Raw genomic sequence first — 57194 nt, 5'->3', positions numbered from 1 at the left:
GCTCCCGCGGCCAAGAAGGCCACCGCGAAGACCACGGCGCCCGCCACCAAGAAGGCGACCGCCCGCAAGACCACCGCGAAGAAGACCACCGCTCGCAAGAAGTAGGGCACGAGTCACACACGCCGGGCCGGTTTCCCTCACCTGGGGAAGCCGGCCCGCGGTGCTTTCCCCGCAGGTGAGAAGTGGTGGGGCGGCGGTTGGGGCGGCGGTTGGCGGTGGCGTCAGAAGGTTTGCAGGGTGATCAGCGTGATGTGCAGGGCCGTGCCCTCGCCGTCCGTCTCGATCCGCACCCGCTGTCCGGGGCGCAGCAGTCGCAGACCGCCCGCGTCGAAGGCCGGGGCCCCGAAGGGCACCGGGGTGCCGTCGTCCAGCAGCACGCTGCCGCTGCGGGTCTGGGAGTCGTACGTGTACGCGGTCGCCTGCATACGCGCACTGTATCGGGCCGTGTGGCGGCCCACACCGAGGGTGAGGGCCGTGCGCAGATCGGCGGCGGTGTCCACGTCCCGGCGCACGCTCTCGACGCCCAGCAGGGCGATTTCCACGGCGCCCGACGCCGAATGCCGGGCCCGGGACGGCCCCCCGAACGAGGGTGCCAATTCCACGTCCGGAGCAGCGGAAAGCAGAGTCGTCCCGATTCCCGCCGCATCGGCCAGGAATGCCCGGGGAAATACCGAAGCGTTATCGAGCACGCGTAGCAATTCCGGCGGCCGCAAAGCGGGCAGATCGGCGTTCAGCGCGGCCACCCGGGCCCCGGGACGTCCCCTGCGCACCGCCCCCGCACCGTGCGCGAGGGCCGCGTTGAGGCCGGCGCCCGGTACGTCGCGGAGGATCCGCGCACCCAACCTGGCCAGTTCCGCACCGGCCAGGGAGTCGTCCGTGACGACCACCACATCCGCCACCGCCGCGCAGGCCAGGGCCCCCGCGACGGTGTCCTGCGCGAACGCCAGCGCCAGTCCCGGACGGGACGTGCCGACGGCCGCCGCGAGCCGGCTCTTGGCCAGCGCCAAGGGCTTGAGCGGAACCACCAGACTCCACACGGCGTTCGTGGCGGACTCCTTCCCTCCGGTGCATTTCCGCACCCGCCAGGGCCATCGGCAGGTCATGGCCTGGTCATCAGTCGGCCCATTGTCGCCCCGGACCGGCCACTGGGGGGCCCGGTGGTGCGGGCGGGGCGTACGGTGTCCTCGACAGAGACCGGACCTGGGGCGAGACTTGTCCGGCCGATGAGGTGCCCAAGCCGCGCACCGGTCCTAGAGGAAGGTGTCCGAGTGTCCCGCCGCAGAATCGGCTTCTGGTACCGCCTGGCGGCGGTCATCGCGAAACCGCCGCTGGTAGTGCTCTTCAAGCGGGACTGGCGGGGAATGGAGCACATTCCGGCCGACGGTGGATTTATCACCGCCGTCAATCACAACTCGTATCTGGACCCGCTGTCCTACGCGCACTTCCAGTACAACACCGGCCGGGTGCCCCGATTGCTCGCCAAGGCCGGACTCTTCAAGGTGCCTTTCGTCGGCATGATCCTCCGCGGCTCCGGCCAGATCCCCGTCTACCGGGAGACCACGAACGCCCTGGACGCATTCCGGGCCGCCGTGGACGCCATCGAACGGGGCGAATGCGTCGCCTTTTACCCGGAGGGCACCCTCACCCGGGATCCCGAGATGTGGCCGATGGCCGGCAAGACCGGCGCCGCCAGGGTGGCGCTGATCACCAGGGCGCCCGTCATTCCGGTGGCCCAATGGGGCGCGAACCTCGCGATGCCGCCCTATGCCAAGGAGAACAAGCTCAGCCTGTTCCCCCGCAAGACCCTCCAGGTCCTCGCCGGACCGCCCGTGGACCTCTCGGCCTTCTACGACCTGGAACCCACGCCGGACGTCCTCAAGGGCGCCACGGAGGCCATCATGGCCGACATCACCAAGCTCCTGGAGGAGCTGCGCGGCGAGAACGCCCCCGCGCAGCCCTACGACCACCGCAAGGCCAGGGCGCAGCAGCGGCGCAACGCCGCGGGGGAGGGCAACAAGTGACACGTCCCGTGAAGGTGGCCGTCTTCGGAACCGGCTCGTGGGGAACGGCCTTCGGCATGGTGCTCGCGGACGCCGGCTGCGAGGTGACCCTCTGGGGCCGCCGGCAGGAGCTGGCCGACGCCATCAACAACGGCCGGACCAACCCCGACTACTTCCCCGGCGTGGAACTGCCCGCGAACATGCGGGCCACCACCGACGCGGCAGAGGCCGCGAGCGGCGCCGACTTCGCGGTCCTGGCGATCCCCTCGCAGACCCTGCGCGGCAACCTCGCCGCCTGGGCCCCGCTGCTGCCCGCCGACGCCGTCCTCGTCTCCCTGATGAAGGGCATCGAACTCGGCACGGCGAAGCGGATGAGCGAGGTCATCGAAGAGGTGGCCAAGGTCCCCTCCGAGCGGGTCGCCGTCGTCACCGGCCCCAACCTGGCCCGCGAGATCGTCGCCCGGCAGCCCGCGGCCTCGGTCGTCGCCTGTGTGGACGAGGCCGTGGCCCAGCGCCTCCAGGCCGCTTGCCACACCCCGTACTTCCGCCCGTACACGAGCACCGACGTCATCGGCTGCGAGCTCGGCGGCGCCGTCAAGAACGTCATCGGCCTCGCCGTCGGCATCGCGGACGGCATGGGCCTGGGCGACAACACCAAGGGCTCGCTCATCACCCGCGGACTCGCCGAAGCCACCCGCCTGGGCCTGGCCATGGGCGCCGACCCGCTCACCTTCTCCGGCCTCGCCGGCCTCGGCGACCTCGTCGCGACCTGCTCCTCGCCGCTCTCCCGGAACCACACCTTCGGCACCAACCTGGGCCGCGGGATGACCCTGGAGGAGACCATCGCGGTCACCAAGCAGACCGCCGAGGGGGTCAAGTCCTGCCAGTCCGTGGCGGATCTGGCCAACCGGTACGGAGTGGACATGCCGATCACCGACACCGTGGTCGACATCGTCCACCACGGCAAGCCCACGCTGGTCGCGCTGAAGGAACTCATGGGGCGCAGCGCCAAACCGGAACGGCGCTGACTCCTTTCCGGACGTTCGAGCGGGTACCCTCGTGGCGATATGAGCAGCGAGAACCTCCCCCAGACCCCTGAGCAGCAGGGCCGCAAGCCCCGCGTGGCCGTCGTGTTCGGCGGCCGCAGCTCGGAACACGCCATCTCGGTCGTCACGGCCGGCGCCGTCCTGCGTTCCATCGACCGTTCCAAGTACGAGGTGCTGCCCATCGGCATCACCACGGACGGCCGGTGGGCGCTGACCGCCGACGAGCCCGAGCGCATGGCCATCGCGGACCGCGAGCTGCCCAGCGTGGAGACGCTCGCCGACTCCGCCGACGGCAGCGTCGTGCTCTCCGTCGACCCCGCCAGCCGCGAGGTCGTCTACACCGAGCCGGGCGCCGTTCCCAAGGCCCTGGGCGAGGTCGACGTCGTCTTCCCCGTCCTGCACGGCCCGTACGGCGAGGACGGCACCCTGCAGGGCCTCCTGGAGCTGTCCGGGATCCCGTACGTCGGCTCGGGCGTCCTCGCCTCGGCCGTCGGCCAGGACAAGGACTACATGAAGCGGGTCTTCACGTCCTTCGGGCTGAAGGTCGGCCCGTACGTGACCATCCGCCCCCGTGAGTGGGAGGCCGACCAGGACGCCGCCCGGGCGAAGGTCCTGGACTTCGCCGCCGAGCACGGTTGGCCGCTGTTCGTGAAGCCCGCCCGCGCGGGCTCCTCCATCGGCATCACCAAGGTCGACGACGCCACCGGACTCGACGCCGCGGTCCGCGAGGCCCGCCGGCACGACCCGAAGATCATCGTGGAGGCGCTGCTGCGCGGCCGCGAGATCGAGTGCGGGGTCCTGGAGTTCGAGGACGGCCCGCGCGCCAGCGCGCCCGCCGAGATCCCGCCGGTCTCCAGCCACGACTTCTACGACTTCGAGGCGAAGTACATCGACTCCGCCTCCGGGATCGTGCCCGCCCCGCTCACCCCGGAGCAGACCGCCGAGGTACAGCGCCTGGCGATCGAGGCGTTCGACGCCGCCTCCTGCGAGGGCCTGGTGCGCGCCGACTTCTTCCTCACGGAGGACGGCGAGTTCGTCATCAACGAGATCAACACGATGCCCGGCTTCACGCCGATCTCCATGTACCCGCGCATGTGGCAGGAGTCCGGCATCGAGTACCAGGAGCTGGTGGACCTGCTCATCCAGGCGGCGCTGCGCCGCTCCACCGGGCTGCGCTAGCAGGCGGCCCGGGGCCCGGACAGCCGACCGCCCGCCGCCGCGCTCATCGAGCGCGGCGGCGGGCGGCGGTGTGCGGGAGGACGGATCCCGTGGGGACGGATCCGGTGGGGGCGACTCAGTAGGACGAGATGCCGACGGGCACGGACTCGGCAACGGCGCCGGACAGCCCGACCAGCATCCCGGCATCCGTGGCATGCTCCTTGTCGACCAGGACCTCGGTGTAGGCCAGCCGTGACCCGGTGGTGAACCGGAACCCGCCGTCGTCCGTCTTCTCCAGCAGCCAGCCGACGCCGTTCACCTCGACGCCCTCCTGCTTCGGATCGGCCATCTTGGGGGGCTTGGGGATACCGCACCGCAGTACGATCGCCGAGCCGCCCCACGCGGCCGTCAGATCCGAGCGCGGTTCGGTGGTGGTCCGCGCCAGCCCGGCCACCTCTTCGGGGAGCTTCTCGTGCAGCGTCGCACAGAGCCCCGCGACATCGGTGGGCGGAGCGGGCGGCGGATCCACCCCGACCCGGGAATCCCCCGGGGCACAGCCCGCGAGGGCCAGCAGGGCCGCGGCGGCGGCGGGCAGGGCCAGCAGACGGAGCGGCCGGCGGTGCAGTGACATCACCGGCCCAGAGTAGACGGGGGCTACAGATGGACCACCGGGCAGGTCAAGGTGCGGGTGATGCCCTCCACCTGCTGGACCTTGGCCACCACCATGCGGCCGAGATCGTCGACGGTGTCGGCCTGGGCGCGCACGATCACGTCGTAGGGGCCCGTCACGTCCTCGGCCTGGATCACCCCCGCGATCTGGCTGATGGACTCGGCGACGAACGACGCCTTGCCCACCTCGGTCTGGATGAGGATGTACGCCTGTACCACGGAACCTCCAGGACGGCCACGAGGATCATTTCCCCTAACCTTCGGTTGGGCCCGGGGACAGCGGGCGGGCCCGGGGACGAAGGGACGCCACGGTACCGCGTCGCCGCGTGCCGCGGGGAGACCCTTCCTGCACGTGCCGTGGGGAGATCCGATGGACCCGGTGCCACGCACGGCGGGGCGTACGGAGAGCTGAAGTTGACGTATCTGTTGACGGTACCCAGAGCTGTGACGGCTCGCGACCGCAAGCGGACTTGCCAAGAAGGGGCACAGCGATGAAGGGCACTGTGGGCGAGCTGGGGGAGTTCGGGCTCATTCGGGAGCTCACCTCACGGCTCACCACCACCCCGGCGGTCCGGCTCGGACCGGGCGACGACGCCGCGGTCGTGTCGGCACCCGACCGTCGGGTCGTGGCGAGCACGGACATCCTGTTGGAGGGCCGGCACTTCCGGCGCGACTGGTCCACGGCCTACGACGTCGGCCGCAAGGCCGCCGCGCAGAACCTGGCCGACATCGCCGCCATGGGCGCGGTACCGACCGCGCTCCTGCTCGGTCTGGTCGTCCCGGCGGAACTGCCCGTCACCTGGCCCACCGAGCTGATGGACGGCATCCGCGACGAGTGCCAGGTCGCGGGCGCCGCCGTGGTCGGCGGCGACGTCGTACGCGGCGACACCATCACCGTCGCCATCACGGCCCTCGGCGACCTGCGCAACCACGAGCCCGTGCTGCGCTCCGGCGCCCGGCCCGGCGACGTCGTGGCCGTGACGGGCTGGCTCGGCTGGTCCGCGGCCGGGTTCGCCGTGCTCTCGCGCGGCTTCCGCTCCCCGCGGGCCTTCGTCGAAGCACACCGCAGGCCCGAACCGCCGTACCACGCGGGCCCCGCGGCCGCCGGACTCGGAGCCACCGCCATGACCGACGTCAGCGACGGACTGATCGCCGACCTCGGGCACATCGCCGAGGCCAGCAAGGTGCGCATCGACGTGCGGTCGGGGGCCGTGGACATCCCGACCCAGATGCACGACATCGGCCAGGCCGTCGGCGTGGACCCGCTCCAGTGGGTGCTCACCGGGGGAGAGGACCACGCCATCGTGGCGACGTTCCCGCCCGACGTGAAGCTGCCGGCCCGCTGGAAGGTCATCGGGGAGGTCCAGAACCGCTCCGCGCTGCCCCAGGTGACCGTGGACGGCGCCCCCTGGACCAGCACCGGCGGCTGGGACCACTTCGGCGCCGACCCGGCCGCCGAGGAGAACCTACGGTGAGCGGCGTCGTCCCGCCGCTGTGCCTGACCGTCGCCGGATCCGACTCCGGCGGCGGCGCCGGCATCCAGGCCGACCTCAAGGCGATGCTCGCGCTCGGTGTGCACGGCATGAGCGTCCTCACCGCCGTGACCGCCCAGAACTCCCTCGGCGTGCACGGGGCCTGGGAGCTGCCGCCCGAGGCGGTCACGGCCCAGTACCGGGCCGTCGTCGACGACATCGGGGTGGGGGCCGTCAAGACCGGGATGCTGGCCTCCGCCGTACTCGTCGAGACCGTGGCGGAACTGCTGGCCGGCACGGACGCCCCGGCCGTCGTGGACCCCGTGGGCGTCTCCAAGCACGGCGACGCCCTGCTCGCCGCCTCGGCGCTGGACGCCGTGCGCGGGGAGCTGCTGCCGCGGGCCACGGTGGCGACGCCGAACCTGGACGAGGTCACACAGCTCACCGGCATCGTCGTCGAGGACGAGGACGGCATGAGGCGGGCCGCCGACGCGATCCTCGGCCACGGGGCGCGATGGGCGCTCATCAAGGGCGGCCACCTCGCGGCGCACGGCGGCGAGGCCGTCGACCTGCTGACCGACGGGACCGAGGAACACTGGCTCAGGGCGCCGCGCCACGACAACCGGCACACGCACGGCACGGGCTGCACGCTCGCCAGCGCCGCCGCGGCCGGACTGGCCAAGGGACTGACCGTCCCCGAGGCGGTCACGGCGGCCAAGGCGTACGTCACCGGCGCCATAGCGGCCGGCTTCGCCCTCGGCGGCGGCATCGGCCCCGTCGACCACGCCTGGCAGTGGAAGGGCTCCGCCACGGGTTAGAACCCGGTTCCCGGTCCCCGGTTCAGGCCGGGGGCCGGCTCCGGAAGGTTCCGGGCAAGGCAAAAGGCCGGTTCACCTGGGTGAACCGGCCTTTCTGGCAACCGGAAAGGGCTGCGCGACGACGACGGAGGCCGTCAGCGCGAGACCTTGCCGGCCTTGATGCACGAGGTGCAGGCGTTGAGGCGCTTCGGCGTCCCATTGACCACGGCACGGACGCGCTGGATGTTCGGGTTCCAGCGACGCGAGGTGCGGCGGTGCGAGTGGGAGATGCTGTTGCCGAAGCTCGGCCCCTTGGCGCAAACGTCGCAGTTGGCAGCCACAGGTCACTCCAAAGACTTCAGATGCACTTACAGTGAAATCCGGCGCACCGGAATCAGAGATCTGAAGTGGCTTGCCGGACGAATGGCCCGACTCTCGACGGGCAACCTGAGCAGCATACAACGACTGCTTCGGTCCAAGAAAACTACCATGTGAGCCACCGGCCACGCCCCGGGGTCCAGGGCCGGCGGCCGCCCTTCGTTACCCTGCGGTGAACCATGGCCCGCACAAGGAGGAACGCCCGGTGGCGAACGAGCCCGGCCCGCACACCCTCGACGCCGAAGCGGTGCGCACCTGGAGCTCGCTGGCCCTGGCCGCACTGGGCCGGGCCCGCGAGGACATCGACGCGATCAACGTCTACCCCGTCGCCGACGCCGACACCGGAACCAACCTCTACCTGACCGCGGAGGCGGCCGACCGGGCGCTCACCGAGGCCTTCGAGAAGGCCGCCTCCGAGGTGACCGAAGGCACAACCGGGACCACCTCCCTGTCCGAGGCCGTAAGGGCCTACGCGCACGGCGCCCTCATAGGCGCCCGCGGCAACTCCGGCACGATCCTCGCCCAGCTGCTGCGCGGCGTGGCCGACGTCCTGGGAGCCGAGAACGCCGAGAACGCCGACAACGCCGACAACACCGAGAACGCCGAGCGCACCGGGGACGCCGCCGCCGACCGCGACCGCGCCTCCGGCCCGCTGCTGGCACGGGCCCTGACCCGGGCCGCGGAAGAGGCGTACCAGGCCGTCGCGCACCCCGTCGAGGGCACCATGCTCACCGTCGCGGGCGCGGCCGCCCGTGCCGGGGCGGCCGTGGGGGCGGCCGCGGCGACCGCCGCCGACGTCGCCGGGGCCGCCTACGACGGAGCCCGCGCGGCCCTCGCCGAAACCCCGGGGCAGCTCGCCGCGCTGAGCCGGGCCGGGGTCGTCGACGCCGGGGGGTGCGGGCTGGTCGCCGTACTCGGGGCCCTGTGGCAGGCGCTGTCCGGCGAGGCGCCCGCCGAGGAGCCGGTGCGCGGCCGGGCCGTGCCCGTACCGTCGACGCCGCAGCCCTGCGCCGAGGAACAGGGCGGTCCCGGCTACGAGGTGATCTACCTGCTGGAGGCGTCGGAGGAAGCCGTCGGCGAGCTGCGCGAGCGCCTCGACGGGCTCGGCGACTCCCTCGTGGTGGTCGGCGGCGACGGCCTGTGGAACGTCCACGTGCACGTCGACGACCCCGGAGCCGCCGTGGAGGCCGGCGTCGTCGCGGGTCGGCCCTACCGGATCCGCATCACGCACTTCGGCGACGAACGCCGCCGCGCCAAGGCCCCGCGCGCCCAGCGGGCCGTCGTCGCCGTGGTCCCGGGGGAGGGGCTGGCGGCCCTGTGCGGGGAGGCCGGCGCGACCACCGTCCTGGCCCGCCCCGGCGAGGCGCCCGCCGTCACCGAACTCGTCGACGCCGTCGCCCGGGCGCACGCCCGCGAGGTGATCCTGCTCGCCGGCTCCGTCGAACTGCGCGCCGCCGCGGGCGCCGCCGCCGAGCGGGCCCGCGCCGACGGGGTCCGGGTGGCCGTGATCCCCACCCGGTCAGCCGTCCAGGGCCTGGCCGCGCTCGCCGTGCACGATCCGGACGCCAGCTTCGACGAGGACGTCGTCGCCATGACGGCGGCCGCCGGCGCCACCCGGTACGCGGAACTCGCCGTCGCCGAGGCCCGGTCCTTCACCTCCGCCGGCATCTGCCAGGCCGGAGACGTGCTCGGACTCATCGACGGGGACGTCGCCGTCATCGGCTCGGGCCTGTCCGAAACGGCCGAGGCGGTGCTGGAGCGGATGCTCGGCTCCGGCGGCGAACTCGTCACGCTCGTCCTGGGACCCGAGGTCCCCGACACCCTGGCCGCGCACCTGGAGGCGTACGTCCAGCACGGACACCTGGCCGTCGACACCGTCACCTACCGGGGCGGACGCTGGTCGGCGCCCCTCCTCATCGGGGTGGAATAGCGGTCTTGTCGGCGCCATGGTGTGCAATGGAACACGTGCCCGCGCTCGACGAAGACCTCAAGAAGACCCTCGGCCCCGCCACCGCCAAGGTGCTGGCCGAGCAGCTCGGCCTGCACACGGCCCTGGACCTCCTGCACCACTACCCCCGGCGGTACGCCGAGCGCGGCGAGCTCACCTCGCTCGCCGAACTCGCCGACCAGATCGACGAGCACGTCACCGTCGTCGCCCAGGTCGCCGACGCCCGCCTGCTGACCTATCAGGGCAGCCGCGGCGGCGGGAAGCGCCTGGAGGTGACCATCACCGACGGCAGCGGCCGCCTCCAACTGGTCTTCTTCGGCGCGGGCGTCCACAAACCGCACAAGGAGCTGCTGCCCGGCAGCCGCGCCATGTTCGCGGGCAAGGTCTCGAAGTTCAACAACAAGCTCCAGCTGGCCCACCCCGCGTACGAACCCCTCGGCGCGGACGCCTCCGACCGGGACGCCGCCACCGCCTTCGCAGGCCGGCTCATCCCGATCTACCCGGCCTGCGCCAAGATGGAGTCCTGGAAGATCACCAAGTGTGTCGACGCCGTACTGCCCGGCATCGACGAGGTGGTGGACCCGCTCCCGCCCGCCCTGCGCGAGGGCCGCGGGCTGGTCCCGCTCACCGAGGCCCTCCTCAAGATCCACCGCCCCACCACCAAGGCCGACGTCGAGGACGCCCGCCAACGCCTCAAGTGGGACGAGGCCTTCGTCCTCCAGGTCGCCCTGGCCCGCCGCCGGCACGACGACTCCCAGCTCCCGGCCGTCCCGCGCCGCGCCGCCCCCGGCGGCCTCCTCGACTCCTTCGACGCCAAACTGCCCTTCACCCTCACCGAAGGCCAGCAGACCGTCTCGAAGGAGATCTTCGACGACCTCGCCACCAGCCACCCCATGCACCGGCTCCTCCAGGGCGAGGTCGGATCCGGCAAGACGATGGTCGCCCTGCGGGCCATGCTGGCCGTCGTCGACTCCGGCGGGCAGGCCGCGATGCTCGCGCCGACCGAGGTGCTCGCCCAACAGCACCACCGGTCCATCACCGAGATGATGGGCGAACTCGCCGAGGGCGGCCTGCTCGGCGGCTCCGACCGGGGCACCAAGGTGGTGCTGCTCACCGGGTCGATGGGCATGCCCGCCCGCCGGCAGGCCCTGCTCGACCTCGTCACCGGCGAGGCCGGCGTCGTCATCGGCACCCACGCCCTCATCGAGGACAAGGTCCGGTTCCACGACCTCGGCCTGGTCGTGGTCGACGAACAGCACCGCTTCGGCGTCGAGCAGCGCGACGCCCTGCGCTCGAAGGGCAAGCAGCCTCCGCACCTGCTCGTCATGACGGCCACCCCGATCCCGCGCACCGTGGCCATGACCGTCTTCGGCGACCTGGAGACGTCCGTACTGGACCAGCTGCCCGCCGGGCGTTCCCCGATCGCCACGCACGTGGTGCCCGCCAAGGACAAGCCGCACTTCCTCACCCGCGCCTGGGAGCGGGTCCGCGAGGAAGTGGAGAACGGCCACCAGGCGTACGTGGTCTGCCCCCGGATCGGCGACGGCGAGGACGAGCCCAAGAAGAAGAAGGCCGCCGAGGAGGACGGCGACAAGCGGCCCCCGCTCGCCGTCCTGGAGATCGCCGAACAACTGGTCAAGGGCCCCCTGTCCGGGCTGTCCGTCGAGGTGCTGCACGGTCGGATGGACCCCGCCGACAAGGACGACGTGATGCGCCGATTCGCCGCCGGCGAGGTCAAGGTGCTGGTCGCGACCACCGTCATCGAGGTCGGGGTGAACGTCCCCAACTCCACCGTCATGGTGATCATGGACGCGGACCGGTTCGGCGTCTCCCAACTCCACCAGCTGCGCGGCCGCGTCGGCCGGGGCTCCGCCCCCGGCCTGTGCCTGCTGGTCAGCGAGATGCACGAGGCCAGTCCCGCCCGCGCCCGGCTCGCCGCGGTCGCCGCCACCCTCGACGGGTTCGAACTGTCCCGCATCGACCTGGAACAGCGCCGCGAGGGCGACGTACTCGGTCAGGCCCAGTCGGGCGTGCGCTCCTCGCTGCGCATGCTCGCCGTCATCGAGGACGAGGAGGTCATCGCCCAGGCCCGGGAGGAGGCCACCCGCGTCGTCGCCGCCGACCCGGACCTGGAGGGCCTGCCGGGGCTGCGGACCGCGCTCGACGCCCTGCTGGACACCGAGCGCGAGCAGTACCTGGAGAAGGGCTGAGCGGTGGCTCCCGGGCGGCACGACCTATCGTGGGGTTCGAGACCGAAACCGCCCGTACCCGCCCACCCCAGCGAAGGAACCCCAGATGACCCGCGTGATCGCCGGCACCGCCGGCGGGCGGCGGCTGACCGTGCCGCCCGGCACCGGCACCCGCCCCACCTCCGACCGGATGCGCGAGGGGCTCTTCTCCACCTGGGAGTCGCTGCACGGCCTGGAGGGCGCCCGGGTGCTCGACCTCTACGGCGGCTCCGGCGCCGTGGGCCTGGAGGCCCTGTCGCGGGGCGCGGCCCACGCCCTGCTGGTGGAAACCGACGCCAAGGCCTCCCAGGCCATCCGGCAGAACATCACGACCCTGGGGCTGCCCGGCGCCGAGTTCCGGCCGGGCAAGGCGGAGCAGATCGTCGCCGCCACCGCGCAGGGCGACCCGTACGACATCGTCTTCCTGGACCCCCCGTACGCCGTCGAGCACGGCGATCTTGGCGAGATCCTCCTCACACTCCGGTCCAATGACTGGCTCACGGACGATGCGCTCGTCACCGTGGAGCGCAGCACGAGGAGCGGTGCGTTCCCGTGGCCCGAGGGGTTCGAGGCGCTGCGCTCGCGCAAGTACGGCGAGGGCACGCTTTGGTACGGTCGCGCCGCCTTCACCAGCGAAGATTCATGATGCCCGCACGGGAGAGCGAGGGACTTCAGTTGCGCCGCGCCGTCTGTCCGGGGTCGTTCGACCCCATCACCAACGGACACCTCGACATCATCGGCCGGGCCTCCAGGCTCTACGACGTGGTCCACGTCGCCGTGATGATCAACCAGTCCAAGCAGGGCCTCTTCACCGTCGAGGAACGGATCGAGCTGATCCGTGAGGCGACCGCCGACTACGGGAACATCGAGGTCGAGTCCTTCCACGGCCTGCTCGTCGACTTCTGCAAGCAGCGGGACATCCCGGCCATCGTCAAGGGCCTGCGCGCCGTCAGCGACTTCGACTACGAGCTCCAGATGGCCCAGATGAACATGGGCCTCTCGGGAGTCGAAACGCTGTTCGTGCCGACCAACCCGACCTACAGCTTCCTGTCGTCCTCCCTGGTCAAGGAGGTCGCGGCCTGGGGCGGCGACGTCGCCCACCTGCTTCCCGCGCACGTGCACGCGGCGCTGATCGAGCGGCTCGGCTCGAAGTGACCCGGCGGCGGCCGGACCGAGGTTTCCCGGTCCGCGCCGCACGCCGGTCCGGTGGCTCTACAGTCGTCTCCTCAGCCGTCCCGTCCGTCCCGGCACCGGCCCGGGGCAGAGAGTGCGAGCCCCCATGGACGTACAGAAGAAGCTGGACGAGATCGTCGCGGCCGTCGGCGCCGCCCGGTCCATGCCCATGTCGGCCTCCTGCGTGCTCAACCGCGCGGAGCTCCTCGGCCGGCTCGACGAGGTACGCCAGGCCCTGCCCGGCTCGCTCGCGCAGGCGCGCGAACTCCTCGGGGGCCGGGAGCAGATGGTCGAGGAGGCCCGCCGGGAAGCGGAGCGGATCATCGGGTCCGCGCACGCCCAGCGGGGCGCGCTGATCGCCGACACCGAGGTGGCCCGCAACTCACAGGCCGAGGCCGACCGGATCCTGGCGGACGCCCGCCGGGAGGCCGAGGAGATCCGGGCCGAGGCGGACGACTACGTCGACAGCAAGCTGGCCAACTTCGAGGTCGTCCTCGGCAAGACCATCGGCGCGGTGGACCGTGGCCGCGAGAAGCTCCTGGGCCGAGGCCCGGCCGGGCAGGGCCACGACCACCCCGACGACGAGGACGCCCCCGAGCGCGGCAACGACCCGCAGAGCCGGCGCGAGCAGGCCGACGCGTACGTCGACATGAAGCTGGCGACCTTCGAGGCGGTGCTCGCCAAGACCCTGGAGGCCGTCGGCCGGGGTCGCCAGAAGCTCCTGGGCCGGGCGCAGACGGACGACCTCGGCGCCCACATGGCCGCCCAGGACGCGGCGGCGGACCGGGCGGGACGGCCGTCGAGCGACGCGGACTTCCTGGCGGGCCTGGCCGAACCCGCTCCGACGCCCGCCCCGATCCCCGCGCAGGCGCAGCCGCAGCCCGCGTACGAGGCCTACTACCCGCAGCCGGTGGCCGCGCAGCAGGACGCCTACGGCTACCAGGACCCCTGGGCCGGGCAGGCGTACGGGACGCAGCAGCAGGCCGCGTACGCCGATCCGTACGGCGGCGGGCAGCAGCCCGACCCCTACGCGGCCTACCAGCAGCAGCCGCAGCAGTACCAGCCGGCCCTCGACGAGACCAGCTTCTTCGACACGAGCATGATCAACCTGGACCAGCTGCGCCAGTACGAACAGGGGCGCTAGTCCGTCCCCGGCCCGGATTGGGCGCAGGGCGTGTCGCCGGGTATCCTGGCACTTCGGTCGCGCGTATGCACCGCGATCCATGCTGCCCGTAAGCGGTTCTTCGCTTGTGCGGCAGGTCTTTGATCTTCAACGATCCGTGAAAGCAGGAACGGCCCTGAATACCCGCCTTGACCACCGCGACCCCCTCGTGTTCGACACGCACGAACTGGGTCGGCGTCCGGGTGCCATGCAGCGGCTGTCCCGTGAGATCGCGACCCCGGCGGACTTCGGTCTCGCCGGCGTCATCGGAGTGCCGGAAGGCACCCCGTTGAAGCTCAAGCTCCGCTTGGAGTCGGTCATGGAAGGGGTGCTTGTCACAGGCACCGCCCGTGCATCGGCCGTGGGGGAGTGCGTAAGGTGTCTGGAGACCGTCGAGCGTGAGCTCAAGGCGGACTTCCAGGAGATGTTCTCGTACCCTGACGCCGACGACCGGACCCGCTCCAAGGCGGAGCCGGCCGACGACGCCGAGGACGACGAGGACACGCTCTTCCTCGAGGACGGCTTGTTCGACCTCGAACCCGTGCTGCGCGATGTGGTGGTGCTCGCACTGCCCATGCAGCCGGTGTGCCGGGAGGACTGTCTCGGACTGTGCCCCGACTGCGGGCTCAGCCTGAACGACGACCCGGAACACCACCATGACGCCGTCGACATCCGTTGGGCGGCATTGCAGGGACTCGTCGTGACCGATCAGGACGACGAGAAGGACAACATGAGCGGCACTGCCTCTGACGGAGTTCAGGGCGCCGCCGAGAAGCAGGAGAAGTAGCCGTGGCTGTTCCGAAGCGGAAGATGTCGCGCAGCAACACGCGCCACCGCCGGTCGCAGTGGAAGGCTGCGGTCCCCACCCTGGTTTCGTGTGAGCGTTGCCAGGAGCCGAAGCTCCAGCACATTGCGTGCCCGAGCTGCGGCACCTACAACAAGCGCCAGGTCCTCGAGGTCTGAGCGGCTGGTGAGAGGCGCAATGTCTGAGCTGTCCAACGCTGAGAAGCAGGCAGACAGTAACAACGCGGCCTCGTCCCACACGCTTCTGGAAGGGCGGCTCGGGTACCAACTCGAGTCCGCCCTTCTGGTGCGTGCGCTGACCCACCGTTCGTACGCGTACGAGAACGGCGGTCTGCCCACCAACGAACGCCTGGAGTTCCTCGGGGACTCCGTGCTGGGCCTGGTGGTCACGGACACGCTGTACACCACCCACCCCGACCTGCCTGAAGGCCAGCTGGCCAAACTGCGGGCCGCGGTGGTCAACTCGCGTGCGCTGGCGGAGGTGGGGCGCGGCCTCGAACTCGGCTCCTTCATCCGGCTCGGCCGGGGCGAAGAGGGCACGGGTGGCCGGGACAAGGCCTCCATCCTCGCCGACACCCTTGAAGCGGTGATCGGCGCGGTCTACCTCGATCAGGGCCTCGACGCGGCCTCGGAGCTGGTTCACCGGCTCTTCGACCCGCTCATCGAGAAGTCCTCCAACCTCGGGGCCGGCCTGGACTGGAAGACCAGTCTCCAGGAGCTCACGGCGGCTGAAGGCCTCGGCGTACCGGAATATCTGGTGACCGAGACCGGACCGGACCACGAAAAGACCTTTACCGCTGCCGCCCGCGTCGGTGGTGTCTCGTACGGCACCGGCACCGGCCGCAGCAAGAAGGAAGCGGAACAGCAGGCAGCGGAATCCGCCTGGCGCGGGATCCGTGCCGCGGCGGACGAGCGGATCGCGGCTGCCGCCGCGGTCGCGGCGGCTCCGCCCGTCGTTCCGGCCGAGGACGACGGGGCGCCGACGCCCGCCGAACCGACGCCGGGCGCCTGATCGACCACCGCCCCTTCGGGTGTTCCCCGCCCGCCCCCTGCCCCGGCAGGAGGCGGGCGGACCCGTTTCCGGGACTGTTTCCCGATCCCTTTCCGGGCGGCGGCGGGCGGCCGGTAGGCTCGCCGGAGCCCCCCGTCCGTGGATCTCCGGAGGAGAACGCCGTGCCCGAGCTGCCCGAAGTCGAAGTGGTGCGGCGCGGGCTGGAGCGATGGGTGGCGGGGCGGACCGTCGCCTCCGTGGAGGTGCTCCATCCCCGCGCGGTACGCCGACACCCGGCCGGCGGGGCCGATTTCGCTGCGCGCCTGGCCGGCCGGACCATCGGGGTGCCGCGGCGGCGCGGCAAGTACCTGTGGCTGCCGCTGGAGGGCGGGGACCTCTCCGTACTCGGCCACCTCGGGATGAGCGGCCAGCTGCTGGTGCAGCCGGCCGGGGCTCCCGACGAGAAGCACCTGCGCATTCGGGTCCGCTTCGCCGACGACACCGGAACCGAGCTGCGCTTCGTCGACCAGCGCACCTTCGGCGGACTGTCCCTGCACGAGATCGTCGGCGACAGCGCCGAGGGGTTGCCCGACGTCATCGCGCACATCGCGCGCGACCCGCTGGACCCGCTCTTCGAGGAGGGGGCCTACCACCTCGCGCTGCGCGCCAAGCGCACCACCGTGAAGCGGGCCCTGTTGGACCAGTCGCTGATCAGCGGGGTCGGCAACATCTACGCGGACGAGGCACTGTGGCGCGCGAAGCTGCACTACGAGCGCCCCACCGGCACCCTGACGCGCCCCCGGAGCACGGAACTCCTGACTCACGTGCGGGACGTCATGAACGCCGCGCTCGCCGTCGGCGGGACCAGCTTCGACAGCCTGTACGTCAACGTGAACGGGGAATCGGGCTACTTCGACCGCTCGCTCGACGCGTACGGCCGGGAGGGTGAGCCCTGCCGCCGCTGCGGCACGCCGATGCGGCGCCGCGCCTGGATGAACCGGTCCAGCTACTTCTGTCCGCGCTGTCAGCGGCCGCCGCGCTCCGCGTCGTAGGCACCCCGGGAGGCCATGACCTGGTCCATGTTGCCTTCGAGGAAGTGGATGAGCGCGAGCAGTCGGTCCGCGACCTCGCGGCCGAGCGTCGTCAGCTCGTAGTCGACGCGGGGCGGGTTGGTCGGCTGTGCCTCGCGGTGGACGATGCCGTCGCGCTCCAGCGCGTGCAGGGTCTGCGAGAGCATCTTCTCGCTCACGCCGTCGACCCGGCGGCGCAGCTCGTTGAAGCGGCAGGGGCCTTCGCGCAGGGCGCCGACCGTCAGGCTGCCCCAGCGGCCGGTGACGTGCTCAAGGGTTTCCCGGGAGGGACAGGCGCGCGCGAAGACGTCGAACGGCAGGTCCGCGCCGGCGGCTTCGGTACAGACAGGTGACTCCATGCGTACAAGCGTACCCCCGGGCAGCGCTAACTGTCTGCTTGCGCTTTCGAAAAGTTAGTGATTCTCTTTCTCTCGTCGCACCGCAGTACCCACCGCACCGCTCTTGAGGAGAACAGCCCATGTCCGCAGTCACCCCCGCGCCCGTCGTATCGATCGCCTACCACTCCGGGTACGGGCACACCGCGGTCGTCGCCGAGGCCGTACGGGCGGGAGCCGCCGCGGCCGGCGCGACCGTCCACCTGATCAAGGTCGACGAGATCGGCGAGGCCGAATGGGAGCTGCTCGACGGCTCCGACGCCATCGTCTTCGGCTCCCCGACCTACATGGGCACCGCCTCGGGCGCCTTCCACGTCTTCGCCGAGGCCACCTCGAAGCGCTGGTTCGGCGACGTCTGGCAGGACAAGGTCGCGGCCGGCTTCACCAACTCCGGTTCCAAGAGCGGCGACAAGCTGCACACCCTGCAGTTCTTCCAGACGCTGGCCGCGCAGCACGGCATGAGCTGGGTCAACCTGGGCCTGAAGCCCGGCTGGAACTCCACCACGGGATCCGAGTTCGACCTGAACCGCCTCGGCTTCTTCTCAGGCGCCGCGGCCCAGACCAACTCCGACGAGGGCCCGGAGGGCGTGCACAAGGCCGACCTCGCGACCGCCGAGCACCTCGGCCGCCGGGTGGCCGACCACACCCGCGTGGTCGTGGCGGGTCGGGCGGCACTGTCGGCGCCCGCCGCCGTCTGATCGGGCAAGAAGGGGCCCGGGGGCTTCTAGAAGCCGAAGTCCTGGGTCCACCAGGGGCCGCCGGACGCGACGTACACGCCGACGCCCAGGGTGCGGAATTCGCAGTTGAGTATGTTCGCCTTGTGGCCCGGGCTGTCCATCCAGGCCTTCATCACGGCGTCGGCGTCACCCTGGCCGCGCGCGATGTTCTCGCCGCCCATACCCGAGACGCCGGCCTTGTCGGCCCGCATCCAGGGGGTGTTCCCGTCCGGGTCGGTGTGGTCGAAGAAGCCGCGGACCGCCATGTCCTTGCTGAAGGCCCCGGCAAGTGAGGCGAGGGGCGGGTTCGCCCGGACCGGACCGCAACCCGCCATCGCGCGTTCCTGGTTCACCAGGGTGAGGACGGCCGCCTCCTCGGCGTTGTGGCCGTCGTCGGGCTTCGGGGCGGTGGGCTTGGGCGCCGGCGGCTCGGGCTCGGGCTCCGCGGGCTTGGGGGTCGGCGGCTCGGGAGCCGGCGGGGCGACCGTCCGCTCCGGCTCCTTGGAGGAAGGGGACGGGGGAGGGGTCGTCGAGGGGGAGGCCGAGGGCGTCGGCGATGACGAGGTCGACGGGGACGGCGAGGTCGACGGGGACGGCGAGGTCGACGGGGACGGCGAGGTCGACGGGGACGGCGAGGTCGACGGGGACGGCGAGGTCGACGGGGACGGCGAGGTCGACGGGGACGGCGAGGTCGACGGGGACGGCGAGGTCGACGGGGACGCCGAGGTCGACGGGGACGCCGAGCCCGAAGCGTCGGCGGAGGCCGACGGGCTGGTCACGCCCTTGCCGGCGGGGGCCGACGAGGCGCGGCCCGACAGGCCGGCGAGGCCGCCCTGCGGCTCCGGCGTCCGTTCCGCGCGCGCGGCGGGCTCGGCCTTCGCCTCGGTCCGGTCGGCGCCGGGGCCCACGTAGGGGAACGAACCGCCGACCGGTACGAAGCCGGTCGTGACGGCCGCCGTACCGAGGGCCACGGCCACCGAGACGCCGAGCAGGCCGGTTCGCACGGCGGTGCGGCGCGTGACGCCGCGGCGGGGCGGCGCGGCGTGGAGTCGGTGGCGTCCCATCGGCGGCTCGCCCTTCCTTGCAAGATCAACCTTTACTCACCCGAACGGGTGAGGCATTGGTGGGGGACTGTAGTCCATGAGGCCAAGGGGGCGATGTGACCCGAAAGTGTTTGCCCCGTTAGCGTTCACGCATGAATGAAGATGTCCGGCTGACCGCCTGGGTGCGTGGCCGTGTACAGGGAGTGGGCTTCCGTTGGTTCACCAGGGCGAATGCCCTGGAGATCGGTGGCATGGTCGGATTCGCCCTCAATCTGGACGACGGTCGGGTCCAGGTGGTGGCCGAAGGTCAACGTGAGAATTGCCACCGGCTGCTGGAATGGCTCCACTCCGCCGACACGCCCGGGAGGGTGGACGGCGTGACGGAGATCTGGGGCACACCGCGCGGCGGTTACGACGGCTTCGGGATGCGGTGATCTTTCGACCGATCATGAACTGATCGGACTCGCGGCTCGCGCGCACATGGTCGGATCTGCGCATTCATCGCCGACGCGTTGCCGTGGGCGCCGATCCGTGGAAGGCTCGGAGACGAGGATGATCTCCGCGACCCTTGCGCGGACCGGGCCGTCCGCCGATACGGGGCGTGATCGTGTTGACCGTCAAACTTTTTGGTGAGACGCTGGAAGCCCCGCGCACCTGAGCTGTTTGGCAGTGTTGGCAGTAGTAAGCGCAGTGACTGTCAGTCGCTGCCGGACATCCGCGGGTGCGATTCCCTCACGACCCACACCGCTTCGGTCGGTCACTCAGTGTGGAGGACCATCCATCATGGCAAAGGCGCTTCTCGGTTACGTCGGCGGTTCCGACCCGCGACTCCTCGCCGAGATGCGACGGCTTCAGCAGCGCGTCCAGGACCTCGAGTCCGAACTCGGACGGATCCAGTCCGAGAACGACGCACTGAATGCGGCCGCCGCTCAGCACGGAGACTCGCTGCTCGACGGCATCGACCTCGACGTACCCCAGGCGGAGCCTGCGCTCACCTGATCCGCGCTCACCCGTCGCAACCCCAGCCCCGCATGATCTGCAAGGGACGCTCCGGCGTCCCTTCTTTCTTTCACCGCGCGCTTTCCCCTCGGCCGTCCGCCCCGCCCGCTCCCCCCGGCGTTTCGACTTCGTCGCCGGATTCGCGTTGGGCCGGGCGGGGGGCTGAATCCTTTGGCGTCTGATCTGCCCTGCACCTTCATGGGTGAAACCGGACGCGAAAGGTAGAGTCCGGCGGCGTGCACCTCAAGTCCCTGACCCTCCGCGGTTTCAAATCCTTTGCCTCCGCGACCACCCTGCGTTTCGAACCGGGGATCACCTGCGTCGTCGGCCCGAACGGTTCCGGCAAGTCCAACGTGGTGGACGCGCTGTCGTGGGTCATGGGGGAGCAGGGGGCCAAATCCCTGCGCGGCGGCAAGATGGAGGACGTCATCTTCGCCGGGACCACCGGCCGCCCGCCGCTCGGCCGCGCCGAGGTGTCCCTGACCATCGACAACTCCGACGGCGCCCTGCCGATCGAGTACGCCGAGGTCACCATCACGCGGATCATGTTCCGCGGCGGCAGCAGCGAGTACCAGATCAACGGGGACACCTGCCGGCTCCTCGACATCCAGGAACTCCTCTCCGACTCCGGCATCGGCCGCGAGATGCACGTCATCGTCGGACAGGGACAGCTCGACTCCGTCCTCCACGCCGACCCCATGGGCCGCCGAGCCTTCATCGAGGAGGCGGCGGGCGTCCTGAAGCACCGCAAGCGCAAGGAGAAGGCGCTGCGCAAGCTCGACGCGATGCAGGCCAACCTCGCGCGGGTGCAGGACCTCACCGACGAACTGCGGCGCCGGCTCAAGCCGCTCGGACGCCAGGCCGCCGTGGCCCGGCAGGCCGCGGTGATCCAGGCGGACCTGCGCGACGCGCGGCTGCGGCTGCTCGCCGACGACCTGGTGGCGCTGCGGGGAGCGCTCGACGCGGAGATCGCGGACGAGGCGGCGCTCAAGGAGCGCAAGGAATCGGCGGAACGGGACCTCGCGGGCGCCCTGCGTCGGGAGGCGGAACTGGAACAGGCCGTTCGGGAGCTCTCGCCCCGCCTTCAGCGCGCTCAGCAGGCCTGGCACGAGCTGGCGCAGCTCGCCGAACGGGTGCGGGGCACCGCCTCGCTGGCCGACGCCCGGGTCAGGAGCGCGACGGCCCCGGTGGAGGAGGAGCGGCGCGGGCGTGACCCGCAGGACATGGAGAGGGAGGCCGAGCGGATCCGCGAGCAGGAGGCGGAGCTGACGGCCGCGCTGGAAGCCGCCGAACGGGCGCTGGAGGACACGACCTCGCACCGGGCCGAGCTGGAACGGGCGCTCGCCGCGGAGGAACGCCGGTTGCGGGACGCGGCGCGGGCCATCGCCGACCGACGCGAGGAGCTGGCCCGGCTGACCGGGCGCCTCGGCGCGGCCCGCTCCCGGGCGGGCGCCGCCGAGGCGGAGATCGACCGGCTGGTGGCGGCCCGGGACGGGGCGCAGGCCCGGGCCGTGGCGGCCCGGGAGGAGTACGAGGCCCTGGCCGAGGAGGTCGGAGGGCTGGAGGACCCCGATGCCGAGGGGGAGTACGAGGCCGCCCGCGCCGAGCTGGTCGCCGCGGAGGCGGCTCTCGGCTTCGCCCGGGAGGCGCTGACCGCGGCGGAACGCTCCCGCGCGGCGGTCTCGGCCCGCCGGGACGCCCTCGCCCTTGGGCTGCGGCGCAAGGACGGAACGGGGGCGCTGCTCGTGGCGCGCGAGAAGCTGGCCGGACTGCTCGGACCGGCGGCGGAGCGCCTGACGGTGACCCCGGGGTACGAGGTCGCGGTGGCCGCGGCGCTCGGGGCCGCCGCCGACGCGGTGGCGGTGGACTCCCCGGGGGCGGCGGCGCGGGCCATCCGCCACCTCCGCGACACGGACGCGGGGCGGGCCGCCTTCCTGATCACCCCGGCGTCGGGCGGGCCCGGAGCCGAAGCGGACGGTAGCGGCGCCGAACCGGGTGGACCCGGCTCGGAGGAGGGCCCGAACGGCTCCGGGACGGTCGGCCCCCGTTCCGCTGCCGGTGGGGTTCCGCACCCGTCGGTGGGCCGGGACCGGAGCGCCGCCGGGCGGGCGGGGGGCGCGGAGGGCGGGTCCGGCGTCCGGACGGCCGTAGGTGTGCTGGCGCCCGCGTGGCGGGAGGCCGCGACCCTGGTCGGCGGGGACGCCGAGGTGCGGCGGGCCGTGGCCTGGGTGCTGCGGGACCACGTCGTGGTCGCCGACCTGGAGCAGGCCGAGGCGGTCGTGGCGGAGCACCCGCACCTGGTGGCGGTGACCGCGGAGGGCGACGTACTCGGGGCCCACGCCGCGCACGGCGGCTCGGCGGGGGCGCCGAGCCTGATCGAGGTGCAGGCCGCCGTCGACGAGGCGGCGGCGGAGCTGGACCGGCTGGACGAGCAGTGCCATGAGCTGGCCGCGACGCAGGACTGCGCCCGGGAGCGGCGCACCGGGGCCGCGGCCCGGGTGGACGAGTTGGCCGAGCTGCGCCGGGCCGGGGAACAGGCCCGGGCCGGGGTCGCGCAGCAGCTCGGGCGGCTCGCCGGGCAGGCGAAGGGTGCCCTGGGCGAGGCCGAGCGCAGCGCCCTGGCGGCGTCGACGGCACAGGAGTCGCTGGAACGGGCGCGTCTTGACGTCGAGGAGTGCGCGGAGCGGCTCGCGGTGGCACAGGAGATGCCCGCCGAGGAGGAGCCCGACGCCTCGGCGCGGGACCGGCTCGCGGCCGACGGGGCGAACGCCCGGCAGACCGAGATGGAGGCCCGGCTCCAACTGCGGACCCATGAGGAGCGGGTCAAGGGGCTGGCCGGGCGGGCGGAGGCCCTCGACCGGGGGGCCAGGGCGGAACGCGAGGCCAGGGCGCGTGCGGAGCGGCGCCGCGCGCGGCTGCGCCACGAGGCCGAGGTGGCCCGGGCGGTGGCCGACGGGGCGCGGCAGTTGCTGGCGCACCTGGAGGTGTCGGTCGGCCGGGCGGAACTGGAGCGGGCGGCCGCGGAACGGGCCAAGGGGCTGCGCGAGAGCGAGCTGGGGGAGGCCCGCGGCCGGGGCCGTGACCTGAAGGGCGAACTGGACAAGCTGACCGACTCCGTCCACCGGGGAGAGGTGCTCGGGGCGGAGAAGCGGCTGCGGATCGAGCAGTTGGAGGCGCGGGCCCTGGAGGAGCTGGGCGTGGACCCGGTCGCCCTGGTGGCGGAGTACGGTCCCGACCAGCCCGTCCCGCCTTCCCCGCCCGCCGGGGGCGAGGGGGCCCCGGGTGGCCCCCTCGGGCAGGACGGGGATCCGCAGGACCCGCGCCACCGGCCCGGGCCCTTCGTACGGGCCGAACAGGAGAAGCGGCTCCGCGCGGCGGAACGGGCGTACCAGCAGCTCGGCAAGGTCAACCCGCTGGCGCTGGAGGAGTTCGCGGCGCTGGAGGAGCGGCACCGGTTCCTCAGCGAGCAGCTGGAGGACCTGCGCAAGACCCGGACCGACCTCCTTCAAGTCGTGAAGGAGGTCGACCAGCGGGTCGAGCAGGTCTTCACGGAGGCCTACCACGACACCGCCCGGGAGTTCGAAGGAGTGTTCTCCCGGTTGTTCCCCGGCGGCGAGGGCCGGCTGATCCTCACCGACCCGAACAACATGCTCGCCACCGGAGTGGACGTGGAGGCCCGGCCGCCGGGCAAGAAGGTCAAGCGGCTGTCGCTGCTGTCCGGCGGCGAGCGGTCGCTGACGGCCGTGGCGTTGCTGGTCTCCATCTTCAAGGCGCGCCCCAGCCCGTTCTACGTGATGGACGAGGTCGAGGCGGCCCTGGACGACACCAACCTCCAACGGCTGATCCGCATCATGGTGGAGCTCCAGGAGAGCTCCCAGCTGATCGTCATCACGCACCAGAAGCGGACGATGGAGGTCGCGGACGCGCTCTACGGGGTGTCGATGCAGGGAGACGGGGTATCCAAGGTGATCAGCCAGCGGTTGCGCTGAGACCGGTCACGACCCTTGAGTCTTCAAGAAGTTAACTCAAGTGTTGATCACTTCAGTTAACGAGACCTTCACATCACCTCTTGACTTCAGGAAATGAACACATAGGCTCGCTCCGCTGTCTCCCGCCTTCGGGTGGTGCCCGATCTTGACCTGTGCGCCACTAGGAGAACGGACAAAACCCCCACGGAGCGCACCTTGACCAGCAGCACAGCGAAGGCACCCGCGCCGGGCGGCGGCTCGCCGCAGCCCGAACACCTCGGGCACGTCATCTTCATCACCGCGGCCGCGGCCATGGGCGGATTCCTCTTCGGCTACGACAGTTCCGTCATCAACGGCGCCGTCGAAGCCATCCGTGACCGCTTCGACGTCGGTTCCGCCGCCCTCGCCCAGGTGATCGCGGCCGCACTCATCGGCTGCGCCTTCGGCGCGGCCACGGCCGGCCGCATCGCCGACCGGATCGGCCGAATCCGCTGCATGCAGATCGCGGCCGTCCTCTTCAGCGCGAGCGCCATCGGCTCCGCCCTGCCGTTCGCCCTCTGGGACCTCGCCATGTGGCGCATCGTCGGCGGCTTCGGCATCGGCATGGCCTCGGTGATCGGTCCCGCCTACATCGCCGAGGTGTCCCCGGCCGCCTACCGCGGCCGGCTCGCCTCCTTCCAGCAGGCCGCCATCGTCATCGGCATCGCCGTCTCGCAGCTGGTCAACTGGGGCATCCTCAACCTCGCCGACGGCGACCAGCGCGGCGAGATCGGCGGCCTGGAAGCCTGGCAGTGGATGCTGGGCGTCATGGTCGTCCCGGCCGTGCTCTACGGCCTGCTGTCCTTCGTCATCCCCGAGTCCCCGCGCTTCCTCGTCTCCGTCGGCCGGATGGAGAAGGCCAAGACGGTCCTGCGCGAGGTCGAGGGCGAGGGCATCGACGCCGACGCCCGGGTCCGCGAGATCGACAACGCCATCCATTCGGAGCACAGGTCCACGTTCAAGGACCTGCTCGGCGGTCGCTTCGGCTTCCTGCCGATCGTCTGGGTCGGCATCGGCCTCTCCCTCTTCCAGCAGCTCGTCGGCATCAACGTGATCTTCTACTACAGCTCCTCGCTGTGGCAGTCGGTCGGCGTCGACCCGAGCTCCTCGTTCCTGTACTCCTTCGAGACCTCCGTCGTGAACATCGTCGGTACGGTCATCGCGATGGTGTTCGTCGACCGGATCGGCCGCAAGCCGCTGGCCCTCATCGGCTCCACCGGCATGGCGATCTCCCTCGGACTCGCCGCCTGGGCCTTCTCCTACAAGGACACCACCGGCGGCGACATCGCCCTGCCGCACGCCCAGGGGCTCGTCGCCCTCATCGCCGCCAACTGCTTCGTCCTCTTCTTCGCCCTGTCCTGGGGCGTCGTGGTCTGGGTGCTGCTCGGCGAGATGTTCCCGGGCCGGATCCGCGCCGCCGCCCTCGGCGTGGCGGCCGCCGCCCAGTGGATCGCCAACTGGGTCATCACGGTGTCGTTCCCGTCCCTGTCGGACTGGAACCTGTCCGGCGCCTACGTCATCTACGCGGTCTTCGCCGTGCTCTCGATCCCGTTCGTCCTCAAGTGGGTGCCGGAGACCAAGGGCAAGGCGTTGGAGGAGATGGGGTAATCATCCCCGCCACCACCCCTTCTCCTCCCTGGGCGCTGCCCCGGCTCAGTCCTTGAGCCGGGGCAGCACCTGTTCGCACAGCAACTGGAGGCTGCGCCGGCCCTCGTCCAGCGGCATCCCCCCGCACAACGGGTGCAGCACCAGGTTCCCCGCCTCGCCCGCACCGCGGGCGTACTCCACCGCCTGCTCCGGGGTCAGGATCCGGTACACCCCCTCCGCGCGGAGCTCCTCGACCGTGCGCGCGCCCGAGCGCACCGCGCTGCGGATGTCCTTGGACTGCCAGGAGGCGTACGTCGAGGCCTCGTGCAGGAAGTGCGCGCCGTACTCGGCCCACGCCCGGTCCGGGTCCTCCGCGATGTGCAGCAGCGGCGTCACGGCCGCGGGCATCATGCAGAACCCGTCCGTGCCGTACTCCGCGAGCCTCGCCCGGTAGTACGCCTCCAGCTCCGGCAGGTGCGCGCTGGGGAAGAAGGGCAACCCCAGCCGGGCCGCGCGGCGGGCCGCCGCCTCCGAGCTGCCGCCGACCAGGAGCAGCGGGTGCGGCCGGGTGAGTGGGCGCGGGGTGACCCGTACGGTCCTGCCGCGGAAGGTGAACGGCTCGCCGGTCCACGCCTTCAGCAGGGTCTCCAGCAGCTCGTCCTGGAGCTTGCCGCGCCGGCCCCACTCCACGCCGTGCTGCTCGTACTCCTCGGGCCGGTAGCCGATCCCCGCGACGGTGACGAGGCGTCCCCCGCTCAGCAGGTCCAGCACCGCGATGTCCTCGGCCACCTTCAGGGGGTCGTGCAGCGGGCCGATGATCGCCGAGACGGTGACCGTGAGCCGGCTGGTCGCGCCGAGGACCGCGCCCGCGAACGTGAAGGGCGAGGGCATCCAGTTGTTCGCGGTGCCGTGGTGCTCCTCGGTCTGGAGGGTGTCGATGCCGCGTTCGTCCGCGTAGGCGGCCATCTCCAGAGCCGCCCGGTAGCGGGCGGAGAGGGTCTCGGGGGTGCCGTTCGGGTCGACGAGATTGAACCGGGCCACGGTGATGGGCATGGAGGAGTCCCCCTTCGCCTGAGGTGGGTGGGCGAAGGGGGACGTTAGCTGACGCAGCGTCAGTTGGACAGGGTCCCCGCCGGCGCGCGGTCCTCCGGGGAGGCGGCCGCGGACTCCACCGGCGCCGAACGCGGCAGGACGGCGTACAGCACGCCGGAGGTGACGATGCCGGCCACCCAGCCGAGGCCGTTGCGCCCGATCCAGGTGGAGGAGAGCGGCCCGCCGAACCAGTCCACCTCGGTGAAGAGCAGGCCGGCCACCAGGGCGAGGGCCCAGGCCGTCATGGCCTGCCAGGCGAAACCGCCGCGGTACCAGTAGGCGCTGGTCCGGGTGGTGTCCAGCAGCGCGGCGCCGTCGTACGTCCGCCGGCGGAGCATGTCCACGCCGAACACGCCGATCCAGGCGGAGAAGGCAACGGCCAGCAGCGTCAGGAACGAGATGAACGAGCCGAAGAAGCTCGTGGCCACGACCATCAGCAGGAACCCGAAGACCAGGCTGATGACGGCGTTGACGCTGACGGCCCAGGCGCGCGGGACCTTGATGCCGAGCGTCTGCGCGGTGAAACCGGCCGAGTACATGGACATCGAGTTGATCAGCAGCATGCCGATCAGCGCGATGAGCAGGTACGGGACCGCGAGCCAGATCGGCAGCAGCTCGCCGATGAAGGAGACCGGGTCCTGGGCGGTGGCCAGGTCCGGCGTGCCGACGGCCATCACGGCGCCCATCAGGACCATCGGCAGCACCACGACGCCCGCGCCGCCGATCGTCGCGCCGACCATGCCCCGCGAGGAAGCGGTGCGGGGCAGGTACCGGGTGAAGTCCGGGCCGGAGGGCACCCAGCTGATGCCGCCCGCCGCGATGGTGCCGATGCCCGCGATCATCATCGCCGTGGAGCCGGCCGGCTTGCCGAAGACGGCCGACCAGTCGGTGTTGAACAACAGGTAGCCGAGCACGAGCACGCTGAAGCCGCCGAACAGGTACGTCGACCAGGTGGAGCAGACGCGCAGCGCGTTGATGCCGAGCCCCGAGACCACGAAGGTGCAGCCGACGAAGAAGAGCAGGGTGACGACGATGAGCGGGGTGTTGCTCCGGATCCCGAAGAGCAGGTCCAGGACGGTCAGGACGGCGTAGGCCCCGCTGACCGCGTTGATCGTCTCCCAACCCCATCGGGCCACCCAGATCAGCGCGCCCGGGAACAGGTTGCCGCGCTGCCCGAAGACGGCCCGGGAGAGGGCCATGCCGGGCGCCCCGCCGCGCTTGCCCGCGATGGAGATCACGCCGACGATCCCGTACGAGATCACGGGCGCGGCGACGGCCACGACGAGCACCTGCCAGATGTTCAGCCCGTTCAGGATGACCAGGCCCGCCCCCATGGTGAGCAGCAGCACGCTGATGTTCGCGGCGACCCAGGTGGGGAAGAGCTCGCGGACCCGGCCGGTGCGCTCGCCGTCGGGTACGGGCTCCAGGCCGCGGGTCTCGACGGCGGTCTCGGCCGGGGCGGCCATCGCGCCGTCGGCGGTCTCGGCAGGCATGCGTTACTCCGTGGGGCAGGTAGGGGGGAGTCGACCATCATCATGGATTCCTCGCGAAAAGCCCAAATGGAGTCTTAGTGCTCCCGGGGAACGGCCGAAAACGCCCGGGCGGGACCGACGGACCGCCGCGGACGTGGTCGCGCATACTGGCTCTGTTATGGAAATCCTGATCCTTGCTGTAGTCATCGCCCTGGTCGCGGTCGGCGCGATCAGCGGGCTCGTGGTCAGCAGCCGCAAGAAGAAGCAGCTGCCCCCCACGGCGCCGCCGAGCACGCCGACCATCACTGCCCCGCCCGCCGAACCGCAGGTGGGGGAGGACGCCGCACCGACGGCGGAAGAGCCGCGCCGCACGATCGAGGAGGTCACCCTCCCCGACGCCGAGGACGCCCTCGCCTCCCCGGTCGCGGTCGAGGATCCGGTCGTCGAGGCCCCCGCCGCGCCCGAGATCGAGGTGCCCGAGCCCACCGCCGGCCGCCTGGTCCGGCTGCGGGCGCGGCTCGCCCGTTCGCAGAACTCCCTCGGCAAGGGGCTGCTCACGCTGCTCTCGCGCGAGCACCTCGACGAGGACACCTGGGAGGAGATCGAGGAGACGCTCCTCATCGCCGACGTCGGCGTCGCGCCGACCCAGGAGCTGGTCGACCGGCTCCGCGAGCGGGTCAAGGTGCTCGGCACCCGCACCCCCGTCGAGCTGCGCGCCCTGCTCAAGGAAGAGCTGGTGGCCCTGGTCGGTACCGACTTCGACCGCGCCGTGAAGACCGAGAGCGGCGTCGACACCCCGGCCGTCGTGATGGTCGTCGGCGTCAACGGCACCGGCAAGACCACCACCACCGGCAAGCTCGCCCGCGTCCTCGTCGCCGACGGCCGCAGCGTGGTCCTCGGCGCCGCCGACACCTTCCGCGCGGCCGCCGCCGACCAGCTCCAGACCTGGGGCGAGCGGGTCGGGGCGCGCACCGTGCGCGGTCCCGAGGGCGGCGACCCGGCGTCGATCGCCTACGACGCGGTCAAGGAGGGCATCGCCGAGGGCGCCGACGTGGTGCTCATCGACACCGCCGGCCGGCTCCACACCAAGACCGGCCTCATGGACGAGCTCGGCAAGGTCAAGCGCGTCGTGGAGAAGCACGGCCCGCTGGACGAGGTCCTGCTCGTCCTCGACGCCACCACCGGCCAGAACGGCCTGACGCAGGCACGCGTCTTCGCCGAGGTCGTGGACATCACCGGCATCGTCCTCACCAAGCTCGACGGCACCGCCAAGGGCGGCATCGTCGTCGCCGTCCAGCGCGCGCTCGGCGTCCCGGTCAAGCTCATCGGCCTCGGTGAGGGCCCGGACGACCTGGCCCCCTTCGAGCCGGAGGCGTTCGTCGACGCCCTGATCGGCGACTGAGACCGCTCGGGAGCGCCCGAGGGCGCGGCAGAGCACCGCGGTGCCCCCCGGTCCGATCGGACCGGGGGGCACCGTCGCGTGCGGGGGACATCAGCGCCGGAAGCGGTGGCAGATGTAGGCGAGGGTGCCCAGCAGCAGTCGGGCCTGCGGGGGGCCGCCCGCACAGTCCAACGCGGGCCTGCGCAGCCAGTCGGCCGGGCCGAGGCCCGCGTGGTCGGAGGGCGGGGCGGTGAGGAAGGCGCCGGGGCCCAGGGCGCGCAGGTCCAGATCCGCGTCGTCCCAACCCATCCGGTACAGCAGCCGCGGCAGCTCGGCGGCGGCGCCGGGGGCCACGAAGAACTGCGCGCGGCCGTCCGGGGTCACCGTCACCGGCCCCAGCGGCAGGCCCATCCGCTCCAGTCGGACCAGGGCCCGGCGGCCCGCTTCCGCGGAGACCTCGATGACGTCGAAGGCGCGGCCGACCGGGAGCATGATCGCCGCGCCCGGGTACTCGCCCCAGACCTCGGTGACCTCGTCGAGGGTGGCGCCCGCGGGGACGGTGGGAGCGAAGTCCAGCGGATGCGCCCCCGGCGCACCGCAGTTCGTATGACCGCAGGAGCAATCGCGGGTGGGGCCGGCGGCCCTGGCTCCGGGCCGCACGTCCCAGCCCCACAGTCCCGTGTACTCCGCCACCGTCGTGCACTCCGAGGTCCGGCCGCGGCGCCGGGCGCCGGTACGGAACTCCTTGGTGCCGCGGCTGCCGCCGATCGTGAAGCCCATGCCCATGCCCCCTCCAACGGGTCGGACGCGCCGGTGGTTACGACGTCGGCGGGACCTGTCGGCAGTCGGGTGCGTCGCGTCCTCCGATCGGACCCGCCCGGCGCACTCCTCGCCGCGCGCGCCCCGAGCGCACTCCCGACCAACCGTTCCGTTCCGCCTTCGTGTCAAGTGAATCGCGCCTGGCCGGTGGCGAGTTCATTCGAAGGGGTGGCGAATGGTGGCGTTTCTGGAATCGACCTCGCCGCAGGGGTGATCGTAGGATTACTTTCGGTGCACGAACCTGAAGGCGGACCCGACCATGGGTATGCCGGAGGCAATCTGTGGAGGACCTGTGAAGGTCCCCGGCGGCCCGGGCCGCCACGGCCAAGGTTCGGTGTGGAGAAGCGATGCGGATGGGGGCGTTCCAGTGAGCGGCAACGGCGCGAGCGGAACGGTCGATGAATCCGCCGACCGCAATGTCCAGCTGACCTCGTGGTTCGTCCGAAGCGGCTGGTCCAAGGGCGAACTCGCCCGACAGGTCAACCGCCGGGCCCGTCAGATGGGCGCCCACCACATCAGCACGGACACCTCGCGGGTCCGCCGCTGGCTCGACGGGGAACAACCCCGCGAACCCGTGCCGCGCATCCTCTCCGAGCTGTTCTCCGAACGCTTCGGGTCCGTCGTCGCCATCGAACAGCTCGGCCTGCGCACCGCCCACCAGACCCCGTCGGTCTCCGGCGTCGACCTGCCCTGGGCCGGACCGCAGACCGTGGAACTGCTCAGCGAGTTCTCCCGCAGCGACCTGATGCTGGCCCGCCGCGGCTTCCTCGGCACCTCGCTCGCGCTCTCCGCCGGCCCCGCCCTCATCGAGCCCATGCAGCGCTGGCTCGTCCCCGTCCCCGCCGCCGACCCGGGATCGCGCGACCTCGCCCCGCAGACCGGCCACCGCCCGCCCCGGCTGTCCGAACCGGAACTCGACCTCCTCGAAGCCACCACCGTCATGTTCCGCCAGTGGGACGCCCAGTGCGGCGGCGGACTGCGCCGCAAGGCCGTCGTGGGCCAGCTGCACGAGGTCACCGACCTCCTCCAGGAGAACCACCCCGCCCCCGTCATGAAGCGGCTGTTCAAGGTGGCCGCCGAACTCGCCGAACTCGCCGGCTGGATGAGCTACGACATCGGCCTGCACCCCACCGCCCAGAAGTACTTCGTCCTCGCGCTGCACGCCGCCAAGGAGGGCGGGGACAAGCCGCTCGGCTCGTACATCCTGTCCAGCATGAGCCGCCAGATGATCCACCTCGGCCGCCCCGAGGACGCCCTGGAACTCATCCACCTCGCGCAGTACGGCAGCCGCGACTGCGCCGGCCCCCGCACCCAGGCCATGCTGTATGCGATGGAGGCCCGCGCCTACGCCAACATGGGCCAGCCCAGCCGCTGCAAGCGCGCCGTACGGATGGCCGAGGACACCTTCAGCGACGCCGGCCTCGGCGGGGAGCCCGAACCCGACTGGATCCGCTTCTTCTCCGAGGCCGAACTCAACGGGGAGAACTCCCACTCGTACCGCGACCTGGCCTACGTCGCCGGCCGAAGCCCCACCTACGCCTCCCTCGCCGAACCGGTCATGGAACGCGCCGTCGACCTGTTCGCCAAGGACGACGAGCACCAGCGCTCGTACGCCCTGAACCTCATCGGCATGGCCACCGTCCACCTGCTCCAGCGCGAGCCCGAGCAGGCCGCCGTCCTCGTCGACCAAGCGCTCGACGTGGCGCGAAAGGTGCGCTCCGAACGGGTGAACACCCGGCTGCGCAAGACCGTGGACACCGCCGCCCGTGAGTACGGAGACGTCGCCGAGGTGGTCCGCCTGACCGACCTCCTCGCCTCCCGCCTCCCCGAAGCGGCCGAGGCCGTCTGACGGCCCTCCCGGCCGCCCCCCAAGGCCCCGGCCGCGGCAGTCACCCCGTGAAGCCCGATCAGGCTCCCCCGGCCAGGTCTCCCGGGTCACCGCCGCGGCCGGCCCCTCACCATGATCCGTTCATGGGCGCGTAACACGCCCGACCTCTTCGTCATCGGGGCGAAACACCCAGCGGCGCCGCCGGAAACCGGCCTGCGCGAATCTCAGGGCCAATAACCGGCCGGCCCCCAACCGACCGGCACCCTTAACGCCGCTCAGGTTTTCACGATCGCCCGCACGCGAACGTACCGACGACGAGGAGACGCCGATGGCATCAGCCATCACGACCCTCGCGGCAGACGCCCCGACGCTGTCTGCCGCGAACACCGGGTTCATGCTCATCTGCTCCGCCCTGGTCATGCTGATGACCCCGGGACTCGCCTTCTTCTACGGAGGCATGGTCCGCGTCAAGAGCAGCCTCAACATGCTGATGATGAGCTTCATCAGCCTCGGGATCGTCACGATCCTGTGGGTCCTCTACGGCTTCAGCCTCGCCTTCGGCACCGACCACGGCTCCCTCATCGGCTGGAACTCCGACTACGTCGGCCTCAGCGGCATCGGGATCACCGAGCTCTGGGACGGCTACACCATCCCCGTGTACGTCTTCGCCGTCTTCCAGCTGATGTTCGCCGTCATCACCCCGGCCCTCATCAGCGGCGCCCTCGCCGACCGCGTCAAGTTCAGCGCCTGGGTGCTGTTCACCGCCCTGTGGGTCACCGTCGTCTACTTCCCCGTCGCCCACTGGGTGTGGGGCGCAGGCGGCTGGCTCTTCGAACTCGGCGTCATCGACTTCGCGGGCGGCACCGCCGTCCACATCAACGCGGGCGCCGCCGCCCTCGGCGTCATCCTCGTCATCGGCAAGCGCGTCGGCTTCAAGAAGGACCCGATGCGCCCGCACAGCCTCCCCCTCGTGATGCTCGGCGCCGGCCTGCTGTGGTTCGGCTGGTTCGGCTTCAACGCCGGATCCTGGCTCGGCAACGACGACGGCGTCGGCGCCGTCATGTTCGTCAACACCCAGGTCGCCACCGCCGCCGCCATGCTCGCCTGGCTCGCCTACGAGAAGCTGCGCCACGGCTCCTTCACCACCCTCGGCGCCGCCTCCGGCGCGGTCGCCGGCCTCGTCGCCATCACCCCCGCCGGTGGATCCGTCAGCCCCCTCGGCGCGATCGCCGTCGGCGCCATCGCCGGTGTCCTGTGCGCCATGGCCGTCGGCCTCAAGTACAAGTTCGGCTACGACGACTCCCTCGACGTGGTCGGCGTCCACCTCGTCGGCGGCATCGCGGGCTCCCTCCTCGTCGGCTTCTTCGCCACGGGCGGGGTGCAGTCCGACGCGGCGGGCCTCTTCTACGGCGGCGGCCTCGAACAGCTCGGCAAGCAGGCCATCGGAGTCTTCGCCGTCCTCGCCTACTCTCTCGTCGCATCGGCGATCCTCGCCCTCCTCCTCGACAAGACGATGGGGATGCGGGTCAGCGAGGACGTCGAGGTCTCCGGCATCGACCAGGTCGAGCACGCAGAGACCGCCTACGACTTCAGCGGAGCCGGCGGCGGAGCGGCCACGCGCACCGCCCCCGCACCCGCCACCGCCGCAGCGAGCAAGAAGGTAGACGCATGAAGCTGATCACCGCGATCGTCAAGCCGTACAAGCTGGACGAGATCAAGGAAGCCCTCCAGGCGTTCGGGGTCCAGGGGCTCACCGTCTCCGAGGCCAGCGGGTACGGACGCCAGCGCGGCCACACCGAGGTCTACCGGGGCGCCGAGTACACCGTGGACCTCGTACCCAAGATCCGCGTCGAGGTGCTCGTCGAGGACACCGACGCCGAGGAACTGATCGACCTCATCGTGCGCGTCGCCGCCACCGGCAAGATCGGCGACGGCAAGGTGTGGAGCGTCCCCGTGGACTCGGTCGTCCGGGTCCGCACCGGCGAGCGCGGCGCCGACGCGCTCTAGCTGACAGGAGCTCCTGGGTGACGAGCGTCGAACCGACCACGACCGGTCCGGACAACGATCCGCGCGACGCGGGACCCAGCGGCTACGCCGCGGCCCGGCTGCGACTCCTCCAGGAGGAGTCGCGGTCCGGGCCGTCCCGGCGTTCCGCCCTGTCCGGCCTGACCGACGAATGGCTGAACGCCCTGTTCGCCACGGCCGCACGCGAGACCGGGGTACGCGGTGCCTCCCTCGTCGCCGTCGGCGGCTACGGGCGGGGGGAACTGTCCCCGCGCAGCGACCTCGACCTGCTGCTGCTCCACGACGGCAAGGCGCCACCACGGGCGCTCGCCGCCCTCGCCGACCGGCTCTGGTACCCGGTGTGGGACCTCGGCCTGGCCCTGGACCACTCGGTGCGCACCCCGGGGGAGGCCCGCCGGACCGCCGCCGAGGACCTCAAGGTGCACCTCGGACTGCTCGACGCCCGGCCCGTCGCCGGGGACGCCGGACTGCTCGCCGGCCTGCGGACCTCGGTCCTCGCCGACTGGCGCAACCAGGCCGCCAAACGGCTCCCGCAACTGCACGCCCTGTGCCGTGACCGGGCCGACCGGGCGGGGGAGCTGCGCTTCCTGCTGGAGCCCGACCTGAAGGAGGCGCGCGGCGGACTCCGCGACGCCACGGCGCTGCGGGCCGTGGCCGCGTCCTGGCTGGCCGACGCCCCGCGCGAGGGACTGGCCGAAGCCAGGCGCCGACTGCTGGACGCGCGGGACGCCCTGCACCTGGTGACGGGCCGGGCGACCGACCGGCTCGCCCTCCAGGAACAGGAACAGGTCGCCGCCCGGCTCGGCCTGATGGACTCCGACGCCCTGCTCCGCGAGGTGTACGAGGCCGCACGGGTCATCGCCTACGCGGGCGACGTCACCTGGCGCGAGGTCGGACGGGTCCTACGGGCCCGCGCCGCCCGGCCGCGCCTGCGCGGACTGCTGGGGACACGGGGGGCCCCGGCAGTCGAGCGCGCACCCCTGGCCGAAGGGGTCGTCGAGTCCGACGGGGAGGCCGTACTGGCACTGGCCGCCCGGCCCGACCGGGACCCCGTACTGCCCCTGCGGTTCGGTGCGGCGGCCGCGCAGGCCGGACTGCCCGTCTCCCTGCACGCCGTACGCCGCCTCGCGGCCCAGGCCAAACCACTGCCGGTGCCCTGGCCGGCGGAGGCGCGCGAACAGCTCGTGACCCTGCTGGGCGCGGGCGAGCCGACCGTCGGCGTGTGGGAGGCACTGGAGGCCGAGGGACTGATCACCCGGCTGCTCCCCGACTGGGAACGGGTGCGGTGCAGGCCACAGCGCAACCCGGTGCACACCTGGACGGTGGACCGGCACCTGATCGAGACGGCGGTACGGGCCTCCGCCCTGACCCGCCGGGTCGGCCGCCCCGACCTGCTGCTCATGGCCGCCCTGCTGCACGACATCGGCAAGGGCTGGCCCGGGGACCACTCGGTGGCCGGCGAGACCATCGCCCGCGACATGGCCGTCCGGGTGGGCTTCGACACCGAGGACGCCGCCGTACTGGCCGTCCTCGTACGCCACCACCTGCTGCTCATCGACACCGCGACCCGGCGCGACCTGGACGACCCGGCCACCGTCCGCTCCGTCGCGGCGGCCCTGGGCTCGCTCGGCACGCTGGAGATCCTGCACGCCCTGACCGAGGCCGACGCCCTCGCTACGGGCCCCGCCGCCTGGAGCACCTGGCGGGGTTCCCTGGTGGCCGACCTCGTGGAGCGGGTCGCCGCCGTCCTGCGCGGCGCGCCACCGGCCGTCACCGAGCCGGAGATCCCGAGCACCGAACAGGAACGCCTGGCGGTGGAGGCCCTGCGCACCGGGGAACCGGTGCTGGCCCTGCACGCCCGCGAGGAGGAGGACGAGGCGGTCGGGGTCGAACTGGTCCTCGCCGTGCCCGATCAGCCCGGCGTGCTCCCGGCCGCCGCCGGGGTCCTGGCGCTGCACCGGTTGACCGTACGGGCGGCGGACCTGCGCTCCCTGGAGCTTCCGGACCTGCCCGGCGAGGTCCTGGTGCTGCGCTGGCGGGTGGCCGCGGAGTACGGGGCGCTGCCCCAGGCGGCCCGGCTGCGGACCGACCTGATCCGGGCGCTGGACGGCACGCTCGACGTGCCGGCGAAGCTCGCGGACCGCGAGGCGGCCTACCCGCGGCGGCGGGGCGTCGTACCACCGCCGCCGCGGGTCACGGTCGTGCCGGACGTCTCCTCGCTGGCCACCGTCCTGGAGGTGCGGGCCCCCGACGCGGTGGGGCTGCTGCACCGCATCGGCCGGGCCCTGGAGACGGCCGGGGTCCGGGTGCGCAGCGCGCACGTCTCCACCCTGGGCGCCAACGCCGTGGACACCGTCTACGTCGTCGACGCCGACGGCAAGCCCCTGACCGGGGCGGACGCCGCCGCCCTGGCCGCGTCGGCGCAGGCCGCGCTGACGTAGGCCGCTCGCGCTCCGGACTCCCGCCGCCCGTCCCTCCCCGTACACCGTTTCCCGTTCACCGTCCGGCTCCCCGGACGGTGAACGGGAACGGACGGGGGAGGAAAGGGGCGGGACGGGGAAGGGGAAAGGCAATGGCGCCCGCAGGGCCGGGCAGGCGGCGCGGCCCGATACCCTGGGGGACGACCACCACGCCCCCGACCCGAGGAATCGCGACCACCGTGTTCGATACGCTTTCCGACCGCCTCAGCGCGACCTTCAAGTCCCTCCGGGGCAAAGGCCGCCTCTCCGAGCAGGACATCGACGCTGCGGCGCGGGAAATCCGTATCGCCCTCCTTGAGGCCGACGTCGCGCTCCCCGTGGTCCGCTCCTTCATCGCGAACGTCAAGGAAAGGGCCCGTGGCGAGGAGGTCAGCAAGGCGCTGAACCCCGGCCAGCAGGTCCTGAAGATCGTCAACGACGAGCTGGTGGGCATCCTCGGTGGTGAGACCCGCCGTCTGCGGTTCGCCAAGACCGCACCCACCGTGATCATGCTCGCGGGCCTCCAGGGTGCCGGTAAGACCACCCTCGCCGGAAAGCTCGGCCTCTGGCTGAAGGGGCAGGGCCACTCCCCGCTCCTCGTGGCGTGCGACCTCCAGCGCCCCAACGCCGTCAACCAGCTCTCCGTCGTCGCCGAGCGCGCGGGCGTCGCGGTCTACGCGCCCCAGCCGGGCAACGGCGTCGGCGACCCGGTCCAGGTCGCGAAGGACTCCGTCGAGTACGCGCGCACCAAGCAGTTCGACATCGTGATCGTCGACACCGCCGGCCGCCTCGGCATCGACCAGGAGCTGATGCGGCAGGCCGCGGACATCCGCGACGCCGTCAGCCCGGACGAGATCCTCTTCGTCGTCGACGCGATGATCGGTCAGGACGCGGTCAACACCGCCGAGGCCTTCCGCGACGGCGTCGGCTTCGACGGCGTGGTGCTCTCCAAGCTCGACGGCGACGCCCGCGGTGGTGCCGCGCTCTCCATCGCGCACGTCACGGGCAAGCAGATCATGTTCGCCTCGAACGGCGAGAAGCTCGACGAGTTCGACGCCTTCCACCCGGACCGCATGGCGGGCCGGATCCTCGACATGGGTGACATGCTCACCCTCATCGAGCAGGCCGAGAAGACCTTCTCGCAGGCCGAGGCCGAGAAGATGGCGGCCAAGCTCGCCAAGGGCCCCAAGGAGTTCACGCTCGACGACTTCCTGGCCCAGATGGAGCAGGTCCGCAAGATGGGGTCCATCTCCAAGCTCCTCGGCATGCTGCCGGGCATGGGTCAGATCAAGGACCAGATCAACAACATCGACGAGCGCGACGTCGACCGCACGGCCGCGATCATCAAGTCGATGACCCCGGCCGAGCGCCACGACCCGCACATCATCAACGGCTCCCGCCGCGCCCGCATCGCCAAGGGCTCCGGCGTCGAGGTCAGCGCCGTCAAGAGCCTCGTCGAGCGGTTCTTCGAGGCCCGCAAGATGATGTCCCGCATGGCCCAGGGCGGCGGCATGCCCGGAATGCCGGGCATCCCGGGCATGGGTGGCGGCCCCGGCCGGCAGAAGAAGCAGGTCAAGCAGGCCAAGGGCAAGCGCAAGAGCGGCAACCCGATGAAGCGCAAGGAAGAGGAGGCCGCTGCCGCGGCCCGGCGCGAGCAGGGTCCCCAGGCGGACGAGCCGGCCGCGGCCGGCAACCCGTTCGGGCTCCCCGCGGGCGGCGGCCAGGCCGGCCAGGACTTCGACCTGCCGGACGAGTTCAAGAAGTTCATGAAGTAGGGCGTACGCCACGCATGTCGGGGAGGGCCCCGGCCGGAGGTGACCGAGGAGGTCACCCGGCCGGGGCCCTCCCTTTTCCCGGGGGTCCCCACCGGGTGACCTGCGGGGGCGATGATCACGTTTGTCCCTTATCGTCGGCCGGGAGGACGGCATAAGGAGGCCCCGTGCCCAGCCCCACCCCCGTACCACCGCGCGACCGGGCCGACACGCCCTGGCGTTCGGAGGGCGCACCGCCCTCCCCGCCGCCCCGGAAGAAGATGCCCGGCGGCTGGCGCGGACTGATCCTCGCCGCCCTGATCGTCTACCTCATCACCAACGTCGTCCTGTCGTTCTTCAACGAGGGCGACGAGCCGGTCATCTCCTACACGGAGTTCAGCAAGCAGGTGACCAACGGCAACGTCTCGAAGATCTACTCCAAGGGCGACGCCATCCAGGGCCAACTCAAGGCGAAACAGCCGCTGCCCGACGGGGACAAGGGCGACTACACCAAATTCGTCACGCAGCGCCCCGCCTTCGCCGACGACGCCCTGTGGGCCGACCTCACCAAGCAGAACGTGACCGTGACCGCCTCACCGGTCGTCGTCCAGCGCAGCTTCCTCGCCAACCTCCTGATCTCCCTCGCCCCGATGCTGCTGCTGGTCCTGCTCTGGGTGCTCATCGCCCGCCGGATGGGCGCCGCGATGGGCGGAGCGGGCGGACTCGGCCGCAAGGCACCGCCCAAACCGGTGGAACTGGAGGGAGCGCAGCGCACCACCTTCGAGGACGTGGCGGGCATCGACGAGGTCGAGGGCGAACTCAACGACGTCGTCGACTTCCTCAAGAACCCCCAGCAGTACCGGAGGATGGGCGCCCGGATGCCCGGCGGCGTCCTGCTCTCCGGCCCTCCCGGCACCGGAAAGACCCTGCTGGCCCGGGCGGTCGCCGGAGAGGCGGGGGTGCCCTTCTTCTCCGCCTCCGCCTCCGAGTTCATCGAGATGATCGTCGGCGTCGGCGCCTCCCGGGTCCGCGAACTCTTCGCCGAGGCCCGCAAGGTGGCCCCCGCGATCATCTTCATCGACGAGATCGACACCATCGGCCGGGCCCGGGGCGCGGGCGCGGGCATGGGCGGCCACGACGAACGCGAACAGACCCTGAACCAGATCCTCACCGAGATGGACGGGTTCTCCGGCTCGGAGGGCGTCGTCGTCCTCGCCGCCACCAACCGGGCCGACGTCCTCGACCCCGCCCTGACCCGCCCCGGCCGCTTCGACCGGACCGTGGTCGTCTCCCCGCCCGACCGCCCGGGCCGCGAGGCCATCCTGCGCATCCACACCCGGGACATCCCGCTCGCCCCGGACGTGGACCTCGACCGGGTGGCCCGCAGCACCCCGGGCATGACCGGCGCCGAACTGGCCAACCTCGCCAACGAGGGCGCGCTGCTCGCCGTCAAACGCGGCCAGGAGGCGGTGACCGCGGCCGACCTCTCCGACGCGCTGGAGAAGGTCCAGCTGGGCGCCGAGCGCTCCCTGGTCATGCCGGAGGAGGAGCGCCGCCGCACGGCCTACCACGAGAGCGGACACGCCCTCCTGGGCATGCTCCAGCCCGGCGCCGACCCCGTCCGCAAGATCACCATCGTCCCGCGCGGCCGCGCGCTCGGCGTCACGCTGTCCACTCCGGACGCCGACCGCTACGCCTTCACCGAGGAGTACCTCCGCGGTCGCATCATCGGGGCCCTCGGCGGCATGGCGGCCGAGCACGTCGTCTACGACGTCATCACCACGGGCTCGGAGAGCGACCTCGAACAGGTCACCAACATCGCCCGCGGCATGGCCGGGCGCTGGGGCATGAGCGAACGCGTCGGCCGGCTCACCGCCATCCCCTCCGACGGCCAGAGCCCCTACGGACTCGCCGCCGCCCCCGCCACCCTCGACACGGTCGACCACGAGATGCGGCGGATCGTCGACGAGTGCTACGAGGACGCCTGCCGCCTGCTGCGCGAGCACCGCCCACAGCTCGACGACCTCGCGCGGGCCCTGCTGGCCGCCGAAACCCTCGACGAGGCGGCGGCGTACGCGGCCGCCGGCGTCCCGCGGCTCACCAAGGACCACGGCCCGGCCGATGACGCCGACTGACCGGATCCGGTTCCCGCTCCCCGGACGGGAGCCGGAACCGGAACGGTCGCGTTAGGCCACGCGGGCGACGACGTACCGGAAGATGTTCGGCAGCCAGACGGCGCCGTCGCCCCGCTCGAAGGGGTGAAGAGCCTCCGACAGCTCCTTCTCCGCGAGCGCCGGATCGGCCGCGCCGTCGTACAGCCCCGTCGACAGCAGACCGCGCACCGCGCTGTCCACGTCCGCGTACCCGAAGGGGCAGAACACCCGCCCCGAGCCGTCCGGCACCAGCCCGGCCCCCGCCGCCATCGTGTCCAGGTCCCGCCCCACCGGTCCGCCGCCCAGCACCGCGGGCACCGTGCACCGCTCCGGCGGACCCCAGTCGGCCAGCACCACGGCACCGCCCCGCCGGACCCCGGGCAGGGCCGTGGCCAGCGCTCCCGGGGACGGTGAGAAGGCCAGCAGGACGTCGTACGGCCGTTCCTCGGGCACCGGGGGATCCGCCACCACCTCCAGCAGTCGTTCCCGGGCCAGTGCCCGGCGGGCCGGATCCGCCTCCACACCCGTGGCCGCGGCACCCCGCCCCGCGGCCAGCAGCAGGGGCAGCCCCGCCCCACAGCCGAGGCCCAGCAGCCGGTCACCCGGCCCGACCTCCAGCCGGTCGTAGACCGCCTCGTAGAGCGGTACCAGCATCCGTTCCTGGATCTCAGCCCAGTCCCGGGCGACGAGCGTCGCCGTCGGCGTCGGTGTCATCGAAAGAGCGCTCCTGATTCCGTATCGCCCCCTTGCCCCCGTTGCCAGGGAACTCCCCATTCGCCCCCGCGTCCAGAGGAGCGCGCCACCCGATTCACGCTCGGCGCGCGCGGCGCCGTACCATTCGCGCCATGGCAAAGGCACCCGTTCTCACCCCGCAGGCGGAGGATTTCCCCCGCTGGTACCAGGATCTGATCAACAAGGCCGAGCTGGCCGACAACGGTCCGGTCCGCGGCACCATGGTCATCCGACCGTACGGCTACGGCCTGTGGGAGCGGATGCAGCAGGAGATGGACGCGCGGATCAAGGACGCGGGCGCCCAGAACGCCTACTTCCCGCTCTTCATCCCGCAGTCCTACCTGACGAAGGAAGCGGAGCACGTCGAGGGCTTCGCCCCCGAGCTCGCGGTCGTCACGCACGGCGGCGGCAAGGAGCTCGACGAGCCGGTCGTCGTCCGGCCGACCTCCGAGACGATCATCAACGACTACTTCTCCAAGTGGGTCCAGAGCTACCGCGACCTGCCCCTGCTGATCAACCAGTGGGCCAACGTGGTCCGCTGGGAGATGCGCCCCCGCGTGTTCCTCCGTACGAGCGAGTTCCTCTGGCAGGAGGGCCACACGGCCCACGCCACCTACGAGGACGCCCGCGACTACGCGGCGCGGATCCACACCGACGTCTACGGCGACTTCATGAAGAACGTCCTCGCCATCGACGTCGTCCTCGGCCGCAAGACCGCCAAGGAGCGCTTCGCCGGAGCCATCAACACCCTCACCCTCGAAGGCATGATGGGTGACGGCAAGGCCCTCCAGCTGGGCACCAGCCACGAGCTCGGCACCAACTTCGCCAAGGCCTTCAACACGCAGTACCTGTCGAAGGAAGGCAAGCAGGAGCTCGTCTGGCAGACCTCCTGGGGCGTTTCCACCCGCATGGTCGGCGGCCTGATCATGTCCCACGGCGACGACAACGGCCTGCGGGTCCCGCCGCGCCTCGCGCACGTCCAGGTCGTCGTCATGGCGATCAAGGGCGACGAGGCCGTGACCAAGGTCCGCGAGCTGGGCGCCCAGCTCAAGGCCGCCGGACTGCGGGTGTTCGTCGACGACCGCGTCGACACCCCCTTCGGTCGCCGCGCCGTGGACTGGGAGCTCAAGGGCGTACCGGTCCGCATCGAGATCGGCCCCCGCGACCTGGAGGCCGGCACCGCGATGCTGGCCCGCCGCATCCCGGGCGGCAAGACCCCGGTGCAGATCGACGCGCTCGCCGACCTGCTGCCCAAGGTCCTGGACGAGGACCAGGCGCAGCTGCTGCGCGAGTCCCGGGAGCGCCGCGAGTCCCGCACGTCGGACGTCGCGACCATCGAGGAGGCCGCCGAGGCCGCCATCGCCGGTGGCTGGGCGCGCATCCCGTGGGCCGACCTGGGCCCCGAGGGTGAGGCCAAGCTGGCCGAGCAGGCCGTCTCCGTGCGCTGTCTGATCGCCCCGGACGGGTCGGTTCCGGCGACGGACGACGCCCCGGGTACGCTCGCCATCGTCGCGCGCTCGTACTGAGTTCCAGAGCCACGCCCCCGGCGTGCGGCTTCGGCCGCGCACCGGGGGCGTGGCCGTTCGTGGTCCTCGTTACGTACCGACTCCTCCTGAGATCGACGCACCCGTCCTCCTCCGGACGCATGAGGCTGAACTGACTGGTACGTGCAAAAAATTTGGAATGGCCCGGAATCGGAACACCGGGGCACCCCGGCTCGTTGTCACGACGTGAGCACGACACCACCTGTTCTCGCCGCAGAGCTGGCGCAGGCGTGGGCCGACATTCAGCGGTACCACCCCGAGCTGCCTGACCTTGCCGCGCCCGAGTCCCTGATCGGAGAGTCCTCGTCCGCCTGCGGCGCCGAGCTCTCCTTCGAGCGACTGCTGCACGAGGCAGTCCACGGCATCGCAGCCGCCCGCGGAGTCCGGGACACCTCCCGGGCCGGCCGCTACCACAACCGCAGATTCCTCGCGATCGCCGAGGAGATGGGGCTGGACCACTCCGAGGAACCGCACGCCAGTAGCGGCTTCTCCCTGGTCTCGCTCAATCCCGAGGCGAAGAAGCGCTACCGCCCCACCATCGAGCGGCTCCAGCGCGCCCTCAAGGCCCACACGGTCGCCACCGCGGCCGACACCAAGCGCAGCTTCCGCGGCCCCGCCGCCCGCCACGGCTCCTCCGGTGGCGGAGTACGGGTCAAGGCGGTCTGCGACTGCGGGCGCAACGTACGCGTGGTCCCGTCGGTGCTGGCCCAGGCGCCGATCGTGTGCGGCGGCTGCATGAAGCCGTTCCGCATCCCGGACGTGGTCGTCACCGCGGCCGCCTCGTAGCGGCCCGGGGCGGTTCCGGGCCGGGTCGGCGCGCCTCTCGCGGGCGAGCGTGCCGCAGGCGTATGGCACAATGGCTAGCTGTACTCGACAGTCGCATAGGACCCCTCTCTCCTCCGGCTGACGCGTCCATCGGGCACCCGAGTACCGCAACCCCACGTGGCATCTCATGTGCCCAACCACGTCAAGTTCAGGAGACACCACTCCAGTGGCAGTCAAGATCAAGCTCAAGCGCCTCGGCAAGATTCGCCAGCCGCACTACCGCATCGTCGTCGCCGACGCCCGTACCCGTCGGGACGGTCGCGCGATCGAAGAGATCGGTATCTACCACCCGACCTACAACCCGTCGCGCATCGAGGTCAACGCCGAGCGTGCGCAGTACTGGCTGTCGGTCGGCGCCCAGCCCACCGAGGCTGTGCTCGCCATCCTGAAGCTGACCGGTGACTGGCAGGCGCACAAGGGCCTCCCGGCCCCCGCGCCGCTGCTGCAGCCGGAGACCAAGGAAAGCAAGCGTCGCACCTTCGACGAGTTCGCCAAGGCCCTCGAGGGCATCGGCGAGACCAAGGGCGAGGCCATCACGCAGAAGGCCAAGAAGGCCGACAAGAAGGCGGACGAGGCTGAGGCCGCCGCCGAGTCGACCGAGGCCTGATCATGCTCGAGGAGGCTCTTGAGCACCTCGTGAAGGGCATTGTGGACAACCCCGACGAAGTGCAGGTCGCCTCGCGCAACCTGCGTCGCGGGCAGGTGCTCGAGGTCCGGGTCCACCCGGATGACCTCGGTAAGGTGATCGGCCGCAACGGCCGCACCGCACGTGCCCTGCGTACCGTCGTGGGTGCCATCGGCGGACGGGGAATCCGCGTCGACCTCGTCGACGTGGACCAGGTCCGCTGAGTAGTTGAACCACCGGCACGGGCCGGGGAGGGCGTTCGTCGCCCACCCCGGCCCGAGTCGTTTCCGCCCTCGGGCGGAGTCACCATTGACCTGAGAAGCCACGACGGAGAGGTACACCTCCGCGGGAGCGGCGGCGGGTCGGCCGCGCAAGGGAGAAGGACACACAGTGGAGCTGGTAGTCGCGCGGATCGGCCGCGCCCACGGGATCAAGGGTGAGGTCACCGTCGAGGTGCGGACCGACGAGCCCGAGCTGCGGCTCGGGCCGGGCGCCGTCCTGCGGACCGAACCGGCGTCGGCGGGTCCGCTGACCATCGAGACGGGGCGGGTCCACAGCGGCCGGCTCCTCCTCCGCTTCGCCGGCGTCAAGGACCGCACCGGAGCCGAGGCGCTGCGCAACATCCTCCTCATCGCCGAGGTCGACCCGGCGGAACTGCCGGACGAGCCCGACGAGTACTACGACCACCAGCTGATGGACCTGGACGTGGTGCTCGCCGACGGAACCCCGATCGGCCGCATCACCGAGATCTCCCACCTGCCCTCGCAGGACCTCTTCATCGTCGAGCGCCCCGACGGGACCGAGGTGATGATCCCCTTCGTCGAGGAGATCGTCGCCGAGATCGACCTGGAGGAGCAGCGCTGTGTCATCACCCCGCCGCCCGGGCTGATCGACGACCGCGCCGAGATCGCCTCCGCGCGTGACGCCGAGGGCGACGCGAGCGCCGAGGGCGACGCGAAGGTCGAGGGCGACGCGAAGGCCGAGGGCACCGCCTGATGCGGCTGGACGTCGTCACGATCTTTCCCGAGTACCTCGAACCGCTGAACGTCTCCCTCGTCGGCAAGGCGCGGGCCCGCGGACAGCTCGACGTGCACGTCCACGACCTGCGGGACTGGACGTACGACCGGCACAACACGGTCGACGACACCCCGTACGGCGGCGGCCCCGGCATGGTCATGAAGACCGACCCGTGGGGCGAGGCCCTCGACGCGGCACTGGCCGACGGCTACGAGTCCGGGGCACACGGCCCGGTCCTGGTCGTCCCCACCCCCAGCGGTCGGCCCTTCACCCAGGAACTGGCCGTCGAGTTGTCCGAGCGCCCCTGGCTGATCTTCACGCCGGCCCGGTACGAGGGCATCGACCGCCGCGTCATGGACGAGTACGCGACCCGCCTGCCGGTCTACGAGGTCTCCATCGGCGACTACGTACTGGCCGGCGGCGAGGCCGCCGTCCTGGTCGTCACCGAGGCAGTGGCCCGGCTGCTGCCCGGAGTGCTGGGCAACGCCGAATCGCACCGGGACGACTCCTTCGCCCCCGGCGAGATGGCCAACCTGCTGGAAGGCCCCGTCTACACGAAGCCCCCGGAGTGGCGCGGACGCGGCATCCCCGAGGTGCTGCTCAGCGGTCACCACGGGAAGATCGCCCGCTGGCGCCGGGACGAGGCGTTCCGCCGTACCGCGCGGAACCGCCCGGACCTGATCGAGCGCTGCGAGGCCACCGCCTTCGACAAGAAGGACCGCGAGATCCTGAGCATCCTGGGCTGGAAGCCGACCGCCGACGGCCGATTTTGGCGCAGGCCCGCCGCCGTGGAAGAATAGGCGGCTGTTGTGTGCTCGCGGGCGCCCCTGCCACAGGGGGACCGTCGTCGGCGACGTGACACGACTCCCGAATTCTCTACGGAAATCCGCACCGGCGACCTGTGGCGTCGTGCGAAGAAAGCAGACGAACTCCATGTCTCACCTGCTCGATGGCGTCAACGCCGCCTCGCTGCGCACCGACGTCCCGGCCTTCCGCCCGGGTGACACGATCAACGTGCACGTCCGCGTGATCGAGGGCAACCGCTCCCGTATCCAGCAGTTCAAGGGTGTAGTCATCCGTCGCCAGGGCTCTGGCGTCTCCGAGACCTTCACCGTCCGCAAGGTCTCCTTCAGCGTCGGCGTGGAGCGCACCTTCCCGGTCCACTCCCCGATCTTCGAGAAGATCGAGCTCGTCACCCGCGGTGACGTGCGTCGCGCCAAGCTGTACTTCCTCCGTGAGCTCCGCGGCAAGGCCGCGAAGATCAAGGAGAAGCGCGACCGCTGATCTCCGCTCCGGATCCAGTGGGCGGCCGGATAGGCTCGCCTGCGATGGACACCGAAGCAGATCTCACACAACGCGGCCACTCCGCCCCCGAGAAGGGGGCGGAGGGGTCGCGTTCTGTGTTTTCGGGGGTGCCGGCCTGGCGGCGGGCCGGGGTGCTCGGCGTGATCTGCGCGGTCTTCCTGCTGCTGCTCGGGAACTTCGTCGTACAGCCCTTCCTGATTCCGAGCCACTCGATGGAACCGACGCTCCGGGTCGGCGACCGGCTCCTGGTCAACAAGCTGGCGTACCGGTTCGGCGACGGCCCGCGGCGCGGGGACGTGGTGGTCTTCGACGGCACCGGGTCCTTCGTGAGGGAACGGGCCGAGGGCAACCCGGTCGGCGAGGTCCTGCGCGGCGCCGGATCGGCGCTCGGGCTGGTCCAGCCGCCCGACACCGACTTCGTGAAGCGGGTCGTGGGCGTCGGAGGGGACGACGTGGTGTGCTGCGACGCGGGCGGCCGGATCCAGGTCAACGGCGTCCCGCTCGACGAGCCGTACCTCTTTCCCGGCGACACCCCCTCGAAGGTGCCCTTCCGCATCGTCGTGCCACTGGGCACCCTGTGGGTGATGGGTGACCACCGGTCCCAGTCCCGGGACTCGCGCGACCACCTCGGTGAGCCGGGCGGGGGGATGGTGCCGGTGGAGAAGGTGATCGGGCGGGCCGACTGGATCGGCTGGCCGGTCTCGCGCTGGGGTTCCGTGGCGGGCGCCGGCGACGGGCCGGGCGGTGGCCCGCATGGGTAGCCGGGGGCGCCCGAAGGGCGGACGCAAGCCGGGATCCCGGTCGCAGGGACCCGCGGAGACCCCCTCCGGACGTACGGCCCGCAAGCCCAAGCGCCCTTCCGGACGTACGGACTTCGGCGCGTGGCGCGGCATCGGCATGGAAGCGGACGCCGCGGCGCGGCCAGACGCCGGAGCACGGCCGGGCGCGGAGTCGCGCTCGGACCGGGTGGGCGCCGCGGGGGCGGAGGCGGGATCCGGGCGGAGGTCGGACCCCGGTCCGGGATCCGGTCCGGGTTCCGGTTCGGGTTCGGGCTCCGGTCCGGGCGAGGGCGGAAGCCGGGCGGAGCGGCGCCGGGTGGCGCGCCGGGTCCGGCGGCGCCGGCGTACCCGGCGGGTGGGCGAGCTGCCGCTGCTGGTGGTGGTCGCGCTGTGCATCGCCCTGGTGCTCAAGACGTTCCTGGTGCAGGCCTTCTTCATCCCGTCCGGTTCGATGGAACAGACGATCCGGATCGGCGACCGCGTCCTCGTGGACAAGCTGACGCCGTGGTTCGGCTCCGAGGTCGAGCGCGGGGACGTCGTCGTCTTCGAGGACCCGGGCGGCTGGCTCAAGGGAGAGGCGGCCCGTCCGCCCAAGGACCCGGCCGGGATCAAGCAGATCAAGGAGACCCTGACCTTCATCGGCCTGCTGCCCTCCGCCGACGAGCAGGACCTGATCAAGCGGGTCATCGGCGTGGGCGGCGACACCGTGAAGTGCTGCGACGACCGGGGCCGCGTGACCGTCAACGGCGCGCCGCTCGATGAGCCGTACGTGTCACCGGGCAACGCGCCCTCGGAGATCCGCTTCGAGGTGAAGGTCCCGGCCGGGCGGCTGTTCGTCATGGGCGATCACCGGGCCAACTCGGCCGACTCCCGGTTCCACCTGGACGAGGCGTTCGAAGGCACGATCGACGAGGAGAAGGTGGTCGGGGAGGCCGTGGTGATCGCCTGGCCCTTCGATCACTGGCGCAGGCTGGAGCAGCCGGCGACCTTCCTCACCGTGCCCGACCAGGCCCGGCGCGGGCGGCGGCGCGGGCCGGGCGGGCGCCGTGGGGGCACGGCGTTCGCATAGTGTGTCCTTGGTCTCCCGCGCCTTAGGGAACTCCCGCTCGTTAAGGGAGGGGAGGGCCCGTTTTCCCATTGGAGCGGGCCGCGATTCTCGATTGAGGAGTGGATGTGGGGGATGTGGCGGTAGGCGCACGATCCGGACGCGACGAGGGCGAGGAGCGGCCGGACGACGCCGTCGAGCGCGAGACCGAGGAGGACGCCGCCGAGGAGAGCCCGCAGCGTTCCTTCTGGAAGGAGCTGCCGCTCCTGATCGGTATCGCCCTGCTGCTGGCCCTGCTGATCAAGACGTTCCTGGTCCAGGCGTTCTCGATCCCGTCCGACTCGATGCAGAACACGCTGCAGCGGGGCGACCGGGTCCTGGTGGACAAGCTGACCCCGTGGTTCGGTTCGGAGCCCGAGCGCGGCGAGGTCGTCGTCTTCCACGACCCCGCGGACTGGCTGTCCGACCAGCCCACGCCGGAGCCGAACCTCGCGCAGAAGGCCCTCAGCTGGATCGGCCTCATGCCGTCCGCCGAGGAGAAGGACCTGATCAAGCGGACCATCGCCATCGGCGGGGACACGGTCTCGTGCAAGAAGGGGGGACCGGTCGTCGTCAACGGCAAGGAACTCGACGAGCCGTACATCTTCCCCGGCAACACCCCGTGCGACGACGCCCCCTTCGGGCCCATCAAGGTGCCCAAGGACAAGATCTGGGTGATGGGCGACCACCGGCAGAACTCCCGGGACTCCCGCTGGCACATGCAGGACTCCACCCAGGGCTTCGTACCGGTCGACAAGGTCGTCGGGCGCGCCGTGGTCGTCGCCTGGCCGGTCACCCGCTGGTCCACGCTGCCGATCCCGGACACCTTCGACCAGCCCGGCATCGGCAACCAGGCCGCGGCGACCGCGCTCGGCCTCGGAGCCGCCGGACCGGCGCCCGTCGGGCTCGGCCCGGCCGCCCTCGGGCTCACCGGGGCCGTGCCGCTCGTCCTGTGGCGCCGGCGGAGGCTGACCAAGGGCCGTACCGCCCGGTAGGGTGCCGCCCAGGTCGACGATCTCCGAGGTGTGGGGGCGCTGCAATGGGCGGAACGCAGGCGAGCGGTACACGTATACGTGGTGGCAAGGATGGCCGCGGCGGTCTCGGCAACACATTGTCGGGACTGGCCGTGGCCATCGGTTTTGTGCTCTTCCTCGGAGGTTTCGTCTGGGGCGCGATCGTGTACCAGCCGTACACCGTGCCGACGGACTCGATGGTCCCGACGGTCAACCCCGGCAACCGGGTGCTCGCCCAGCGGATCGACGGCGCCGAGGTGAGGCGCGGGGACGTGGTCGTCTTCAAGGACGCCCAGTGGAGCGACTCGCCCATGGTCAAGCGGGTCGTCGCGGTCGGCGGCGACACCGTGTCCTGCTGCGGCAAGGGCGGCCGGCTGACCGTGAACGGCAAGGAGCTGGACGAGGACTACCTGGCCCCCGCGCAGCCCGACCCGGCGGCCGTGGCCGCCGGGACGGCATCGGGGACGCCGTTCGAGGTGAAGGTGCCCGAGGGCAACCTCTTCCTGCTGGGCGACCGGCGGGGGGCCTCCCTGGACTCCAGGGCCCACCTCACGGAGGCCGGACAGGGGACCGTGCCCCGCTCCGCGGTGACGGCCCGGGTCGACGCGCTGGCGTGGCCGTCGATGAGGATGCTGGACCCGGCCCGCACCTACGCCGACCTGCCCGGAGGCATCTCGCAGCCGGGGCCGCTGCTGCTCCAGGTGACCGCGGTGGCGGCCGGAGCGGTGCTGGTGGTGCTGGGAGCCGCGTACGGGCCGCTCGCACGGCTTCGGGGGCGCGGCCGGCGGGAGCGTTCCGGTGGCCGCTGACCCGGCCGGTGCGGGGTCGGGCGCGGGGGCGGGGCGGGAGCCCCGGAAGGTGTCCCGGGTGGTCCTGCTGGATCCCGCGGACCGGATCCTGCTGCTCCACGGCTTCGAACCCGGGGACCCCTCCGACGACTGGTGGTTCACCCCCGGCGGCGGGCTGGAGGGGACCGAGACCAGGGAGGAGGCCGCACTGCGGGAGCTCGCCGAGGAGACCGGGATCACCGAGGTGGACCTGGGGCCGGTGCTGTGGCGCCGGTACTGCGCCTTCCCCTTCGACGGGCGGCGCTGGGAGCAGGACGAGTGGTACTTCCTCGCCCGCACCGCCCGGACCGAGACCGTGCTGGACGGCCTCACCGAGCTGGAACGGCGCAGCGTCACGGGAGCGAGGTGGTGGACCTCCGAGGAACTGCTGTCGGCGCGTGAGACGGTGTACCCGACCAGACTCGCCGAGCTGCTCCGCACACTGCTCGACGACGGCCCTCCGGGTGCTCCGGTGGTCCTGGCCCCGGAAATCGTTTAGGGGCGCGGGGTGCCGGCGCACAATAGGGGGACGCACGGCTGAAGGGGAACATGCCATGAGTGCCGAGGACCTCGAGAAGTACGAGACCGAGATGGAGCTGAAGCTCTATCGGGAGTACCGCGACGTCGTCGGGCTGTTCAAGTACGTGATCGAAACCGAACGTCGGTTCTACCTCACCAACGACTACGAGATGCAGGTGCACTCGGTCCAGGGGGAGGTCTTCTTCGAGGTCTCGATGGCGGACGCCTGGGTCTGGGACATGTACCGGCCGGCCCGCTTCGTCAAGCAGGTCAGGGTGCTGACCTTCAAGGACGTGAACATCGAGGAGCTCAACAAGACCGACCTGGAGCTGCCGGGCGCCTGATCGGGGGTTGGCGGTCCCGCCCGGGCGGTTGGTCGGCCGGGCGGTCGGACGGGGCGGGGCGGGGGTCCGGATCCGGGGCCTTCGGGTTTCGGCGGGGCGAAATGGTTCCCCCGGGGGAGTGAGGGGGTTTTCCACAACCGTCCGCTTGTCCACCAAGATCCACACGGTGGGCGGGGACGCGGGATCTTCGGTGCCGGAGGTGGTGCCGGATGAACGCGAAGGGCGTGGCACAACAGGCATTGGGGCGGTACGGGGAGGACCTCGCCGCGCGGGCGCTGACCCGGGCGGGGATGACCGTGATCGCACGGAACTGGCGCTGCCGGGGCGGCGAGGTCGACATCGTCGCGCGGGACGGGGACGCCCTGGTCGTGTGCGAGGTCAAGACGCGGCGCGTGGGGAACTTCGAACACCCCTTGGCCGCCGTTCGGGCGGCCAAGGCCGCGCGACTGCGCCGGCTCGCCGAGCGTTGGCTGGCCGACCACGGGGGGCCGCCGCCCGGCGGCGTACGGATCGACCTCGTCGCGGTGCTGCTGCCGCAGCGTGGTGCGCCCGTGGTGGAACACGTGCGGGGGGTGGCCTGATGGGGTTCGCCCGAGCCTGCTCCGTGGCCCTCGTGGGTGTCGAGGGCGTGGTCGTGGAGGTTCAGGCCGACCTGGAGCCGGGGGTCGCGGCGTTCACGCTCGTGGGGCTCCCCGACAAGACACTGGTGGAGAGCCGGGACCGGGTGCGGGCCGCCGTGGTGAACTCCGGTGCCCAGTGGCCGCAGAAGAAGCTCACCGTCGGGCTCAGCCCGGCGTCCGTCCCGAAGGCGGGGGCCCATTTCGACCTCGCCGTCGCCGTGGCGGTCCTCGGTGCCGCCGAGGTGATCGACCCCGCAGTGATCGCCGACCTCGTCCTCATCGGGGAGCTCGGTCTCGACGGCCGGGTCCGTCCCGTCCGCGGCATCCTGCCGGCGGTGCTCGCCGCCGCCGAGGCCGGGTACCGGCAGGTGGTGGTGCCGCAGCAGTGCGCCGCGGAGGCCTGCCTCGTCCCGGACGTGTCGGTGCTGGGAGTGCGCAGCCTGCGGCAACTGATCGCGGTGCTGACCGACGCGGAACCGCCCGACGAGGAGCCGCCCGACCGGGCGGGGCGGCCCGACGCCATGCTCGCGGGCCTCGCCCTCCCCGGCGCCGGGCTCGGTACGGGCCTCTCCCGGAGCGCGGGCGACACCGGGGACCACCCGGACCTCGCCGACGTCGCCGGGCAGCACGGAGCCCGCCGCGCCCTGGAAGTCGCGGCCGCCGGTGGCCACCACCTGTTCCTGAGCGGGCCCCCGGGCGCGGGGAAGACGATGCTGGCCGAGCGGATCCCCTGGATCATCCCGCCCCTCACCCGGCAGGACTCCCTGGAGGTGACCGCCGTCCACTCGGTCGCGGGAATCCTGCCGCCCGGGGAACCCCTCGTCGGCAGGGCCCCGTACTGCGCCCCGCACCACTCCGCGACCATGCAGTCCCTCGTCGGAGGTGGGGCGGGGATCCCCCGACCCGGGGCGGTGTCCCTGGCCCACCGGGGCGTCCTGTTCCTGGACGAGGCCGCCGAGTTCAGCGCCAAGGCCCTCGACGCCCTGCGCCAGCCCCTGGAGGCGGGGCACGTGGTCATCGCCAGGGCCGCCGGAGTGGTGCGGTTACCGGCCAGGTTCCTGATGGTGCTCGCGGCCAACCCCTGCCCCTGTGGGCGGCACACGGTGCTCGGGTCCGGCTGCGAATGTCCCCCCTCGCTGGTCCGGCGCTACCAGGCGCGGCTGTCCGGACCCCTCCTCGACCGGGTGGACCTGCGCGTTCAGGTGGAGCCGGTCACCCGCTCGGACCTCCTCGGCCGCGGCGGCAGGGGCGAGACCAGTGCGGCCGTCGCCGACCGGGTCCGGGAAGCCCGCGAGCGGGCCTCCGCACGGCTCACCGACACGCCCTGGAAGCTCAACAGCGAAGTCCCCGGGTACGAGTTGCGCACCCGCTGGCCCGCCGGACCGGGCGCCCTGGCGGCGGCCGAGCGGGACATGGAGCGCGGGCTGCTCACCGCCCGGGGGCTGGACCGGGTGCTGCGGGTCGCCTGGACCGTGGCCGACCTACGGGGACGGGACCGCCCCGACGCGTTGGACGCGGCCGTGGCGCTGGAGCTGCGCACCGGGATCGCCCGTGGCGCGGCGCTCGCCGAGGGGGTGACGTCGTGACCGCCGCCGGGCCCGACGGGCCGGACGCGGAAACGCTGGCCCGGGCCGCGCTGACCCGGGTGCTGGAGCCCGGGGACGAGCGGGGCGGGCGCTGGCTCCGGGACAGGGGCGCCGTCGGGCTGATGCGGCTGCTGACCGGCCCGGCGCCGGAGGCGGCGGTCCTGACCGGCGTCGGGCCCGAACGGCTCGCGGGATACCGGGGCCGGGCCGTCGCCGCCGACCCCCGGCGGGACCTCGCCGAGGCCGCGGCGGCCGACTGCAGGTTCGTCCGCCCCGGCTCCCCGGAGTGGCCGACCCAGCTCGACGACCTCGGAGACGCGCGCCCCGTCGGCCTGTGGCTGCGCGGCAGGCCCAACCTGCGCACCTGGGCCCTGCGTTCGGTCGCCGTCGTAGGGGCCCGCGCCTGCACCCCGTACGGAGCCCACATGGCGCAGAACCTCGCCGCGGGGCTCGCGGAACGCGGTTGGGTCGTGGTGTCCGGCGCGGCGTACGGGATCGACGCGGCGGCCCACCGCGGCGCGCTCGCCGCGGGAGGCGCCACCGCGGCGGTGCTGGCGTGCGGGGTGGACGTGGCCTACCCGCGCGGCCATGCCGGGCTGCTCGGTCGGATCAGCGGCCAGGGTCTCGTCCTCGGCGAACTGCCGCCGGGCAGCCACCCCACGCCGAGCAGGTTCGTATTGCGCAACCGCGTCATCGCCGCCCTCACCCGGGGCACTGTCGTCGTGGAGGCGGCGCACCGCAGCGGCTCCCTGGTCACGGCCCGGCGGGCCCAGCAGCTCGGCCGCCTGACCATGGGCGTCCCCGGTCCCGCGACCAGCGGGCTGTCGGGCGGTGTGCACGAACTCCTGCGCGGCGAGGGGCTGCTGGTGACGGATGCCGCCGAGGTCGTCGAACTCGTCGGCGCCATCGGGGAGCTGGCACCCGAGCGGCGCGGCCCGGTACTAGCCCGAGACCTCCTGGACCGGGACACCGTACGGGTGCTCGAAGCCCTGCCTGCCGGCCGGCCCGCGGACCTCGACGCGATCTCCCTCGCAGCGGGCGTCGGTACCGATGAAGTCATCGGCAGACTGTACGAACTTCACTCCCTGGGGTTCGTCGAACGGCAGGGCGACGCCTGGCAGTTGACCAGGCAGGGGCCGGGAGCGGGCGTGCAATCGGGAGCCGCCCGGCGAGGCGGTCGTTGACCTGGGGCGTTCCGGTGAAAGAGTGACGGCGATGAGAGACGCGGTCTTCCCGGTGGCAACCGCCGGGGCCGAGCGCCAGGCGCCGGTCCCGGGTGGCCCGCGCGAGTCCGGGCGCCCCGACGGCCCCGCGCCATCCCGTACTCTTCGCGCACCGCGACACTTCCGTCACGCTACGCTCCCAAGGAATCCCGCTCCGGCAAAGGCGAAGCATGCCCCAGCACACCTCAGGGTCCGACCGCGCTGCGGTGCCCCCCGCTGCTCGTGGCAGCGTGCGGTCCACCGCGCCCTCGTCCCTGGAGGTCCTCTGGCGCTCATACAAGGACTCGGGTGACGAGCGCCTGAGGGAGCAGCTGATCCTGCACTATTCGCCGTTGGTGAAGTACGTGGCGGGTCGGGTCAGCGTGGGCCTGCCGCCCAACGTGGAGCAGGCCGACTTCGTCTCGTCCGGGGTCTTCGGTCTGATCGACGCGATCGAGAAGTTCGACATCGAGCGTTCCATCAAGTTCGAGACGTACGCGATCACCCGGATTCGCGGCGCGATGATCGACGAACTGCGCGCGCTGGACTGGATCCCGCGTTCCGTGCGGCAGAAGGCGCGGGCGGTGGAGCGCGCGTACGCCACGCTGGAGGCACAACTGCGGCGCACCCCCACCGAGATCGAGGTCGCCGCGGAGATGGGCATCGCGGTGGAGGAACTCCACACGGTGTTCAGCCAGTTGTCCCTGGCCAACGTGGTGGCCCTGGAGGAGTTGCTGCACGTCGGGGGCGAGGGCGGTGACCGGCTCTCACTGATGGACACCCTGGAGGACCACGCCGCCGACAACCCGGTCGCGGTGGCCGAGGACCGGGAGTTGCGGCGGCTGCTCGCGCGCGCCATCAACACCCTGCCGGAGCGTGAGAAGACGGTGGTGACCCTCTACTACTACGAGGGCCTCACGCTCGCCGAGATCGGCAACGTGCTGGGCGTCACCGAGAGCCGGGTCAGCCAGATCCACACCAAATCGGTCCTCCAGCTGCGCGCGAAGCTGGCCGATGTCGGCCGCTGAGCCGATCGGCCCGTGATGACCCCGCGGAACCTCCGTAGAGTGGTCACGTGCCCAGGATTCGAGCGGCCTCCGTGGCCGAGCACCGGTCGATGCAGCGCGGCGCCCTGTTGGACGCCGCGCGCTCCCTGCTGTCCGAAGGCGGGACGGAGGCGCTGACCTTCCCCGCCCTCGCGGAACGCACCGGCCTCGCCCGGTCCTCCGTGTACGAGTACTTCCGGTCGCGCGCGGCTGTCGTCGAAGAGCTGTGCGCCGTGGACTTCCCCGTCTGGGCCGCCGAGATCGAAGCCGCGATGGAGGCGGCGCAGACGCCGGAGGCGAAGATCGAGGCGTACGTGCGCAGCCAGCTGGGGCTGGTCGGGGACCGGCGGCACCGGGCGGTGGTGGCGATCTCCGCGAGCGAGCTCGACGCGGGCGCGCGGGAGAAGATCCGCGCCGCGCACGGCGGCCTGGTGGCGATGATCGTCGAGGCCCTGGCGGCGCTGGGGCAGAACGAGCCGCGACTGGCCGCGATGCTGCTGCAGGGCGTCGTCGACGCGGCAGTCCGCCGGATCGAGCTCGGCGCCGCGGAGGACCCGGTCGTGGTCACGGATGCGGCTGTCGCCATGGCCCTGCGGGGCGTGAGCGGCTGACGGCCCGGACAGGGTTCCTCACCGTCCCGCCGGTTCGGGCCGGGGATCCCGGCCCGTGGTCCGGATGCGTCGTTCCGGGCCGAGGCCTCCGATCCGCCATCGTGATCCGCCGGCAGGAGGTGGGGTCCTGGCCGTGACTAGGCGTGGACCGGGCGGCTAAGGCCAGGTCCGGTCCGCAGTGCCGCGGCCCCGGCTCGCCGGGGTCGGGAGCCGGGTCCTGTTCGCCGTGTCGCTCGCCGTGTCGACCGAGGTCGGCTCCCACCGGGGGTTCTCGGCCGCGTTCCGGGGCCCTCGGTCGGCAACGCGGTGCGGGCGCGAAGCCCCGACCACCGGTCGGCGGTCCGCGTAGTCATGGCGAACCCGTGTCGGTCGGTGCCGGAGAGGGAGAAGGCGCTGCCGCCGTCGGCTCCGAGGTATCCGCCGGACCCGGCGGCCGAGGCGGTGCGCGGTGCGGCCGTGGCGGTGTCGTCCGGGGTCGTCGGGCCTTGTGCGGTCGGGAGCAGTCGGGGGGTCGGGCGGGGAAGCAGGGTGAGCGGGTTGCGGTACAGGTCCTCGCCCGCGAGCAGGCCCCAGTGGAGGCAAGGGGTCGCGCAGTGGGAGCCCGCCGCGAGGACGGCCACGACCTGGCCCGCTTCCACCGTCTCGCCTTCCGCGACCAAAGGCCGGACCGGCTCGTAGGTGGTGCGCAGGCCGCCCGGGAGGGTCAGCGAGAGCACCCCGCGGCCGGCCACCGGCCCCGCGTGGTGGACCCGCCCCGGGCCGACGGCGCGCAGCTCCGCGCCGACCGGGGCGGACAGGTCGACGCCCCGGTGCCCGGCCGCGTACGGGGTCGGCGGTGGGTCCCACCAGCGCGCCACGGCCAGCGGCGCCGGCAGGGGGCGGCCCCCCGGGG

Annotated in this window: 55 protein-coding genes and 2 pseudogenes (1 of these 57 running past the window's edge); 46 read left to right on the top strand and 11 right to left on the bottom strand. The window is 72.1% G+C overall.

Going from position 1 to position 57194, the window contains the following annotated elements; all coding sequences use genetic code 11:
* Positions 1–105: the final stretch of an HU family DNA-binding protein gene (locus NOD94_RS14685; protein ID WP_281206344.1), read on the top strand. 585 nt of this gene lie to the left of the window's left edge; the window shows 105 of its 690 coding nt (coding positions 586–690); its start codon lies off the left edge, out of view; the stop codon is at positions 103–105.
* 323 nt (positions 106–428) lie between these two features.
* Here the strand turns inward: NOD94_RS14685 and cofC are convergent.
* Positions 429–1079: pseudogene (gene cofC, locus NOD94_RS14680) on the bottom strand (2-phospho-L-lactate guanylyltransferase); the annotation flags it as partial.
* Between the two features lie 189 nt (positions 1080–1268).
* Here cofC and NOD94_RS14675 point away from each other — a divergent pair.
* Genes NOD94_RS14675 through NOD94_RS14665 form a run of 3 tightly spaced genes read left to right on the top strand, consistent with a single transcriptional unit; the run spans position 1269 to position 4225 of the window.
* Positions 1269–2021: a lysophospholipid acyltransferase family protein gene (locus NOD94_RS14675; RefSeq protein ID WP_281206343.1), complete on the top strand. Its 753-nt coding sequence runs from the start codon at positions 1269–1271 to the stop codon at positions 2019–2021.
* Positions 2018–3028 carry an NAD(P)H-dependent glycerol-3-phosphate dehydrogenase gene (locus NOD94_RS14670; RefSeq protein ID WP_281206342.1) on the top strand — a complete coding sequence of 337 codons (1011 nt, stop codon included), beginning with the start codon at positions 2018–2020 and terminating at the stop codon, positions 3026–3028. The genes NOD94_RS14675 and NOD94_RS14670 overlap by 4 nt, the downstream gene beginning before the upstream one ends.
* 39 nt (positions 3029–3067) lie before the next feature.
* Positions 3068–4225 carry a D-alanine--D-alanine ligase family protein gene (locus NOD94_RS14665; RefSeq protein WP_281206341.1) on the top strand — a complete coding sequence of 386 codons (1158 nt, stop codon included), beginning with the start codon at positions 3068–3070 and terminating at the stop codon, positions 4223–4225.
* 115 nt (positions 4226–4340) lie between these two features.
* On the opposite strand, the gene NOD94_RS14660 is transcribed toward NOD94_RS14665, so the two are convergent.
* Together NOD94_RS14660 and NOD94_RS14655 are read right to left on the bottom strand one after the other, a co-directional pair.
* On the bottom strand, positions 4341–4835 hold the full coding sequence (locus tag NOD94_RS14660) for a DUF3515 domain-containing protein (protein WP_281206354.1): 495 nt from the start codon (positions 4833–4835) through the stop codon (positions 4341–4343).
* Positions 4836–4858: 23 nt separating this feature from the next.
* Positions 4859–5092: an Lrp/AsnC ligand binding domain-containing protein gene (locus tag NOD94_RS14655; RefSeq protein ID WP_281206340.1), complete on the bottom strand. Its 234-nt coding sequence runs from the start codon at positions 5090–5092 to the stop codon at positions 4859–4861.
* A gap of 272 nt (positions 5093–5364) precedes the next feature.
* Between NOD94_RS14655 and NOD94_RS14650 the strand changes: the two genes are divergently transcribed.
* Entirely contained in the window at positions 5365–6348 is a 984-nt protein-coding gene (locus tag NOD94_RS14650; RefSeq protein ID WP_281206339.1) for a thiamine-phosphate kinase, read from the top strand.
* Positions 6345–7163: a bifunctional hydroxymethylpyrimidine kinase/phosphomethylpyrimidine kinase gene (thiD, locus tag NOD94_RS14645; protein ID WP_281206338.1), complete on the top strand. Its 819-nt coding sequence runs from the start codon at positions 6345–6347 to the stop codon at positions 7161–7163. The genes NOD94_RS14650 and thiD overlap by 4 nt, the downstream gene beginning before the upstream one ends.
* A gap of 134 nt (positions 7164–7297) precedes the next feature.
* On the opposite strand, the gene rpmB is transcribed toward thiD, so the two are convergent.
* Positions 7298–7483, bottom strand: a complete 186-nt coding sequence (gene rpmB / locus NOD94_RS14640) for a 50S ribosomal protein L28 (protein ID WP_073911113.1) — start codon at positions 7481–7483, stop codon at positions 7298–7300.
* 242 nt (positions 7484–7725) lie between these two features.
* Here rpmB and NOD94_RS14635 point away from each other — a divergent pair, with 242 nt between their 5' ends.
* From NOD94_RS14635 to mutM, 9 genes are all read left to right on the top strand, one after another.
* On the top strand, positions 7726–9450 hold the full coding sequence (locus NOD94_RS14635; RefSeq protein ID WP_281206337.1) for a DAK2 domain-containing protein: 1725 nt from the start codon (positions 7726–7728) through the stop codon (positions 9448–9450).
* A 26-nt stretch (positions 9451–9476) separates the two neighbouring features.
* A complete protein-coding gene (recG, locus tag NOD94_RS14630) occupies positions 9477–11678 on the top strand; it encodes an ATP-dependent DNA helicase RecG (protein WP_281206336.1) in 2202 nt (733 codons plus the stop codon).
* Positions 11679–11763: 85 nt separating this feature from the next.
* The gene (rsmD, locus tag NOD94_RS14625) at positions 11764–12342 is read left to right on the top strand and encodes a 16S rRNA (guanine(966)-N(2))-methyltransferase RsmD (protein WP_281206335.1); all 579 of its coding nucleotides are present in this window, start codon (positions 11764–11766) and stop codon (positions 12340–12342) included.
* 29 nt (positions 12343–12371) lie between these two features.
* Positions 12372–12851 (top strand): pantetheine-phosphate adenylyltransferase, encoded by a 480-nt coding sequence (gene coaD / locus NOD94_RS14620; RefSeq protein ID WP_281206353.1) that lies wholly within the window; start codon positions 12372–12374, stop codon positions 12849–12851.
* Between the two features lie 124 nt (positions 12852–12975).
* The gene (locus NOD94_RS14615; RefSeq protein ID WP_281206334.1) at positions 12976–14013 is read left to right on the top strand and encodes a cell division initiation protein; all 1038 of its coding nucleotides are present in this window, start codon (positions 12976–12978) and stop codon (positions 14011–14013) included.
* Positions 14014–14167: 154 nt separating this feature from the next.
* Positions 14168–14818, top strand: a complete 651-nt coding sequence (locus NOD94_RS14610; RefSeq protein WP_281206352.1) for a DUF177 domain-containing protein — start codon at positions 14168–14170, stop codon at positions 14816–14818.
* Positions 14819–14820: 2 nt separating this feature from the next.
* On the top strand, positions 14821–14994 hold the full coding sequence (rpmF, locus tag NOD94_RS14605; RefSeq protein WP_003965982.1) for a 50S ribosomal protein L32: 174 nt from the start codon (positions 14821–14823) through the stop codon (positions 14992–14994).
* A 19-nt stretch (positions 14995–15013) separates the two neighbouring features.
* Positions 15014–15847 carry a ribonuclease III gene (gene rnc / locus NOD94_RS14600; RefSeq protein WP_281206333.1) on the top strand — a complete coding sequence of 278 codons (834 nt, stop codon included), beginning with the start codon at positions 15014–15016 and terminating at the stop codon, positions 15845–15847.
* Positions 15848–16008: 161 nt separating this feature from the next.
* A complete protein-coding gene (gene mutM / locus NOD94_RS14595) occupies positions 16009–16878 on the top strand; it encodes a bifunctional DNA-formamidopyrimidine glycosylase/DNA-(apurinic or apyrimidinic site) lyase (protein ID WP_281206332.1) in 870 nt (289 codons plus the stop codon).
* Here mutM and NOD94_RS14590 read toward each other — a convergent pair.
* The gene (locus NOD94_RS14590; RefSeq protein WP_281206331.1) at positions 16851–17255 is read right to left on the bottom strand and encodes a helix-turn-helix domain-containing protein; all 405 of its coding nucleotides are present in this window, start codon (positions 17253–17255) and stop codon (positions 16851–16853) included. The two genes, mutM and NOD94_RS14590, sit on opposite strands and share 28 nt — an antisense overlap.
* Positions 17256–17374: 119 nt before the next feature.
* Between NOD94_RS14590 and NOD94_RS14585 the strand changes: the two genes are divergently transcribed.
* Entirely contained in the window at positions 17375–17989 is a 615-nt protein-coding gene (locus NOD94_RS14585) for a flavodoxin family protein (RefSeq protein WP_281206330.1), read from the top strand.
* 26 nt (positions 17990–18015) lie between these two features.
* Here the strand turns inward: NOD94_RS14585 and NOD94_RS14580 are convergent, their stop codons facing one another.
* A complete protein-coding gene (locus NOD94_RS14580; RefSeq protein WP_281206329.1) occupies positions 18016–18360 on the bottom strand; it encodes a CAP domain-containing protein in 345 nt (114 codons plus the stop codon).
* A gap of 4 nt (positions 18361–18364) precedes the next feature.
* Between NOD94_RS14580 and NOD94_RS14575 the strand changes: the two genes are divergently transcribed.
* The 5 genes from NOD94_RS14575 (at position 18365) to NOD94_RS14555 (ending at position 25664) form a co-directional block, all read left to right on the top strand.
* On the top strand, positions 18365–18919 hold the full coding sequence (locus tag NOD94_RS14575) for a hypothetical protein (RefSeq protein WP_281206328.1): 555 nt from the start codon (positions 18365–18367) through the stop codon (positions 18917–18919).
* A gap of 283 nt (positions 18920–19202) precedes the next feature.
* Positions 19203–19484 carry an acylphosphatase gene (locus NOD94_RS14570; RefSeq protein ID WP_281206327.1) on the top strand — a complete coding sequence of 94 codons (282 nt, stop codon included), beginning with the start codon at positions 19203–19205 and terminating at the stop codon, positions 19482–19484.
* Positions 19485–19833: 349 nt separating this feature from the next.
* Positions 19834–20049, top strand: coding sequence for a hypothetical protein (locus NOD94_RS14565; RefSeq protein ID WP_214947849.1), 216 nt, complete (start codon positions 19834–19836; stop codon positions 20047–20049).
* A gap of 236 nt (positions 20050–20285) precedes the next feature.
* Positions 20286–24038 carry an AAA family ATPase gene (locus NOD94_RS14560; protein ID WP_281206326.1) on the top strand — a complete coding sequence of 1251 codons (3753 nt, stop codon included), beginning with the start codon at positions 20286–20288 and terminating at the stop codon, positions 24036–24038.
* Positions 24039–24233: 195 nt separating this feature from the next.
* Positions 24234–25664 carry a sugar porter family MFS transporter gene (locus NOD94_RS14555; RefSeq protein ID WP_281206325.1) on the top strand — a complete coding sequence of 477 codons (1431 nt, stop codon included), beginning with the start codon at positions 24234–24236 and terminating at the stop codon, positions 25662–25664.
* A gap of 45 nt (positions 25665–25709) precedes the next feature.
* Here NOD94_RS14555 and NOD94_RS14550 read toward each other — a convergent pair whose 3' ends face one another.
* Both NOD94_RS14550 and NOD94_RS14545 read right to left on the bottom strand, forming a co-directional pair.
* Positions 25710–26696, bottom strand: a complete 987-nt coding sequence (locus NOD94_RS14550; RefSeq protein WP_281206324.1) for an LLM class flavin-dependent oxidoreductase — start codon at positions 26694–26696, stop codon at positions 25710–25712.
* Positions 26697–26755: 59 nt separating this feature from the next.
* The gene (locus NOD94_RS14545) at positions 26756–28228 is read right to left on the bottom strand and encodes a cytosine permease (RefSeq protein WP_281206323.1); all 1473 of its coding nucleotides are present in this window, start codon (positions 28226–28228) and stop codon (positions 26756–26758) included.
* 157 nt (positions 28229–28385) lie between these two features.
* On the opposite strand from NOD94_RS14545, the gene ftsY reads away from it, so the two are divergent.
* A complete protein-coding gene (ftsY, locus tag NOD94_RS14540) occupies positions 28386–29609 on the top strand; it encodes a signal recognition particle-docking protein FtsY (RefSeq protein ID WP_281206322.1) in 1224 nt (407 codons plus the stop codon).
* Between the two features lie 90 nt (positions 29610–29699).
* Here the strand turns inward: ftsY and NOD94_RS14535 are convergent, their stop codons facing one another.
* Positions 29700–30368: a bifunctional DNA primase/polymerase gene (locus NOD94_RS14535; RefSeq protein ID WP_281206321.1), complete on the bottom strand. Its 669-nt coding sequence runs from the start codon at positions 30366–30368 to the stop codon at positions 29700–29702.
* A 406-nt stretch (positions 30369–30774) separates the two neighbouring features.
* Between NOD94_RS14535 and NOD94_RS14530 the strand changes: the two genes are divergently transcribed.
* From NOD94_RS14530 to ftsH, 6 genes are all read left to right on the top strand, one after another.
* Positions 30775–32256 (top strand): hypothetical protein, encoded by a 1482-nt coding sequence (locus tag NOD94_RS14530; protein WP_281206320.1) that lies wholly within the window; start codon positions 30775–30777, stop codon positions 32254–32256.
* Positions 32257–32563: 307 nt separating this feature from the next.
* Positions 32564–33907 carry an ammonium transporter gene (locus NOD94_RS14525; protein WP_281206319.1) on the top strand — a complete coding sequence of 448 codons (1344 nt, stop codon included), beginning with the start codon at positions 32564–32566 and terminating at the stop codon, positions 33905–33907.
* Entirely contained in the window at positions 33904–34242 is a 339-nt protein-coding gene (locus tag NOD94_RS14520; protein WP_281206318.1) for a P-II family nitrogen regulator, read from the top strand. The genes NOD94_RS14525 and NOD94_RS14520 overlap by 4 nt, the downstream gene beginning before the upstream one ends.
* A gap of 17 nt (positions 34243–34259) precedes the next feature.
* Positions 34260–36701 carry a [protein-PII] uridylyltransferase gene (locus tag NOD94_RS14515; protein ID WP_281206317.1) on the top strand — a complete coding sequence of 814 codons (2442 nt, stop codon included), beginning with the start codon at positions 34260–34262 and terminating at the stop codon, positions 36699–36701.
* A gap of 218 nt (positions 36702–36919) precedes the next feature.
* Positions 36920–38494: a signal recognition particle protein gene (ffh, locus tag NOD94_RS14510; protein ID WP_281206316.1), complete on the top strand. Its 1575-nt coding sequence runs from the start codon at positions 36920–36922 to the stop codon at positions 38492–38494.
* A gap of 257 nt (positions 38495–38751) precedes the next feature.
* Positions 38752–40605, top strand: a complete 1854-nt coding sequence (gene ftsH / locus NOD94_RS14505; RefSeq protein ID WP_281206351.1) for an ATP-dependent zinc metalloprotease FtsH — start codon at positions 38752–38754, stop codon at positions 40603–40605.
* A gap of 51 nt (positions 40606–40656) precedes the next feature.
* Here the strand turns inward: ftsH and NOD94_RS14500 are convergent, their stop codons facing one another.
* Positions 40657–41337, bottom strand: a complete 681-nt coding sequence (locus tag NOD94_RS14500; protein ID WP_281206315.1) for a methyltransferase type 11 — start codon at positions 41335–41337, stop codon at positions 40657–40659.
* A 131-nt stretch (positions 41338–41468) separates the two neighbouring features.
* On the opposite strand from NOD94_RS14500, the gene proS reads away from it, so the two are divergent.
* The 18 genes and pseudogenes from proS to NOD94_RS14410 all read left to right on the top strand — a co-directional run bounded on the left by proS (position 41469) and on the right by NOD94_RS14410 (position 56302).
* Positions 41469–42881: a proline--tRNA ligase gene (proS, locus tag NOD94_RS14495; RefSeq protein ID WP_281206314.1), complete on the top strand. Its 1413-nt coding sequence runs from the start codon at positions 41469–41471 to the stop codon at positions 42879–42881.
* 204 nt (positions 42882–43085) lie between these two features.
* Positions 43086–43685 carry a hypothetical protein gene (locus NOD94_RS14490; protein WP_281206313.1) on the top strand — a complete coding sequence of 200 codons (600 nt, stop codon included), beginning with the start codon at positions 43086–43088 and terminating at the stop codon, positions 43683–43685.
* Positions 43686–43890: 205 nt separating this feature from the next.
* Positions 43891–44331, top strand: coding sequence for a 30S ribosomal protein S16 (gene rpsP / locus NOD94_RS14485; protein ID WP_281206312.1), 441 nt, complete (start codon positions 43891–43893; stop codon positions 44329–44331).
* A 2-nt stretch (positions 44332–44333) separates the two neighbouring features.
* Positions 44334–44573, top strand: coding sequence for an RNA-binding protein (locus NOD94_RS14480; RefSeq protein ID WP_030011889.1), 240 nt, complete (start codon positions 44334–44336; stop codon positions 44571–44573).
* A 166-nt stretch (positions 44574–44739) separates the two neighbouring features.
* Positions 44740–45345: a ribosome maturation factor RimM gene (rimM, locus tag NOD94_RS14475; protein WP_281206311.1), complete on the top strand. Its 606-nt coding sequence runs from the start codon at positions 44740–44742 to the stop codon at positions 45343–45345.
* A complete protein-coding gene (gene trmD / locus NOD94_RS14470; protein WP_281206310.1) occupies positions 45345–46166 on the top strand; it encodes a tRNA (guanosine(37)-N1)-methyltransferase TrmD in 822 nt (273 codons plus the stop codon). The genes rimM and trmD overlap by 1 nt, the downstream gene beginning before the upstream one ends.
* 133 nt (positions 46167–46299) lie before the next feature.
* The gene (gene rplS / locus NOD94_RS14465) at positions 46300–46650 is read left to right on the top strand and encodes a 50S ribosomal protein L19 (RefSeq protein ID WP_030227407.1); all 351 of its coding nucleotides are present in this window, start codon (positions 46300–46302) and stop codon (positions 46648–46650) included.
* A 44-nt stretch (positions 46651–46694) separates the two neighbouring features.
* Positions 46695–47432 (top strand): signal peptidase I, encoded by a 738-nt coding sequence (gene lepB, locus NOD94_RS14460; RefSeq protein WP_281206309.1) that lies wholly within the window; start codon positions 46695–46697, stop codon positions 47430–47432.
* Between the two features lie 334 nt (positions 47433–47766).
* Positions 47767–48679: pseudogene (lepB, locus tag NOD94_RS14455) on the top strand (signal peptidase I); the annotation flags it as partial.
* The gene (gene lepB / locus NOD94_RS14450) at positions 48633–49529 is read left to right on the top strand and encodes a signal peptidase I (RefSeq protein ID WP_281206308.1); all 897 of its coding nucleotides are present in this window, start codon (positions 48633–48635) and stop codon (positions 49527–49529) included. The pseudogene lepB (NOD94_RS14455) and the gene lepB (NOD94_RS14450), both read left to right, overlap by 47 nt.
* 44 nt (positions 49530–49573) lie before the next feature.
* On the top strand, positions 49574–50356 hold the full coding sequence (lepB, locus tag NOD94_RS14445) for a signal peptidase I (protein ID WP_281206350.1): 783 nt from the start codon (positions 49574–49576) through the stop codon (positions 50354–50356).
* Positions 50346–50873 (top strand): NUDIX hydrolase, encoded by a 528-nt coding sequence (locus NOD94_RS14440; protein ID WP_281206307.1) that lies wholly within the window; start codon positions 50346–50348, stop codon positions 50871–50873. Before lepB (NOD94_RS14445) ends, NOD94_RS14440 begins: the two co-directional genes overlap by 11 nt.
* Positions 50874–50928: 55 nt before the next feature.
* On the top strand, positions 50929–51237 hold the full coding sequence (locus tag NOD94_RS14435; RefSeq protein WP_281206306.1) for a DUF2469 domain-containing protein: 309 nt from the start codon (positions 50929–50931) through the stop codon (positions 51235–51237).
* Positions 51238–51446: 209 nt separating this feature from the next.
* Entirely contained in the window at positions 51447–51818 is a 372-nt protein-coding gene (locus NOD94_RS14430) for a YraN family protein (RefSeq protein ID WP_281206305.1), read from the top strand.
* A complete protein-coding gene (locus NOD94_RS14425; protein WP_281206304.1) occupies positions 51818–53443 on the top strand; it encodes a YifB family Mg chelatase-like AAA ATPase in 1626 nt (541 codons plus the stop codon). The genes NOD94_RS14430 and NOD94_RS14425 overlap by 1 nt, the downstream gene beginning before the upstream one ends.
* Positions 53440–54627, top strand: coding sequence for a DNA-processing protein DprA (gene dprA, locus NOD94_RS14420; protein ID WP_281206303.1), 1188 nt, complete (start codon positions 53440–53442; stop codon positions 54625–54627). Before NOD94_RS14425 ends, dprA begins: the two co-directional genes overlap by 4 nt.
* A gap of 209 nt (positions 54628–54836) precedes the next feature.
* Entirely contained in the window at positions 54837–55673 is an 837-nt protein-coding gene (gene whiG, locus NOD94_RS14415) for an RNA polymerase sigma factor WhiG (protein ID WP_281206302.1), read from the top strand.
* A 71-nt stretch (positions 55674–55744) separates the two neighbouring features.
* Positions 55745–56302, top strand: a complete 558-nt coding sequence (locus NOD94_RS14410) for a TetR/AcrR family transcriptional regulator (protein WP_281206349.1) — start codon at positions 55745–55747, stop codon at positions 56300–56302.
* A 137-nt stretch (positions 56303–56439) separates the two neighbouring features.
* Here the strand turns inward: NOD94_RS14410 and NOD94_RS14405 are convergent, their stop codons facing one another.
* Positions 56440–57159 carry a M23 family metallopeptidase gene (locus NOD94_RS14405; RefSeq protein WP_281206348.1) on the bottom strand — a complete coding sequence of 240 codons (720 nt, stop codon included), beginning with the start codon at positions 57157–57159 and terminating at the stop codon, positions 56440–56442.
* Positions 57160–57194: the final 35 nt, after the last annotated feature.

Origin of the sequence: Streptomyces sp. Isolate_45 (assembly GCF_024721315.2) — a bacterium.
Lineage (GTDB): Bacteria > Actinomycetota > Actinomycetes > Streptomycetales > Streptomycetaceae > Streptomyces.
This window is presented reverse-complemented; position numbering and strand designations above follow the sequence as displayed.

Bases quoted from the DNA above. Each gene is read 5' to 3' on its own strand.
- NOD94_RS14650 (WP_281206339.1), top strand. From the start codon at position 5,365: ATGAAGGGCACTGTGGGCGAGCTGGGGGAGTTCGGGCTCATTCGGGAG.
- recG (WP_281206336.1), top strand. From the start codon at position 9,477: ATGGAACACGTGCCCGCGCTCGACGAAGACCTCAAGAAGACCCTCGGC.
- rnc (WP_281206333.1), top strand. From the start codon at position 15,014: ATGTCTGAGCTGTCCAACGCTGAGAAGCAGGCAGACAGTAACAACGCG.
- NOD94_RS14500 (WP_281206315.1), bottom strand. From the start codon at position 41,337: ATGACACCGACGCCGACGGCGACGCTCGTCGCCCGGGACTGGGCTGAG.
- NOD94_RS14480 (WP_030011889.1), top strand. From the start codon at position 44,334: ATGCTCGAGGAGGCTCTTGAGCACCTCGTGAAGGGCATTGTGGACAAC.
- NOD94_RS14585 (WP_281206330.1), top strand. From the start codon at position 17,375: ATGTCCGCAGTCACCCCCGCGCCCGTCGTATCGATCGCCTACCACTCC.
- NOD94_RS14535 (WP_281206321.1), bottom strand. From the start codon at position 30,368: ATGGGCTTCACGATCGGCGGCAGCCGCGGCACCAAGGAGTTCCGTACC.
- NOD94_RS14425 (WP_281206304.1), top strand. From the start codon at position 51,818: ATGGGGTTCGCCCGAGCCTGCTCCGTGGCCCTCGTGGGTGTCGAGGGC.
- NOD94_RS14550 (WP_281206324.1), bottom strand. From the start codon at position 26,696: ATGCCCATCACCGTGGCCCGGTTCAATCTCGTCGACCCGAACGGCACC.
- NOD94_RS14615 (WP_281206334.1), top strand. From the start codon at position 12,976: ATGGACGTACAGAAGAAGCTGGACGAGATCGTCGCGGCCGTCGGCGCC.
- proS (WP_281206314.1), top strand. From the start codon at position 41,469: ATGGCAAAGGCACCCGTTCTCACCCCGCAGGCGGAGGATTTCCCCCGC.
- rplS (WP_030227407.1), top strand. From the start codon at position 46,300: ATGTCTCACCTGCTCGATGGCGTCAACGCCGCCTCGCTGCGCACCGAC.
- NOD94_RS14565 (WP_214947849.1), top strand. From the start codon at position 19,834: ATGGCAAAGGCGCTTCTCGGTTACGTCGGCGGTTCCGACCCGCGACTC.
- NOD94_RS14435 (WP_281206306.1), top strand. From the start codon at position 50,929: ATGAGTGCCGAGGACCTCGAGAAGTACGAGACCGAGATGGAGCTGAAG.
- trmD (WP_281206310.1), top strand. From the start codon at position 45,345: ATGCGGCTGGACGTCGTCACGATCTTTCCCGAGTACCTCGAACCGCTG.
- lepB (WP_281206309.1), top strand. From the start codon at position 46,695: ATGGACACCGAAGCAGATCTCACACAACGCGGCCACTCCGCCCCCGAG.
- ftsH (WP_281206351.1), top strand. From the start codon at position 38,752: ATGCCCGGCGGCTGGCGCGGACTGATCCTCGCCGCCCTGATCGTCTAC.
- NOD94_RS14570 (WP_281206327.1), top strand. From the start codon at position 19,203: ATGAATGAAGATGTCCGGCTGACCGCCTGGGTGCGTGGCCGTGTACAG.
- NOD94_RS14665 (WP_281206341.1), top strand. From the start codon at position 3,068: ATGAGCAGCGAGAACCTCCCCCAGACCCCTGAGCAGCAGGGCCGCAAG.
- ftsY (WP_281206322.1), top strand. From the start codon at position 28,386: ATGGAAATCCTGATCCTTGCTGTAGTCATCGCCCTGGTCGCGGTCGGC.
- NOD94_RS14590 (WP_281206331.1), bottom strand. From the start codon at position 17,255: ATGGAGTCACCTGTCTGTACCGAAGCCGCCGGCGCGGACCTGCCGTTC.
- NOD94_RS14660 (WP_281206354.1), bottom strand. From the start codon at position 4,835: ATGTCACTGCACCGCCGGCCGCTCCGTCTGCTGGCCCTGCCCGCCGCC.
- rsmD (WP_281206335.1), top strand. From the start codon at position 11,764: ATGACCCGCGTGATCGCCGGCACCGCCGGCGGGCGGCGGCTGACCGTG.
- NOD94_RS14545 (WP_281206323.1), bottom strand. From the start codon at position 28,228: ATGCCTGCCGAGACCGCCGACGGCGCGATGGCCGCCCCGGCCGAGACC.
- NOD94_RS14430 (WP_281206305.1), top strand. From the start codon at position 51,447: ATGAACGCGAAGGGCGTGGCACAACAGGCATTGGGGCGGTACGGGGAG.
- lepB (WP_281206350.1), top strand. From the start codon at position 49,574: ATGGGCGGAACGCAGGCGAGCGGTACACGTATACGTGGTGGCAAGGAT.
- NOD94_RS14525 (WP_281206319.1), top strand. From the start codon at position 32,564: ATGGCATCAGCCATCACGACCCTCGCGGCAGACGCCCCGACGCTGTCT.
- NOD94_RS14520 (WP_281206318.1), top strand. From the start codon at position 33,904: ATGAAGCTGATCACCGCGATCGTCAAGCCGTACAAGCTGGACGAGATC.
- whiG (WP_281206302.1), top strand. From the start codon at position 54,837: ATGCCCCAGCACACCTCAGGGTCCGACCGCGCTGCGGTGCCCCCCGCT.